Origin of the sequence: Streptococcus sp. HMSC068F04, from assembly GCF_001837455.1 — a bacterium.
Lineage (GTDB): Bacteria > Bacillota > Bacilli > Lactobacillales > Streptococcaceae > Streptococcus > Streptococcus salivarius_D.
Genome location: NZ_KV832514.1, coordinates 1 through 57,318, shown reverse-complemented (window position 1 = coordinate 57,318; position 57,318 = coordinate 1). Strand labels below are relative to the sequence as shown.

Genomic DNA, 57,318 nt, shown 5'->3' with positions numbered 1-57,318 from the left:
TCACTTTCTTCTGTTACAGTAGATTCGCTTTCCTCAACAGATTCTGTAGACAAAATCTCTTCTACTTGAGTCGCTGACTCACTGAGCTGTTCTGCTTGACTTTCACTTGTCCCTTCACTTGTTGACAAGTCTTGATTATCAAGAGCCTCAGTTTCTGAAATTTCCTGATTTGCTACAGTCTCCTGTGACTGGTTTTCCTCTTGTCCAAATAATCGATCAAATAGACCCATTTGGTTCTCCTTATTTCTCTAGAATATACTTGTGGATGGCCTCAGCCACTCCAGATTCCTCATTAGTTTTTGTCGTTACTGCCTTGGCAACAGCCTTAACCTTAGGAACAGCATTTGCCATAGCCACACCAAGACCAGCCCACTCCAACATGGTCAAGTCATTTTCCTCATCTCCCATAGCCATAACCTGACTTTTATCAAGGGCAAGATAATCAGACAAAAGTTTCAAGCCTACAGCCTTATGAACCCCTTTCGGCATGACTTCAAGGATAATTTCACGAGACTTAAAAACTTCAAAATTCTGGTATAGCTGTTTAGGTAGTTTTTGAATTTGGGCATCCAAAAATGCTTCCTCACAGACCGTAACTACCTTATTATAGACGATATTTTCAGGAATGTCATCAATACTCTCCACATCAACGAAGGTCAAGGTAGGATTAGCCTGACGATAGAGAGAATGATTGCCTTTACTTGGCACACCATAGACAATGCCATCACTGATAACATCCATAGGAAGCCCTAGAGGTTCAAAGACAGCATAAATCTGCTTTAAATCTTCTCGACTCATCTCTTTCTTTATGAGGATATCCCCATTATTACGCTGAACCAAGCCACCATTGAAGGTCACACTATAGTGCTTATCATCCAACAAGCCCAAATCTTCCAAGATATGAGTAATAGCTGGCAGAGGACGACCAGTCGTAATGACCACATGAACTCCCTTAGCTTCTGCCGCCTTCAGAGCAGCTCTATTTTCAGCTGTTACTTGCTTATCCTTAGTAAAGAGAGTTCCATCTAGGTCCAAGGCTAGTAATTTAATCTCAGACATCTGAGCCCACCAATCCTTCCATGTAGTCAAAGACTGCACCGTCTTTATGGTGACCAATCACCTCATCTGCCACTGCCTTTATCTCATCACGCGCATTTTCCGTAGCAACCGCACGCCCCGCGAAGGTCAACATCTCCATATCATTGAGATTATCACCAAAGGCTACAACATCTGAAGCCTGGCGCCCCAACTCTTGGCAAAGATGGTAGAGACCAAAGCCCTTGTCCACACCTTTTAGGATGATATCCATAGAATCAAAGCCAGTTGTCACAGCTGTCATATCCTCAAAAATCGTGTTGAGGTAGTCACCACGTTCCATGATGGTATCTCCTTGGAACTTAGCAGTTACCTTGAAAATATCATCTGTCACCGCTTCAAGGTCCGTTGCCATAACATTTTCATAGTAACGTTCCATGGCCTTAAGATAGGCTGGATCTGCATCGTTTGGTGCATAGGCACCTCGACGTCCCGACAAAAGAATTCCCTCACAAGTTGGCAAAGCTAGGGTTGTATCTGCAATTTCCAAATAATCCTTAGGGTCTAGCTTGGACTCAAACAAGACTTCACCCTTGTACTGAACCAAGGCCCCATTTTCCGCAATAATCGCAATGCGGTCCACAAACCCATCAAAAAGCTCTTCCAAAGCCAAGAGGGCTCGGCCAGAAGCTACGGTAAAAACGTAATCTTTAGCTTCACAAGCATCCAAAAGGTTATCCAAACGTGCTTTGTCATAGGCACCAAGATGGTCTAGAAAGGTACCATCCATATCTGTTGCTAAAATTTTCAAAATAATCTCCCTTCAGGTCGAATATACTTGCCCCTATTGTACCAAAAATAGGAATATAAGTTTGGGAAAAGCCAAAGAAATTAGAGAAAATATGGCATTTTACTTGCAAATTCAGTGTTTTAGTTGTATCATTACGGTAGTACAAAAATAATCCTATTATACTTTTAGAAAGGAGTCTCTTATGGCTTGGACATTTGATGAAAAATCGCCAATCTATCTCCAAATCGCCTATCGCGTCAAACTGAAGATAGCTTCCAAGGAATTGAGTATGGGACAACAACTCCTACCTGTAAGGGAATTTGCTCAGGAAGCCGGGGTTAATCCCAACACCGTACAAAGAGCCTTCCAAGAACTTGAAAAAGAGGGGCTGGTCTATTCTGCCCGTACCTCTGGTCGCTTTGTTACTGAAGATGAAAAACTTATTGATCAAAAACGACATGAGATTGCCCAAAGTCTCATGAAAAACTTTGTCACTGAGATGGCAGCCATTGGTTTTAGCTCACCTGAAATCAAAGCCATCATTACTGACTACATCGAACAAACAGGAAAGGACTTATAGACCGATGACTGATATTGTAACTCTAACAAATCTCACCAAGACCTATAATGGTATTCCAGCCCTTAGAGATGTAACCATGTCCATCCCGTCTGGTAAAATCATTGGTCTCTTAGGACCAAACGGTAGTGGTAAAACAACTCTCATCAAGATTTTGAATGGCCTCCTTCAACCAACTTCTGGTTTAGTAACTATTAATGGATTTCAGCCATCACCTATCACCAAAGCTCAAGTGGCTTATTTGCCTGACACAACTTATTTAGATGAAAGTAAGACTATCCAATACTACTTGGACTTCTTCCAAGATTTCTATGCTGACTTCCGCTATCCTCTTGCCTTACAACTCTTGCAAGATTTAAAGCTCCAGCCTGATTTGCGCCTTAAAGACCTTTCAAAAGGTAACAAAGAAAAAGTTCAGTTGATTTTGGTTATGAGTCGTGAAGCTAAACTCTATCTCCTCGATGAACCTATCGGTGGGGTCGATCCCGCGTCACGTGACTACATCCTTAAAACCATCATCAACCAATACTCTGAAGATGCTTCTGTTATCATTTCAACCCATTTGATTGCAGACATTGAATCCGTTCTAGATGAAGTTGTCTTCTTAAAGTACGGTCAGATTGAACTTCAGGGTGATGCTGATAATATCCGTCAAGCCCATGGCAAATCTATCGACAAACTCTTTAGAGAGATGTTCCACAACTAGGAGGTATGAGCATGTTTTGGAAATTAGTTAAGTATGAATTACAATCGGTCCACAAGTGGTATCTTGGCATCTATGGTATTGCTATCCTACTCTCTATCCCCTTGGGCTTAATGCTTCAAAAAATAATTTTTGCCTTTGAACACAGTCACGAAGAACCCAATCCACTCTTTATTGCTTTCTTCGCACTGATATCTTTTGCCACTATTATTGTATGGGGAGCCATTTATATAGCAACAATAGTCCTCATTGTCAGACGCTTTGCAAAAACTGTCTTTGGGAGAGAAGGTTATCTAACCAATACACTCCCAGTTTCTGCTCACCAATTAATCTTGTCGAAACTCTTGGTAGCCTTTATTTTAGATATCATTTCATCACTCGTTATACTCCTTTCGATTGGAATTATAGCTGCTTTCTGCCTTGATATGAAAGATATCCTCCTAGCTACCAGCTACTTTGGCCAGATCCTAAAAGAGATAGGCGCTTTCTACCTCTTCATCCCTTCTACAATCTTGTCAATGATTGCTGGTATCCTTTTCTATTACCTCTGTATTAGTATCGGAAACCTCTTCAATACTAACAAAGTTCTTATGGGGTTTGTCGCCTTTTTCGCCATTCAGGCTATCCTATTCTTTATTGGTTTCTTCTTTGGACTCGGTACAGCCTTGACTGGAGATGCAACATATACTGCAATTAATAACTCGTCATATATCATTAGTCTAGTTCAGTCTCTCATTCTCATCGCAGCAAGTTACTTTGGTACCTACTATATCATGACCAAACGCTTAAATTTAGACTAAAGAAAAACCGTGTTCCTTGTGGAACACGGTTTTTTGCATTGAAAAGACTTATTTACTTTGTTCTTTACGATAAGTCTCGATCTCGGCCTTGTTACCCCAAACGAAGTGTCCTGGACGTACTTCAACCATTTCTGGTTTATCAACAGAATAGTCGTGTTGGTTTGGATCATAAACCTTCAAGACTTTCTTACGTTCCAAGATCGGATCTGGAATAGGAACAGCAGACAAGAGTGACTTGGTGTAAGGGTGGATAGGATTGTTGTAGAGTTCTTCTGTCTCAGCAACTTCCACGATTGTCCCCTTGTAAATAACAGCGATACGGTCAGAAATGAAACGGACCACTGACAAGTCGTGAGCGATAAAGAGGTAGGTCAATCCCAACTCTTTTTGGAATTTCTTAAGCAAGTTCAAAACTTGGGCACGAACTGACACGTCAAGGGCTGAGATTGGTTCGTCAGCGATGACCAAGTCAGGTTGCATAACCAAGGAACGCGCAATTCCAATACGTTGACGTTGTCCCCCAGAAAATTCGTGAGGGTAACGTGTCAAGTGCTCCTCAAGAAGTCCCACTTCTTTGATGATTTCCTTGATTTTGGCTTTACGATCTTCCTCATCCTTATAGAGATGGAAGTTATACAAGCCCTCAGACAAGATATAATCAACTGTTGCACGTTCATTCAAACTAGCCGCAGGGTCTTGGAAAATCATCTGAATACGACGGATAAGGTCGTTTTTCTCAGAGTGAGATAAGTGTCCATTGATTTTCTTACCGTCAAAAATAATCTCACCATTACTTGTATCATTTAGACCAATAATGGCACGCCCGATAGTGGTTTTACCACTACCAGACTCACCAACGAGGGAAAAGGTTTCACCCTTGTTGATGAAAAAATTAGCATTGTGGACAGCAACGAATTTCTTGCTTCCTTCACCGAAGGAAATCTCCACATCTTTTACTTCAACTAACTTCTCAGGCATTGCCTTCCTCCTCATCTCCTAAATGTGCAAATCCCATATTAGTACGGATTTTTTCATGTAGATTTTGGATAACCTCAGGTTTTTCAACTTTTGGTGCATCCTCATGTAAGAGCCAGGTCTTAGCCCAGTGAGTATCTGAAACTTGGAATTGTGGTGCTTTTTCCTCGAAGTCAATTTGCATGGCATAGTCTGAACGCAAGGCAAAGGCATCTCCAACAACTGGTGTATAAAGTGATGGTGGTGTCCCTGGAATAGAGAAAAGCTCACCCTTATCGTCAGCCAACTGTGGCAAGCTTGAAAGCAAGCTCCAAGTGTATGGGTGACAAGGCTCATAGAAAATTTCCTCAACCGTTGCGTACTCGATGATTTCACCAGCATACATAACAGCAACCTTGTCAGCGATACTTGCTACCACACCAAGGTCATGGGTAATGAAAATCACTGAGAAACCATACTCCTCTTTGAGTGATTTCAAAAGGTCAATGATTTGAGCTTGAATGGTCACATCAAGGGCAGTTGTTGGCTCGTCACAGATAAGGACATCAGGACGACAAGCCAAGGCAATGGCAATAACGATACGTTGACGCATCCCACCAGAGTATTGGAAAGGATATTCGTTGAAACGTTTTTCAGCATCAGGAATACCAACCTTATCCATGTAATCAATGGCCATTTTTTTAGCTTCTTTGGCTGATTTTCCTTGGTGTTTGACAATAACTTCAACAATTTGGCTACCGATAGTCTTAATTGGGTCAAGACTGGTCATCGGATCTTGGAAGATAGTCGCAATCTTAGCTCCACGAATAGGTGCCCAATCTTGGTGACTCTTAAGTTTGGTCAAATCTTGGCCACGATAATCAATAGAACCACTAGCTACACGACCATTTTCTTCAAGCATCCCTGTGAAAGTCTTAGTCAATACTGATTTACCTGAACCAGACTCACCAACCAAGGCTAAAACTTCACCTTCAACCAAATCAAGGGAAACTCCTCGAATGGCTGTCAAAACACGGTCACGAACGTCAAATTCCACGACGATATCGCGAGCCGATAATATTACATTTTTATTTTCTGTCATATTGGACTCCTATCTATGCGTACGTGGGTCGCTGGCATCCGCCAAGTTTTGACCGACAATAAAGAGAGCAAGGGAAACGAGAATCAAGGTAGTCAATGGAATCCAGAAGAGATAAGCATTGACTGTAACGTTCTGTGCATAGTCTGAAATCAAACGACCAAGACTAGGCGTCGTAACGGGAAGCCCCAAACCAAAGTATGAAAGGAAGGCTTCGTAAGAGATAAATCCTGGCAAGAGTTGACTAGCCATAGTTACGATAACTGACACAAGTTGCGGCATGATGTTTTTAACCACAATCTTAGCAGTTGGCGTTCCCAGTGTACGAGAAGCCAAGTTGTACTCCAAATCACGGTAACGCATGATTTGAATACGAATGGTATAGGCAATACCAATCCAACCTGTGACAGTCATGGCAAAGATCATATTCCAGAAACCAGCACCCAATGAGTAAGTCAAGACGATAACTACAAGGAGGGCAGGAATATTTGAGATGATGTTGTAGATTTCCATCATAATCATATCGAAGGTCTTAGAAATCCCCCAAACAGCACCTACAAGCAAACCAATGACAACGTTAAGGAAGGTAGCGATAACAGCAATAAGGATAGAATTACGAGCTCCAAACCAAACACTATCAAAGAGGGACTTACCATTACTGTCAGTACCGAACCAGTATTGAGCATTTGGATGTACATAACGCAAACTGAAATCATTTACTTTTGAGACATCATTGAAGTCAAATTTAGAGAACATTGGATAGATAAAACTCATCAAAACGATGGCAATCAAGATCCCCAACATTACTACTGTTGATTTCTTTTTAAAGAATTGACGCATCACTGATTTCCAGTAAGAATAAGCTGGTGCATCAATTGTTTCAGAGGCAAAATCATCGCGCTTTACAAATTGGAACTTACTTTTATCAATTGAAGCCATTATTTACCTCCTTTAGATGTCAATTTGATACGTGGGTCAATTATAGTCATAAGGATATCACCCACAAGCAATGAGAAGATGGTGAGGGCTGTGAAAATAAATACAAGACCCACAACCATAGCGTTATTTGAAGCACGAACAGAGTCAATCAACATTTTACCCATACCAGGGAAGGCGAAGATTGTTTCTGTCAAAGTTGCCCCTGTGATAACACTAACGATAGATGCTGGGATTCCTGAAACCAAGGAAACCATAGCATTTTTGAAAATGTGTTTATTCGAAATTTCTTGTTCTGACAACCCTTTGGCACGTGCAAAACGAACGAAGTCTTGTGATTGCAAGTCAATCATGTAACGACGAATCCAAATAGCAAGACCTGGTGTTGACAAGAGACCGAGAATAACAGATGGCAAGACGTATGAACGCCAGTCACCTGCACCCAAGATAGGGAAGGAATCTGGAAGACCAATCTCAGAACCAATCAAACGGATGATATAAACCAAGGCGATGGTTGGTAGTGAAAGCAAGAAAGTCAAGACACCAGTTGACACACTATCAAAGAGTGTGTTTTTAAAGCGTGCCATGTATGATCCCAATGGAATTGCCAAGGCATAAGACAAGACCAAACCAATCAAACCTGCAATGGCAGAACTTGTCACCATTGATGGGTATTGGTAGCGACTCTTGGTAGCTGTGTATGGGTCATTTCCATAGTAAGAACGGTCTCTAGCATCAGCCTGACTTGGTGATTTATAAGTACGAGAGTAGATATCTACTGAAGATATCTTCTTACCAGTAGGGAAGTTGACCTCAGAGCTTTGTGTTTGACCTTGGCCTTGTGTAATAACATCAAGAACACCTTGCTCAGCATAAGTTGGGTAAGAGGTACCAAGGTTCATCTTCACAAAGTTTTGGTGAACAAATGGGAACTGACCGTTAAAGTAAAGCAAATATTTATGCTTAGTTCCTGAACCGACAACTGACCAACCGATAGCTGGATCATTTTCAATACGGATGTAACGCTTCAAGTTTGGATTTGTTTTATCTTTAACCCATCCAGTATTGTCAAATTCAAAGAGGTGCGTATAGAAGCCAAACACACGTTCAAGTACTGGCACATCACGTGTCGCATAGAATTGTTTACTTTGCTTGAACTGATGCAAACGCCAGCCACGTCCTAAACTATCCACATATTTTTGGTAGATAGCTTTATTTTCTTTTGTTGGCTTAGTGGTTACTGACTTATCAAGGGAGCTAGCTTTCTCCTGCAACTCCTTGGTGTCATAGTAATCAATGTAACCCATACGTTCATAGATTGTATTTTCATAGTTAGCCTTAGAATCAGCTGTCTTAGCAATCTTGTTGTAGTTTGGGTCCTGTCTGAAAATCAAACGCCTCGGCACCATGGTATAGATAATCGTGTAGGTCAAGGCCGTCACGACAAATATTGACAATAGAGAACGGAGGGTTCTCAATAAAATGTATTTTTTCATGTCTCTTCCTTTAATTCCAAAAGAACTTTCCCAATCTAATGAGAAAGTTCCATCGTCCTTTTATTTAACGTGTTTCTCAAGGTCTTTTTGAGCTTTTTCGTTGGACTTAGACTTTTCTTTAAGCCAGCTTTCACGGGCTTTATCATAGTTTTTCTTAGTGACAACATCTTTTTGAGGCTCAAGGTACTTGAAGTATCTGTCAGAACCCTTAGGTCCTACTTGAGAGTAAGCACCTGAGAATGGTGTCAAACGAGCTACCATTGGAGCAGCCCCCTTGTTAACCATAAGTGGCATGAAGAGTGAGCTATCTTCCAACCAAGCTTGTGCCTCTGCATAACGTTCATAACGTACGTTGAGATCGCTTGTTTCTTTAGCTGCATTATCAACCAAAGCATCAAAGTCTTTAAGACCTACTTGAGCTGCTGCTGCATTGTTAGGATCGTCGAATCCCATGTAAGTTTTTGTGTTCTCACTAGCTGTTGTCTTGAAGATATCAAGGAATGTTGATGGGTCTTCGTAGTCAGGCGCCCAAGCAACTGAAATATTGATATCCCAGTCTTCTGCTGCTGCGTTAGCTGCATACAAAGTACTGTTAAGAAGATCATCTTGAGACATTTGATGAACGTCTACAACCACATTTTCTTTACCGAGTGTCTTTTCAACAGATTGTTTCAAAGATTGTGCACGTGCTACAGTTGGTTTTGCAGCTTGGTCAACAGGAAGGTCCAAGTGAATTGGGAATTGAACACCTTGTGCTTGGAGAGCTTCCTTAGCTTTATTAAATTCAGTCTTAGCCTTATCAGCGTTGAAAAGACCATCTTGACTGTCTTTAAGGTTAACACCTGACCACTCGTCACCATATGAAGGCATCTTTTCAGTTACCAAATCACCGAATGACTTGTCACCAGCATAAACAAAATCAGGTTTCACAAGAAGGTTACGAACAGCAAGTGCTGCACCTTTTTCACCATTAAGTTGTGCTGAATAAGCTGTACGGTCAATAGCAAAGTTAACTGATTGACGGAAGTCCTTGTTAAGAAGAGCTTTCTTAGTTGAATCTTTTTCAGCATCAGTCTTCTTAGATGTATGGTTGTAAGACTGACGGTCAATATTAACACCAACCCCACCAATATCTGCAGATGGTTGTGTATAGAAGATATTATCTTTATATTGTTTTTCTACTGAATTAAAGTTTGAGCTTGTTGGATATAGACGTGCTTGACTATAAGCGCCATCAGTGAAATTACGAACAAGCGATTCTTGGTCTGATGCATCATAGAAAGAAAGTTTAATGCCATCGAAGTGGACATTTTTCTTATCCCAATAGTTTTCATTTTTAGCCAACTCAATAGATGATTTAGCTGTCAATGACTTAAGGATGTATGGACCATTATAAAGGATAGATGATGGATCTGTTGATTTACCAAAGCTATCCCCTTTTGACTTAAGGAACTCTTCATTTACAGGCCAGAAGAGAGAATAAGTCATCTTAGAATTCCAGTAAGGTTCTGGTTGTTTAAGCGTGTACTGAAGAGTGTAATCATCAAGTGCTTTAACGCCAACTTTAGAGAAGTCTTTATCAGTACCATTGAAATAATCAGCAAGACCTACTACAGAATCTTTTGCCAAGTAAATTGACTCTGTCTTTTTATCAGCAGCATGCTTAAGACCTGTTACGAAGTCTTTAGCTGTTACTTCTGCATACTCTTCACCGTCTGAAGTATACCATTTAACTCCTTTACGAAGTTTGTAAGTATAAGTCAAACCATCAGCTGAAACAGTCCAGTCCTTGGCAATAGAAGGTACCAAGTTACCATATTTATCGTTTTCCAAAAGGCCATCGACACCATTTGTCACAGCGTCAGTCGTTGAACCTTTATTGGAAATAAGGTAATCCAATGTTTCAGGATCAGCAGTATAAATATAGTTATAAGTATTGCTTGAAGTGTTTGATTTTGATGAACAAGCCACTAAAACCCCAACACTTAGGAGGGAAACACCCGCAAGGGCCAACCATTTACTTTTTTTCATAAGCATTCTCCAAAAAATCTTTTTTATATGCCTACATTATACCATAAAAAATAAGATGAGTGCAATTTTCAGAATATTTTGTCTTATACTGACTTTCTCACATTTACAAACCAAGAAAACACTAGAGTTAAGCCCTTTTTGGACAAAAGAAAAAGGCAAACTGCCTTTTCCTCAAGAATATTATTTAACGTGTTTCTCAAGATCTTTTTGAGTTTTTTCGTTAGATGCTTTCTTTTCTTTAAGCCATTTTTCACGACTTTGTTCATATTCTTTCTTAGTAACTACTTTTTCTTGTGGTTTCACATATTTGAAGTAGTCTGATGAGTTCTTATCACCCACTTGCATGCTAGCACCCGTAAATGGTGTCAAACGTGAGATAACTGGTGCTGCACCGTTACCAACAGTCAATGGAATGACAAGAGAGCTATCTTCCAACCAAGCTTGGGCTTGAGCATAACGGTCGTAACGAGCGTTGAGGTCTGTTGTTTCTGAAGCTGCTGAATCAAGCAAGGCGTCATAATCTTTAAGACCTACTTGAGCTGCGGCAGCATTGTTTGGATCATCATACCCCATGAAAGTCTTGGTATTTTCACTTGAAGTTGTCTTAAAGATATCAAGGTAAGTTGATGGGTCTTGATAGTCTGGACCCCAAATGACACCGTTTGAAATATCCCAGTCTTCTGCCGCTGCATTAGCCGCGTTAAGGGTTGCATTTTGTATGTCATCAGATGATAATTGGTTAACATCGATAACCACATTATCGCTACCCAATGATTGCTCAATGGTTTGTTTCAAAGATTGGGCCTGAGCAACATTGATTTTAGAACTTTGGTCAACAGGAAGGTCCAAGTGAATTGGGAATTGAACACCATCTGCTTGGAGAGTTTCCTTAGCTTTGGCAAACTCAGTCTTAGCTTTTTCAGCATTGTAGAGGCCATCTTGACCATCAGTAAAGTTTACACCTGACCATTCATCACCATAAGAGGACATTTTCTCTGTTACAAGATCTCCAAAGGTCTTATCACCTGCACTGACAAAATCAGAAGGAACAAAGAGGTTACGTAGAGCTAGAGCTGCACCATCTTTACCATTCATTTGTGATTGATAAGCCGTACGATCAATTGCGAAGTTGATTGATTGACGGAAGTCTTTGTTTAGAAGAGCCTTCTTAGTTGATGTCTTTTCAGCATCCGTCTTCTTGGCTGAGAATTTATAGCTTTGGCGGTCAATATTCACACCAATAGCCGATGTAGATGCACCTGGTGCTGTGTAATAAATATTATCTTTATAGTTTTTCTCAACTGAAGCATAGTTAGAACTCGTTGGGTAGACACGAGCCAAACTATAGGCACCATCCGTGAAACCACGTTCTAGAGCCTCTTGATCCGAACCGTCATAATATGACAATTTGATGGCATCAAAGTGTACATTCTTCTTGTCCCAATAATTTTCATTCTTAGTCAACTCAATAGATGATTTAGCTGTCAAAGATTTAAGAAGGAAAGGACCGTTATAAAGGATAGAGGTTGGGTCTGTTGACTTACCAAAATCTTTTCCTTTATTCTTAAGAAAGTCTTCGTTAACCGGGAAGAGCAAACCATAGGTTGTCTTAGAATTCCAGTATGGTTCTGGTTTTTTAAGGGTATATTGCAATGTGTGATCGTCGATTGCTTTGACACCTACATTTGAGAAATCTTTATTGGCACCAGAGAGGTAGTCAGACAAGCCTGCAATAGAATCTTGTACCAAATAGAGGGCTCCAGCTTTGGAATCAGCCGCATGCTTAAGACCAGTCACAAAGTCCTTAGCAGTCACATCAGCATACTCTTCACCATCTGAAGTGTACCATTTAACACCCTTACGGATTTTATAGGTATAGGTAAGACCATCTTGAGAAACTGACCAATCTTCAGCTACAGAAGGAACAAGGTTCCCATATTTATCAGCTTCCATAAGACCATCTACACCATTAGTTACAGCAGTCTTAGTAGGTCCAGTATTTGACGTGATATAGTCTAAAGTTTCAGGATCTGAGTTATAAATATAACCATAAGTCGTTCCACTAGTACTTGACTTAGAAGAACAAGCCGCTAAGGCACCTACACTGAGGAGTGCCACACCCGCAAGGGCTAACCATTTGCTTTTTTTCATAAGATTTCTCCAAAAAATAAAATTTTACTCTTTCATTATAGCATAAATAATCAAGAAAAACAGTCGTTGTCAGACAATTTGCACAAGTATTTTACATGATAAAACACGATAAACTCAACAACCCCTTGTATTTCCTAGATTTCTAGCCACTTCAATCAATTTATTTTTAATCACTCGTCATGCATAAAACAAAAAGGTCTAACACCTTGGTTAAACCTCTGTTTTTAAGTAAAAATTAGCCATTAAGAGCTTGAGCAGCTGTGATAATCGCCAAATTGTAAATATCTTCAGCACTAGCCCCACGTGAAAGGTCGTTAACAGGTTTATTAAGACCTTGCAAGATTGGACCGATAGCTTCGAACATTCCCAAACGTTGGGCAATCTTATATCCAATGTTACCTGCTTGCAAACCTGGGAAGACAAAGACATTAGCATGTCCTGCTACGTTACTATCTGGAGCCTTAATCGCTGCTGTTGCTGGAACAAAGGCTGCATCAAACTGCAACTCCCCATCAATAGCCAAATCAGGACGCATTTCTTTAGCAATATTTGTTGCCTCTACTACCCTGTCAACTTTTGGCGATTTAGCAGAAGCTTTTGTTGAGAAGCTAAGCATGGCCACTTTAGGATCAATACCAAAAACTTTAGCTGTTTCAGCAGTATTAATTGCAATTTCTGCCAATTCTTGAGAATTTGGCTCAATATTAATCGCACAATCAGCAAACACCAAACGATGATCGGTATTTTCACGGTTCATAAGGAAAACACCTGATGTACGTGAAATGCCTGGTTTTGTTTTGATAATTTGAAGGGCAGGACGTACCGTATCCGCTGTTGAGTGAATGGCACCTGAAACCATTCCATCAGCAAGACCGAGTTTAACTAACATAACACCGAAATAGTTCACATCACGAAGCAATTTCTCTGCATCTTCGACTGTTGCTTTTCCTTTACGGATTTCAAGAAATTTTTCCTTCATTTCCTCAAAACCTTCATAGGTTTCAGGATTAATAATCGTATAGTTAAAGTCTGCAAAACCAAGATCGCTCAAGATTTTGTGAACCTCAGCTGGGTCTCCCAAAATAATAGGATCCACCAATCCTTCAAATTTCAAACGGGCAGCAGCACGAACCACACGGTCGTCGTTACCCTCAGGGAAGACAATCTTAACACCTTTCCCTGCAATACGTTCACGAAGTTCACCAAATAGACTACGCATAAATAATCCTCAATCAATCTTTTTTAGTTTGTAAGTTCATGATAACGGTTTCAAAATCATCTGTCAAGGAAGACGCATGGACCATCTCTTTTTTGGTGAACGGATCGATAAAGGCAAGACGATGACAATGCAAGGCTTGGCGCTTAATACCATAATCTAGAGAACCACCATAAAGGTCGTCTCCCAAAAGAGGCAAACCTAGGTGGGCAAAGTGCACACGAATCTGGTGCGTACGTCCGGTATGAAGATTGATATCAACCAACTTCACTCGACCATAATCAGCTACCAAGCGATAGCTTGTATGGGCATATTTCCCTGATTTATGAACCCGGCGTGTAATAATGGAATCCACATCACGCGCAATCGGTGCAATGATCTCTCCCTGCTCCTCAAGTTTGGTATCACCTTCAACCAAGGCATAGTAATGTTTCTTAATAGACTTCTGCTGCAACTGCTTATCCATACGCGCGTGGGCATAACCATGCTTAGCAAACAGCATGAGACCAGACGTGTCCTTATCCAGACGTGTTACAATATGCACACGCTGGTTAGGATAATTGTTGCTAACGAAGTGATGCTTGACGAAATTAGCCATAGTATTGTCATGGTTAACACTTGGAATACTGGCATAGCCATAAGGTTTATTAATCACCAAGAAGTTATCATCCTCATAGACAATATCCAAGTCAAAAGGAATAGGCTTCAAGGTCTCGTGCGGTGCCTCATCAGGGATTTCAATGGCAACCACATCTCCTTCATGGACAGGATAAGTCGCAAACTGCTCCTCGCCATTGACCCAAATATGCCCACCCTCAAACTTAATCTTGGCCAGTAGCCCTTTAGAAATATCATGTTCCTTCAAAAAGGTCTTGACCCGACAAGAACGCCCTACTGTAAACTCATATCTCATTCTTCCATGTCTCCGATAAAGGAATCACGTACCCGTTCCCAGAAACTGGTATGACTGGCACTAGCCACAAAGGAAATCTTACGTTGGTCAATTGAGAATTCTACCTTTTTCACATTACGGTTGGTATAGGTTTTATTATCAACGGATAGAGTGTAGCTTCCCATTCGGGTAGGATAAACCGTAATCTTCTCATGCTTGGGCACAATAAGGGGACTTCCTAAGGTACGGTACACACGATTATTTAGACTGGCAATCTCAGTCAGTTGCAAAGCTTCAATGGTAGGATGAAGGACCGCACCACCCAAAGATTTATTGTAGGCCGTTGATCCTGTAGGCGTTGACACCGACAGCCCGTCACCACGGAAGCTCTCAAACAAGACATCATTAAGGCAAACATCTGCTGCCATGGTTTTCTCATTACGCTTGATGGCTGCTTCATTGAGGGCAATCGACGTAAAAGAACGCCCGTCAGCCAGGGTCAATTTGACATTCAAAAGAGGGTAAGAAATCTTAGCACCACTGTCTTTTCGAAGCGTCTCGATTAATTGATCCACTTCACTGTCCAAATAATCCGTATAAAAGCCTAAGTGACCTGTGTGAATCCCTACAAAACGCACACGAGCAAGCTCTTTTTCATACATATGAAAGGCCGATAGCAACATGCCATCACCACCAATTGAGATGACCACATCTGGATTTTTCTTGGTCAAATAAAAATCAGGATCATCTCGAAAGGCATTAAAAAGTTTTGAGGCCACACGCCTACTTTGGGGTTTACCATTGGCAATAATAGCTACCTTCATCTCATCCGAAGAGGTCTTCATCTGTGTCATCACTATTTCCTACACTATCCTTCAAAGTTCTGTTAATTGGATCAAAGAGCAACTGGGCATCTCTAATATCATCACGTATCTTACGCATTTCTTCATCAAGTTCATAAGCCATACGAGCCGTAGTTTCCAAACGAAGTTTAATCTCCTCTGGAAAGTTCCCCTGATACTTGTAATTAAGGGAATGTTCAATGGTGGCCCAAAAGTTCATGGCTAGAGTCCTAATCTGAATCTCCGCAAGAATCTCCTTACGACCATCAATGGTATCAACAGGATAAGAGACGATAACATGATAAGAGCGATAACCCGAATGTTTACGGTTTCTGATGTAGTCACGCTCTGAAACAATGGTCATATCACTACGATGACGTAGCAAAGCTAAAACCTCATCCACATCATCGACAAATTGGACCATGACTCGGAGACCAGCTATATCCTGCATATCTTGAGCCAAATTTTCAACCGAAAGGCCACGAAGGGCGATTTTCTCCTCAATGGAAGCCACTGACTTCACACGTCCCGTCACAAATTCAATAGGCGAGTGACGATTTTGCTTACGAAATTGTTTACGAATGCCTCGGAGCTTGATTTTGAGCTCACCTACGGCCTGAATATAGGGGTCTAAAAATTGTTCCCAATCCATGGTCAAGATAGGACTCCTCCTTGTCAAAAGCTTTAGTTTTTTATAAAATAAATACAATCTGTTATATTATACCACATTTGAAAGCACAAGGGAGGACACACATGAACCATTTAGAGATAGAGTACAAGACTCTACTCACCAAAGACGAGTACAATCGTTTAGCGATGCTTTTCTCCCATGTGACACCTGTTACGCAAACCAACTACTACATTGACACTCCTCAGAGTGACATGAGAAATAAAAAACTCTCCTTGCGTATCAGGACGCTTCCCACTCATGGTGAGCTGACCTTGAAGATCCCTGAAAAAGTCGGAAACATGGAGTACAACGTTACCATGGATTGTTCGGATGCTAAGGCTTTGACTAAGTCGTTGGACTTTCCTGATTGTCAGATCAAATCCATTCTTCTGGAACGTGGGGTTAAACTTGAGGACCTAACCATCCTCGGGCATTTGACCACTACCCGTCGCGAGTATCAGACCAACATCGGCCTCATGGCCCTCGATGTCAATGTCTATGCCGATAAGAAAGACTACGAGCTTGAACTAGAAGTTTCGGATGCCGAGAAAGGTAAAGACGACTTTGATGCCTTCCTTAAAGAAAATAATATTGACTTTAAGTATGCCAAGAGTAAGGTTGCACGCTTTGTAGCTACCCTCAAACGAGACAAAGACTAAAAGTTAGACAAGGAGTTGGCTCCTTGTCTTTTTATGTTTAAACACATGCAGCGTTAAATACCACAAGCATTTAGAACTCCAGAGGGGAATAGATTTCTCTAAAAACGCATACAAAAGAATTTTATCTAACAAAGGTTCGGTATTTTTCACTAATATCATACTTTGATGGCTGAAATTTCTGCTTCTTTTTGCTAAAATAGAACTATCTGTAGTTTTATTACAATAGCCCTAACTGGGCTTAGCATCTTATTTTTTTAAAGGAGTCACCATCGTCATGGTACATCAAAAAGCAAACCCACAATTGAAATTGTTCTCGCTCAGCTCAAACCCAGAAATTGCTAAAAAAATTGCTGAGGCTACTGGATTGCCACTTGGTAAAGTATCTTCACGTCAATTTTCTGACGGTGAAATCATGATCAACATTGAAGAGTCTGTTCGTGGGGACGATATTTATATCATCCAATCTACAAGCAACCCTGTTAACGACCACCTTTGGGAATTGCTCATCATGATTGATGCCTGCAAACGTGCCAGTGCTAACTCTGTCAACGTGGTTATGCCTTACTTTGGTTATGCACGTCAAGACCGTATCGCTGCTTCACGTGAACCAATCACTGCTAAATTGATTGCCAATATGCTGGTTAAAGCTGGTGTCAATCGTGTCTTGACACTTGACCTTCACGCTGTCCAAGTTCAAGGTTTCTTCGATATCCCAGTAGATAACCTCTTCACAATGCCATTGTTTGCTGAATACTACAACGAAAAAGGATTCACAGGAAGTGATGTTGTCGTTGTTAGCCCTAAAAACTCAGGTGTTAAACGTGCTCGTAGCTTGGCGGAATACCTTGATGCTCCAATCGCTATCATTGACTACGCTCAAGATGATTCAGAACGCGAAGAAGGCTACATCATCGGTGAGGTTGAAGGAAAAACAGCAATTTTGGTTGATGATATCCTTAATACTGGTAAAACATTTGCTGAAGCAGCTAAAATCCTTGAACGTAGTGGCGTTAAAGACATCTATGCAGTTGCTAGTCACGGTCTCTTTGCAGGAGGTGCTGCCGAAGTCCTCAACGCTGCTCCAATCAAAGAAATCTTGGTAACAGATTCAGTTGCGACTAAAGAAAAAGTGCCTACAAACGTTAAATACATTTCAGCAAGTGAGCTAATCGCTAACGCTACTACTCGTATCTTCGAACGTCAACCACTTAGTCCACTCTTTGCATATACAGCACACGAGGACTAAGCTATGGTTTATTTGGACAATGCAGCAACAACTCCTTTAAATACTGCTGCTATTTCAGCTATGACACATGTCATGACTGAAACCTTTGGAAATCCATCCAGCCTCCATGCTTATGGTCGTCAAGCTTCCAAGGAACTTCGTGAAGCCCGTGAAGAAATGGCCAAACAATTTGAAGTCCCTACTCGTAAGCTCATTTTCACTTCTGGGGGGACCGAAGGAAACAATACAGCTATCAAAGGTTACGCCCTAGCCAATCAAGCTAAAGGTAAGCACCTGATTACAACTGCTATTGAACACCACTCTGTCCTTCACACCATGGCCTACTTGGAAGAGCGTTTTGGTTTTGAAGTAACCTATATTCAACCAGAAAATCAAGTCATTACTGCCCAACAAATCGCTGATGCCTTACGTGACGATACTATTCTAGTTTCTGTTATGTATGCCAATAATGAGACCGGCCAATTGCTTCCTATCAAGGAACTTGGTGACTTGCTTGCCAATCACCAAGCTGCCTTCCACGTTGATGCCGTGCAGGTAGCAGGAAAACTTCCTATTCACCCAGAGCAACTTGGAGCTGATTTTCTCTCTATTAGTGCCCATAAATTCCACGGACCTAAAGGTGTCGGCTTGCTCTATCATAACGATTTGCATTTTGACAACCTACTCCATGGTGGAGAGCAAGAGGAAAAACGTCGTGCCAGTACTGAAAATCTGGTCGGTATTGCAGGTATGACCGCTGCTTATAAGAATGCTAGCGAGAATTACCAAGCCAATTACCAGCATATTGAAAAGATTCGTCAGGCCTTTCTAGATACCCTTACCGTTCCTTATGAAATTAATGGTGGAGGATCTAGTCTACCTCACGTCATCAACATCAGTTTTCCTGGTAAGGAAAATGGCCCTCTCTTAACCTTGTTAGACCTAGCTGGCTTTGCCGTCTCAACGGGTTCTGCTTGTACTGCTGGAACTGTTGACCCTAGCCACGTCATCCAGGCCCTCTATGGCAAGGATTCTGACAAACTAAAAACAGCTATCCGCATTAGTTTATCAGAGGAAAATACTGCTGAAGAACTCCAAGCCCTAGCAGAAAAACTTAATCAAATCATAGGAGACCAACATGGCATTTGAAAAAAGCATTCATTTGACTGACTGTAAATACCGTTACACCATCAGTCCTAATGTCAAAAAATTCACCCTACGTGATACGACTTTTGTGCAAAATAAAATTGGAAACTACGAGTTGCACCGCCTTCTCGAAAAAGTGCCTAACTCAGGCGAAGGTTTCCCACTTAAAATCACTATTAACAAAGACTTGACTGGTTTCAAATTGTCAATTACAGATAAATCTGGTCTTCGTAACGTTAATATCTTTAAAAATGAAGATCATCACATCTTGCAAGAGAAATTCTATTTCTTGATGCAGAGTTTGGTTGACCGTAACGTTTTCGAACAAGAAGAAGTCTAAATTTTTTCTTACTACATAGAAATAGCCTATCCTTGTGATAGGTTTTTTATATCGCCTCATCTATACTATTTTGTTGCAATCTTCACAAACTTTTCTTAAAATATAAGAGAATCATACTAATTGAAGAAAGGAAAGCGATCAATGACATTTGAGAAAAACATCCCAAACGCCACTGCCAAACGTCTCTCTCTCTACTATCGTATTTTCAAACGATTCCATCGTGAAAATATCGATAAAGCAAGCTCTAAACAAATTGCTGAAGCGATTGGGATTGACCCTGCTACTGTTCGTCGAGACTTCTCCTACTTTGGTGAGCTAGGTCGTCGTGGCTTTGGTTATGACGTGAACAAACTAATGACATTTTTCGCTGAACTCCTTAATGACAATGCGACTACCAAGGTACTTCTCGTAGGTGTTGGGAATGTCGGGCGTGCCCTCCTCCACTACCGTTTTCAAGAGCGTAACCGCATGCAGCTGGTCATGGCTTTTGATACAGACGATAACGAACTGGTTGGAACTCAAACTGAGGACAATATTCCTATCTATGGGATTTCCCAAATTAAGGACAAGATTGCTCAAGAAGATATCAAAACAGCCATCCTGACAGTGCCATCAGTTAAGGCTCAGGAGGTGGCTGATCTTTTGGTTGATGCTGGAATTAAAGGCATCCTCTGCTTCTCTCCAGTCAACCTCAATCTTCCACGCCACGTGGTGGTCCAATACGTAGACCTGACTAGCGAATTACAAACCCTACTCTATTTCATGAAAGAAGAAGAAAAATCAAGGAGGAACAATGACTAAACCAATTATCGGAATCACAGCCAATGTAAGGCCTAATCCAGCCCATGAAGACATCAACTGGTCCTATGCCCCATCTGGCTTTGTAGAAGGAGTTCAAAGAGCCGGTGGCCTAGCAATCCTACTACCCGTATCCGATCCATCGGAAGCCAAGACCTATATCTCCATGATTGACAAGCTCATCCTTATCGGTGGGCAAAACGTTGACCCTAAATTCTACAACGAAAAGAACCATGCCAGTGAAGATGACTTCTTCCTCGAACGTGATATCTTTGAAATGGCACTTATCGAAGAAGCCACTAAGCAAAAGAAACCCATTTTTTCAATCTGTCGTGGAACTCAACTCATGAACGTCGCACTAGGTGGTAGTCTCCACCAAGACATCGAGAATCACTGGCAGGACAAGCCTTCTGATTACCTCTACCATGAGATGATTGTTGAAGAGGACAGTAAGTTGGCAGAAATTTACGGACGTGAAACCTCTATCAACTCCTTCCACCATCAAAGTATTAAACACTTGGCCTCTGACCTCCGTGTCATTGCGCGTGATCCTGAGGACAACACTGTCGAAGCCGTTGAGTCAAATACACCAGACCTTCGCTTCCTTGGTGTCCAGTGGCACCCAGAGCTTCTCCTAGACAAACGTGAAGAAGACCTCAAACTCTTTCAATACGTTGTTAACGAACTTTAAAAGCAACTGAGACTGCACTCAGTTGCTTTTCTCTTGTCTTTATCACATCGCCTCAATCTAAAGCTCAAAATCCTCCCTCTCCTCACGAAAAGAATAATAGGTCGATTTGCCAACAATCAGATGATCAAGCAGACAAATCCCCAAATCATCGCAAGACCGCTTAATCTTTTGCGTAAAATCAATATCATTTCGACTCGGATAGGCCTCACCCGATGGATGATTGTGAACCACAATCAGGGACGTTGCCATCAGATGACAAGCATAATGCAAAATCTCACGTGGCTCAGCAATCGAACGACGAACACCACCAATAAAGACCGTCTTCTGCTGAATAACACGATTCTGCGTATCCAAGTAGATAGCCACCAGATGCTCCTGAGGCTTGTCCCCAATATCCAACATCATACGACGGGCTACTTGCTGACTGGACATAATCTGCTCGGAACGAGCCAACTCGGCCTTCTCAATCCGCTTAGCCAACTCCACCATAGCCTTCAGCTCAATAGACTTCACACGCCCAATACCAGGAATCTTCTGAAGCTCATTCAAAGACAAACGAGACAAATCCGCCAAACTCGTCATCCCTTTCAAAATACGATTAGCCATAGATAAGACCGACTCAGACTTGGTCCCTGTCCGCAGCACTATCGCCAACAGCTCCTGGTCCGATAAAACCTCTGCTCCCTTCTGTAAGAGTCGCTCACGAGGCAAAAGCCCCGCCTCCTCAGATACAATACTATACATAAGAAAAAACCTCCTACTTACCTATTCGTAAGTGGGAGGGGGAAGTTAATTCAAATATTCAAAGATTCTATTATTATCATTATCCTGATAAATCTCTGTAAATGACGAACCAAATTCTTTATTTAAGTCTCTAGTTGTCAAAATATATTTTACATTTAAGTCTTTTAACTCATTTATATTTAAGTTAATATTTACATTATCGGGAACTGGTGTAGTCATAGATGTGTTCTCGTTCGTTAATGAATATTTTAAGTGTGCATATCTATTCCATACATCTTCATATTGATTTTGCTTATCAATTTTAGTCATAAGTTGTCTATCGGGATAAAATCTAACACCATCTATACTTTTAGCACCAAACATTTGAACAAAGTGATAGAGATTTGTAGAATCAGACATCCAAATCGCATTAGGATTTTTTCCTACAATGCTTTCAACTTCATGAGATAGTAATTTATTTTCAATAGCACCTATGCCATGTGTAACCGGATTAATAGTCAATCCACCCACAATTATAATGGCTAACATAATAGGATAGAATACTCGTTTTTTTCTATAAAGAATACAAATAAAAGCAATTAACATAATCACAATTAAAATAACAGATGTAAACCTTCCTAAATAATTCTTATAGATATCATCTGTTAGTCCTCTGTATAAGTAAAGTATCGTGACAGTGAATAAAGATGGTAAAATTTTAGTTAAATTTACTCTCTCTAATTTATCCCATATAAAGGATATAAACCATATCGAAGCAAAAACTGCAATTACTGACATCGATTGCCACGACCTCGAAAATGGTACATAGCTAAACAAAGTCAATTTAGATAGTACCGTTGGTATACCAACTATACTATAAAGCATCAGCATTAGTGAATAAACTACTAAGACAATCCCAAAGATATTTTTATTTATATCTTTCCTCTTAATAACAAAAGGCAAGATCAGAAGTATATAAAGCAAGAAATTAAATGAACTTGATAGTTCAACTTGGTTACTCACTTGAGGTGCCTTAAATGGCAGAACAATATTATATAAGAAATCACTTAAATTTTTCCAAGTATATTCCCCACCAACGGAAATTCTTTTTCCTGGGTATACTGTATGAAGAGTTGCTGATATTGCATCCCAACTTTGATAAATAGTTATTGCATCTATCATAAGCGAAACAAATAAAGTTAATGCAATAACAATCACGTCAAATAGTTTAACTTTTTTATTTCTTAATGCCTTGAAAAACTGTATTACTGTAAATAATAGAATAATATAAGCAAAGGGGACTTGGAATGCTGGATATATAATTAACGGGAACCCAATAAGAGCAACTATCAAATTTATTGCCATTAATATTTTGAACACTTTCTTTTCAGAGTTAAAATAATGATATATAGACACCATTATCAATAATGAAAAGAATACCACATCGCCAAGATGTTGCATAAACCACCATTGTACTGTTGGTGTGAAAGTTATCCAAAAACTTGATACAGCTGATAATAGCTTACGCTTAGAGGTTAAAATCATAGCAAATTCATAAGCTAATAGTAGCATTGCTATAATTTTAAAACTCCAATACCAAGATAACCCTCTAGACGCTCCTAAGAAAAGAAATCCCCAGTTAAATGGTTTCCCTATCGTTGAAATGTGCCAGGATGAAACGTTATAAGCCATCATCATATTCTGACCTGAAACTTGATAGGATTGATTTGTAAAATGATTTCCTGTTTTTACCTGAGATAAGTAAAAAGGTGTTTGAACTAACCATTCATCAGATCTGATTGGTCTAGGACTACCTATAATAGTATCATCCGTACGATCTAGCGATGGAACCCATAACTTTAATTTTTGAAAACCTTGATAATCATCAACCGTCTTTGTTTCAGACTGGACACCTGAAACGGTTTCTCTAACACCAAAGTTATTCCAATTAGCAATTGAACTACCATTAAGATTTAAACTTACTGAACAAAAAAGAGCAAAGAGGGCAATTACGTAACGCCACTTAATAAAAGATATCCCAAAACTACGAACTTTTTCCATAAAATTATTTTCCATTTCTAGAGTTGATTAAAAAGAATTAACCAGTAAGAAATCGCTGGTAAAATTGCCAATAACGAAATTATAGTCAGGTACAATCCAGATGATATTTTTCGTTTAGGAATTATGCTTAATAAAATGAAGTAAATCGGGATAAAATATCGTTCTTGAACTCCATCAATGGTATGACTACCAATTTCCGAGAACTGTAAGTAAAGTATGATAAATACCGAAACAATAAAAGCAAAAGAGATTAAATATTTTGAAATCTCAAACAACTTAAAATAAATATTTCTTGGTGCTTTTAGATAGTTTTGACTATTGTATTTAGTAAATACTGATAACACCAGTGCTGTAGCACTTAAGTATGTAAACAACTTTGGAATTGCATAAACAGCTAAATCATTCGTATATCCAATGGTATATACAAAAAAATTATAGCCCAATAATGTACGAGCAAGTAAGGTTAAAAAACTTGGGATATCTGATAAGATAAAACTCAACTGCTTGAACGTATCTACATTTCTACCAAAATAGGCACCTGTATTAATGTTCTTAACAATCAATACCCACCATACAGTTACCAAAAAACTAAGACCAAAAAGAAATAATAAATAAAAATATGCCTTATGTTCAAAATTTGATCTTTTTCTCAGTAAAAATGCAAGCGGTAATAGCAAAAATAAATATAGGAATATTGGAATTTTCCCCATTGATAATAATACCGTTACAATTGAGACAGCTAGTACATCATTCAAAGTAATGTTTTTTCCTTGCTTTAAAGAATAAACCACTCTCAATATTACAGCAAAGAATAAAGCTGAGATTGCAACCATATAACCATCGGCAGAAATATTCGTCCAACTAACTATTACAGTCGGAATAGTAGAAATAAATGCTAAAGTAAACTTCCCAACTGGTGTAATTTTAATAGCTAATATAAACAAAAGAAAATAGGTTAAGAAACCAATAAGTCTCATTAACAAATATTCTGTAACAGGCTTTATTCCAATAATTTTTGACAAATAAGCTGTAAAAACATATGGTAAGTAAGAAAAAGGTGTATAGGGAACAGTATTTGTATTCACATAAAACCTTTTCTGATTAGTATAAGGAAGTGAAGAAAATTTATGATACCAATCTTTATCCGTCGCTTTATACTTAGTAGAATTACCCGATTGAACTTGCTTAGCTTTTTCTATAAATTCATATTGTGTATTTGAAATTTTTCCTCCAGCAAGTGCAGGATTTCCATCCTGTAAACTAAGTAAATTACCATTTGAAAGTTCAATACTCCTTGCGTAATGCCCCATTTCATCTAATCCCACCATAGGGCTTCTCAAAGTAATCGACACTAATCCCGTAAGTAGAGTAACCATCAGAATGATTGTGAGCACAACATTACTATAACCTTTTCTACTCAAAAAATTATCTTTTATTGTTTCCATAATAGATTTATCAGTCCTTATAAAAGTCATAGATTTTCAACTCATACTGCATTCTATTTTGTCTTACTAGTGTATCTAGAATAAAACCAGCAATAAAAGATAAAGCGGCAAGAATCATCAACCCCGTTGCTAAAATAGCTGATGGCATCTTATCAATTAATCCTGTTTTAGCAAATTCAGTTACTACAGGAATCCCTACACATAGACCTAAAATGAATAATACAAGACTAACTAAGCTAAAGAACAATAGAGGTTTATAATCTTTAAAAAGGTTAAAAATCATTTTCAAAACTTTAAAACCATCTGAAAAAGTATTCAACTTAGATTCACTACCTTCTGGTCTATCTTGATAGGTAATCGGAACCTCAACCAATTTAAAACGTTTATCTAATGAGTGAATAGAAAGCTCTGTCTCAATTTCAAATCCAGGCGAAAGAACTGGAAAGGTCTTAACAAAAAGTCGATTAAAGCCACGGTAACCAGTCATAATATCTTGATAATTACCCTTATATAATTTATTCACTAGAAGTCTGACTAAATTATTACCGAAACCATGAAAACCTCGTTTATTCTCTTCAGCATAAGTACCATTTGACAACCTATCACCAATGGTCATATCAGCCATTCCTGAACGTAACGGCTCTAAAAGTTTTTCTACCTCATCTGCAGGATAAGTATCATCAGCATCAACCATAATATAGTAATCAGCATCAATTTCACGGAACATAGATCGAACTACATTTCCCTTACCCTGTCTAGGTTCAAAACGCACAATAGCACCGGCTTCTCTTGCTAATTCATTAGTTTTATCTTTAGAGTTATTATCATAAACATAAATATCCGCATTTGGAAGTGCTTTCTGAAAATCAGCAATAACCTTTTGGATAGTCACTTCTTCATTATAAGCTGGTAAAAGCACCGCAATTTTTTCTGTCATAATTTCTCCTTCATATTGTTAGATTTAAATTTTCTCTTTATTCTTCTCAAAATATACTTCACAGCAGTTCCTGGACCTACAATAATATATTTGAGAGCACCTTTTATACCACCGATATTATCAAAATTAATATAGGTATTTGGTAAAGTATCAGGTCGGATATTTAACACAACATTATCTACAAAAGGCGTAATATAGATATCGTTTTTTGCAATCGCATAATCATAACGTCTTGCCCATGCAAGGTAAACTAGAATACGCTCAATTGAATGCAAAATGGTATGTTGTGGAATTGGTTCTGCTGGGATTTCTTCATCTTGCAAATCAAGGTCAAATAATGGTTTCAAAGCATCATACTTGAACCAAATAAATGTTCCATAACTCATGATAAAAGTATTCATCTTATCAAAGTCAATTTCTCGACCAAGATTCATACGCTCCCATAAATCATTCATTCCTTCGGCAAAACGATTCTCATTCCAAGGATCCACAATTTTAGTATAACGGAAGAAAGTTGGAATATCAGCAATTACAAGCCCTAACCTATCATCACGTTCTAGATTTGCAATAATGTTATCAGCAGGTTGAATTAACATTGAGAAAAGTTCATTTCGCCATGAATCTCCAACCCAATAAGGGTATTCTGGTGATTTTTTCGTATGGAAATGTCCAATATAATCATAAGCAGAAAGTTCATCTTTCAACTTAAGCATTGGAATAACATCACGTCCACGATTCCCAGTAATAAAGATTCGAGCTACTTTTCCATTCTTATCAAGGATAGACTGGATCTCTTCCTTCTTCTCTTCTGAATCCGTTGTTAAGAAGAGGTCATAAGTAAAGTGAAAATTCTCAAATTGCTTCAAAAAGTCTTCGAGTAAGTCGATATAGTAGGCGTGAAGATGTACAGCAATTTTTTTAGTGTCTGAATATGTCTGTGAGCTTTCCTCAATGACTTTGCGATCAAGTAAATAAGGCGGAGTCGGTAAACTCATATCCGACATGTGTGACAAAATGAATTCTACCGGATAGTCCGTTCTATTCTCAATTTCCTTAAGCAAATAAGGTGCAAGGTGCTGGGTTAAATCAAATGTCTTAACCTTAATAAATGGAACCCCTGCATCAAGCAAAACATGAGGATAATGAATTGTAAAATTACTATGGAAAAACTTATCATTTAGTGGAATCGTATTAAGAATCGATTCATACTTAAATCCAGCATCCATAAACTTATTGGTATAAAGAGTTTCATAATTATCGATTACCTTTTGAACATCTTCGAAACTCTCAACTGATTTCCAGAACTTTTGGAAAACACTAGATTCAACTAAACGTTTTTTAAATGAAATAAAGTAAGATTGCAAATGTTCATGAATATAAATATCACCAGCCTTGATTCCTTGATGATTAGTCATACCCCAAAAATCTACATTTGGATTTGATTCATATTTATCATAGATTGGTGCCATATCCCATAGCGGACCAAAACAGGTATCATTCATAACAGTGACAGAATCATACTGTTTCAAGTTATCAAATCCAACAAATTCCATACCATCATGCCAAGCAGCAAAATCGTAGCCTTTATTCTCACGTTGGATAAAATCATCAATCAAGTGTTTATCACGAAGCTTTTGTACTTCACTTTCACTAAGACGACTATTTGAAATAAAAATCAATTTATCAAACAATGGTCTCATATGTTCAAGCTGATAAAATACATGTCGACTAATATGATCATATTTATTGAAATGAACATAAAGCAATAGACGTTTCATTTACTTCTCCTAAAGAAATTAATAATTTTAGTTGGTATTGTCCATCTTCTCGAAGTAACAACACTGTTATATTGGATTTGTAAGTCATCATATAAACTCTGTATACGATTCAACTCACTTTGAAAATCTTGATTTTCTTTCTTCAAGACTTCAATATACTCATTTTGGTCATGAGAAATTCGTGACACCTGATTCAGTCTTAAATCTAAATCTTCTATCTGACGGTCTTTTTTAAAAACTAAGATATCCAAATCACGATCCTTAACAAGAGCCAAGTGTGAAATTCTTTGAATATCCTGATCTGGATACTTGTTGAGATATTTAATTTGAGAATCTAAGATACCTGTGAACCGCCTTTCGGCAGTCTCCAATGTCATAGGTTTTGAATCAGATCCTAAATTCATACGATATACAGTAGTGGAATCACTCAAAAAAGAAATTTTAGTGCGTTTGAATAATTCAAGTTGTAACTCAAATGTATCATCTGTGGCAGTATCACTAATTTGAGCAGATACATCTTGCATAAGAGCGGTATCAACCAACCAGGTTGAAGCCATTGTCATTCCTTTCATGACAAGCATCTCTTCGTAAGAATCAATCAAAGGAAGTGCCTTATTAGCAAAGGCATCTTTTTGGAAAATATTTCCGTCTAGATCTACCATGTCAAATTCGGTATTTGACCATAGTGAATCTGTTGAAGCATCTAGCAAATCAACCTGCTTTTGAAGTTTTAATGGGTCCGTCCAAAAATCATCACTATCACATCTCGCGATGTATTGGCCCTTAGCTTCTTGGCAAACTTTTTTCCAAGTTCTAGCAATGCCAAGATTCACTTCATTACGAAAAGTTCTAACTTTTTCAGGAAACTTATTTTGATACTCTTGAATAATCTCATACGAATGATCTGTTGAAGCATCATCAATGATAATAATCTCGAAATCAAAATTTGTTTTCTGATTGAGAAAGCTATCCATAGCTTCTCGTACCCAATCCCCCTTATTATAATTGGTACAAATAATCGATACTTTCATTCAAACTTCCCTTTTTTCTCTTAAGAAAAACTCCACTTCCCATTTCTTTGAATAATACCAGTTGCAGAATCTTTAGCTGACTCATCATCATCATCAATATCATTCCTATTTAGAACAATAACTGGAATCTCATCAGCCGGAAGAAAGGCTAGAACTTGGTTATTCGCATCCCTTACAGTAATTTCGAGTTTTAACTTAATATCGTTTAGCCCTGCTAGTGAACACTGATAGTTTACTTTAACATCACCCTTGCCACTTGTTAAATTGTCCATCGTATTATCATTATAAATCCAAATATTACGATCAATATCTGTAAATGAGATAGCAATATAAGTAGGCACATCTTCTAGCAGAGTATACGTCAAATCAAATGAAATTGGTTCATTTGGTGTCGCTCTCTTAGAAGACAATAGTGATAACTTCAGATTTTCCACAAGCGAACCACTTCTTTCAATTCCAGATTGTTCTGAAGTGATTACTTGTTCTGTATTGTCAAAACTATATTGATTGGCAACGTCTCTAGGTTCGCCTTTGGCTTTAATGTACCCATCCTCAATCAAAATAGCCTTGTTACAGTACTTCTTAACAGCCCCCATATCATGGGTTACAAGAATTGTTGTTTTCCCTGATTTCTTACGTTCCATAAAGTAGTCATTACACTTACGTTGGAAGGCTTCATCACCTACTGCAAGAACCTCGTCAAGAATAAGAACATCACCCTGTGCCTTGATAGCCACAGAGAAAGCCAAACGGACCTGCATACCAGACGAGTAGTTCTTGAGTTTTTGGTTCATAAAATCTTCAAGCTCTGCGAACTCAACAATCTCATCATACATGGCATCAACTTCTGCCGTCGTAAAGCCAAGCATGGCTCCGTTCATATAAACATTCTCACGTCCAGTTAATTCAGGGTTGAAACCGACACCAAGTTCAATAAATGAAACCATTTTGCCATTTACGGTAACCGTCCCTTGTTCAGGAACATAAATTTGAGAAATAATCTTCAATAATGTTGATTTCCCTGAACCATTTCGTCCCACGATTCCGAAGAAATCACCTTCCTCAACTTCGAAGTCAATGTCTTTCAGGACATGTTGTTCTTTATAGCCTTTGATCCCTTTAAATCTATTTACTAAGGCAGTTCTAAGACTTTGAGTAGACTCAACCGGTAATTTGAAAAACTTACTTACATGGTCCACTTTAACTGCAATTTTCTTTTCTGTCATTAGAGAATCTCCGCAAATTTTTTAGCTTGATGATGGAAAATGTAGTAACCAATAGCAAAGATAACAAGTGGTAGGAAATACGGAATGATAGCAATAGCCTTATGACCAATTAAATCCCAACCACGTAAGCTACCTGAGAAGACAATAAAATGTCGCAAGTCCTGAATAATTTGTGCTAAAGGATTCAACATCATCAGTTTTGCAATCTTAACTTGTCCACGTTGTAAAATAAATGTCAACGAATAGATAATAGGTGTCGCATACATACCAGCTTGCATAACTACTTCCCAAATCGGACCAATATCACGGTACTTAACAAAGAGCGTTGCTAAGACAAAGGCAATACCAGCTGAAAAAAGAAAGAGTTCAGCAAACAATGGAATAACTGTCAACCATCCTAATGAGAAATTAACACCATTTACCAAGGCAAAAACAAAGACAACAAGAAGGTTAATCACATAGTTAATTGAAGCTCCAACAACTGATGAAATAACAATAATTTCTTTTGAAAAATTCAATTTTCGTAACAAGTCACCCCTTGATACAATTGACATCATCCCCATACTCGTCGCTTCTGAAAAGAAACTCCATGTAACCATACCGATTAAGAGGCCAATGGCGTAATGCGGTGTTCCGTCATCAAAACGTAAGAAGCGAACAAATACCAAGTACATAATTGTAAAGAGCATAAGTGGTTTCAAAATAGACCACAAATGACCGATTAAACTACCTTGGTAGCGCAATTTAAAATCGGTTTTAACCATTTCTCGTAACAAAATACGATTTTTCTGACTAAAAAAGTCTAACATCTTTTTCTCCTCTATATGCAAACTTTGTAAGAATCAATGTCGTAAACACAGTTGTGTGAAATGCTCTATTTTTTCGATAACCGTATTTTCGTATACGTGCTAAACGTTCTCTAAATGGAGCATCCATAATTGTTACAAAGTTTTCAATGATTTCCTTATTCTGTGAACTTAACGGGAGTTCCAGCAAATTTCTAGCCTGGTCTTGGCTAGCTTTGATAAGACTCCAATATTTGGCAAAAAGGATATGGGGTCTAACCCAATTTTTCATCCGCTTTCGCAAAGTTCGAGCTCCAAGGACATTACTGCTATGTTGACGATAGAGCTCAGTTGGCTCATCAATATAGACTAAGTTACCAAAGGCAGAAGCTAGCAAACCTAGATACCAGTCATGCATCAGTAAGTCATGCTTTTCCTCACCAGTCCATAGTTCTGCTAAAGCATGGTTAATCATGGCAACGCCACCAGTAACTGTATTTTCAGTCAACTCTTGAATCAACTCAGTATTCGCATGGTCAGACTGAGTACGAATCATACTCTCATGGAGGACAGACAAATTTTCATCCACTACCTTTAAATCAGTGTATATGAGTAAAGGTTTATCCTGAGAATACTTTTTGGCCTCTGCCACTTGGAGTGAGATTTTTTCAGGAAGCCAAAAATCATCTTGGTCACTGAAACAGTAAAGGTCTGCCTCCCCATGCTTAAGTAGGGCATGGAAACTTTTGATCACACCAACATTCTCGATATGATTCTCATTAATAAAGTGAATACGTGGATCTCGTTTAGCCAGTTGTTTAATAAGTTCGACTGTTCCATCAGATGAACCATCGTCACGTATGAGAAGTTCCCACTCCTGATAGGTTTGCTCTTGGATACTCTTCACTTGTTCTGCTAAATACTGCTCACCATTGTAGGTTGACAGTAAGATATTTACTTTCATGATAAAAATAGCTCCTCGTACTTACCTACAATTTTTTTCCAAGTAAAGTTCTGTTTCATGTTCTCCTTAGCTAACTTACCTAGTTCAGAGTAATCTAAAACGCCATCTACTTGATCAATCAAATGCGACAGATTGCCTTCATCTTTTTTCCAATAACGAGCTGTATCTTGAGCTACTGACCGGTTAAATGAGACGCCTAATACTAAATTCAAATCAGTTTGTGCCATAGCTTCCAGTAAGCCAGGGTTGGTTCCTCCAACTTCATGACCATGAATATAAGCAAAAGCTTCTTTGCGAATATATTTTAATAGATTTTGATCATAAACTGTTCCAACAAACTTCACACGTGGATCCTTATCAAACTGTGTCTTGGAACGCAATTCCTCGAAATAAGCATTGCCCTCATGATTACAAATAATAATTAAATCACGTTTTGTTGAGGAACTCATAAACTCACGAATGGCCGTTTCATAGTTATTTTCTGGAACAAAACGACCAAGAATCAAATAATAGTTTTTCTCGTAAGTATTCCACATCTTGTAAATATCTCTAACTTTGGCATCCTGATGAGTCAGTGTTGTCAGAGATAAATCAGTTCCATAAGCAATGTAAGTTGTCTTAGACCACGGATAGGCTCCTTGAATATAGGTTTCAATTCCTGGATTATCCGAGATAACTAAGTCAGCATGTCTTGTCATTACTTTCTCAGAGTACTTTAGATAAGCTTGTACTGGCTTGGGCCACTTAGCTCGTTTCCACTCCAAGCCATCTGGATTAATGTAGAATTTACCACCAATTTTATGAATCTTAGTAGCAAAGGGAGCCACAAAAGCACCTATAGTATTTCCTAGAACATAGAAAATCGGTTCTTCTATAATTTCCTCATGTATTATCTTCAAAGCGTAATTAATAGCCATCATATCATAGGCAATAACGCGAGCCGGTCCTAATTTAGGCGCCTTAATCGTGAAACAATCTACACCTTTATATTCGAAATGCTCATATGCCTTTTTATCAGAAAGGCAGGCAACATGGTATTTAATTTGGGATGAAACTTGGTTGGAGACTAATTGATCTACAAATGTCTCAAAACCACCGTATTTTGCTGGAAGTCCACGACTTCCGATAATGAATACGTGTTGCATAAATCCCCTTTCTAACAAGTCTATAATCTAGTCAATTATACCATTTTACAAGGCTTTTGCCTAATGCAAACAGAAAAAGGGACCTCTAGAGATCCCTTCAGAATGAAGACAAACATCAAAAACGATGTTTGTCTTCATTCTGAGATGGTACGAAACCATCTTCTATATTTTAGTTCTTATTTCACTTCTTGTTTGTAGAACTCTTTCAAAGCATCTTGCCATGTTGGAATGACAAATCCTGTAGCCTTAGCCTTATCCAAACTCATTGTTGAGTTAAGTGGGCGTTTAGCTTTAGCTGGGAATTGGCTTGAATCAACAGGTTTCACTTCAACATCAGTATCTTTGAGGATTTCAACCGCAAAGTCATACCAAGTTGTATCTTCTGCTGCATCATTTGACAAGTGATAGTAACCATATTCCTTACGATTTTCAGCCAAATAAGTCATAAACTCTGCCAAAGTACGTGTCCAAGTTGGACGACCGTGTTGGTCATTAACAACTGTAAGTGTCTTGTGAGTCTTAGCAAGGTTTTGCATAGTGAAGACAAAGTTCTTACCATAGTTACCGAAGACCCATGCAGTACGGATAATATAGTAGTTTGACACATGTTTTTCGACTAACTCTTCACCCATGCGTTTTGTACGGCCATACTCTGTCTGTGGATCTGGTTTATCATCAACTTCCCACTCTTGACCGACTGGTTTTTTACCATCAAAAACGTAGTCCGTTGAAATATAAACCAATGTTGCACTATGTTTTTCAGCAGCCTTAGCAACATTTTCAGTACCTGTCACGTTGATAGCATAGTCAAGCTCTTTACCTTCATCTTCAGCAGAATCAACAGCTGTGTAAGCAGCACAGTGATAAACCAAGGTTGGTTTTACTTCTGCAAATACTTCATCTACTTTGGCAGCATCAGTGATGTCCATTTCTGCCACATCTACTGCTACATACTCTTCGTTACGTTCGTCAAGAAGATGACGAAGCTCAGTTCCGAGTTGGCCATTTGCACCTGTTACTAGAATCATATTTTTCTCCTTGTAATTTTCATTAATAGCACTTTAATTCTAACAAAAAAAGGGTGAAATTTCACCCTTTTTCTTTAATAACATACACTGGTCGTTTCTTGGTTTCTAAAAAAATCTTGGAAATGTAGTGACCGATGATTCCAAGCGCTAAGAGCTGAATCCCCCCTATAAAGAGGATAATAGAGACAAGGCTCGCCCAACCAGCTACGCTTCCACCAATGGTCAACTTTCTGATGATGACGAAAATAATTCCAACCAAAGAAATCAAGAATGAGAAGGTCCCTGCCCATGTGGCAAGCTTCAAGGGTACTTCTGAGAAGTTGATAAAGCCATCAAGTGAGTAACTCAATAGGCTCCAGAAAGACCATGAAGTCTCTCCCGCCACACGTTCACGATTTTCATAAGAGACGTAGGCCACGTCAAAGCCGACCCAAGAAAAGAGGCCTTTTGAAAAGCGATTGACTTCCTTGAGCTCAAGAATGGCATCAACGACTTGACGAGTCATCAAGCGGAAATCACGTGCCCCATCCACCATTTCAGTATCAGAAACTTTATTAATCAACCAATAGAAGGCCTTAGCAAAGAGTGAACGAATAGGTGGCTCACCCTTACGGTCTGCACGTCTTGTCCCGACAACGTCGTAACCTTCTTGGATTTTGGCATACATCTCGATGAGCAGTTCAGGGGGATCTTGAAGATCGGCATCCATAACTGTGACGTAGTCACCTTGGGCTGCTTCAAGTCCTGCAAGTAAACCTGCTTCCTTCCCAAAATTACGAGAGAAAGAGAGATAGTGAACATTTTCAAATTGCTTTGAAACCTGTCTTAGAACTTCTAAGGTGCGATCTTTTGAACCGTCATTGACAAAGTAATAGTTGAAAGCCAACTGGTTGGCCATTTGTCGCTCAACTGCCTGACAAGCCTCTAAAAAAGGATGAATAGTCTCTTCCTCGTTATAACAAGGAACAACGATAGCCAGTGTTTTCATAAGATTTCTCCTAACGAATACCTAGGGCGATACGGGCATAACGACTCATCTTTTCAACAGTCCAAGCTGGTGTCCAGACCAACTTAACCTCAGTCTTAGTGACTTCTGGCACTTCTTTCATAGCGTCATAAATTTGGTCTGTCAAAAGATCTGCCAAGGGGCATCCCATAGTCGTCAAGGTCATATCGATTTCAGTATAACCATCTTGCTGGAAACGGATATCGTAAATGAGGCCAAGGTTGACAATATCAATCCCCAACTCTGGATCAATGACCATTTCTAAGGCTTCCAAGATACGGTCTTTGATTTTTTCAATTTCTGCTTCAGTGTATTTTACTTCAGACATAGCTTTTCCTCCAAAATCAGGGCCTAATAATCAGGCCCCTTCCATTTACTATCTTAGTCTTCAATAAAGTCTTTAAGTTGTTTACTACGGCTTGGGTGGCGCAATTTACGAAGGGCTTTAGCTTCAATCTGACGAATACGTTCACGAGTAACGTTGAAGACTTTACCAACATCTTCCAAAGTACGCATCTTCCCATCATCAAGACCGAAACGAAGACGAAGAACATTCTCTTCACGGTCTGTAAGAGTATCAAGCACTTCATCCAATTGTTCACGAAGAACCACACGAGTTGTGTAATCTACTGGATTTTCAATAACTTCATCCTCGATAAAGTCACCCAAATGGCTATCATCTTCTTCACCGATAGGTGTTTCAAGAGAAACTGGCTCTTGAGCAATCTTAAGGATTTCACGAACCTTATCTGGAGTCATATCCATACGTTCAGCGATTTGCTCAGGAGTTGGATCTTGTCCCAACTCTTGCAAGAGGTTACGTTGCTCACGTACCAATTTATTAATAGTTTCAACCATGTGAACTGGGATACGGATGGTACGTGCTTGGTCTGCGATAGCACGAGTGATTGCTTGACGGATCCACCATGTCGCATAAGTTGAGAATTTGAAACCTTTAGAGTAGTCAAATTTATCAACGGCTTTCATAAGCCCCATGTTACCTTCTTGAATCAAGTCCAAGAAATGCATACCACGTCCCACATAACGTTTAGCGATTGAGACTACCAAACGAAGGTTGGCTTCTGCCAAACGTTGTTTAGCTTCCAAGTCACCATTTTCAACAGCGATAGCCAATTCTTTTTCCTCTTCGTTACTCAAGAGAGGCACTACCCCAATCTCTTTGAGGTACATACGAACAGGGTCATTGACCTTAGCTGAGTTTGAACCAAGAAGCTCCTCGTCTGTCAATTCTTCTGGTTTTGGGGCTTCAACAACATATTTAGATGAAGGATTTCCGTCCTTATCAGTGATAGAGATACCACCGTCTGTCAAACGTTCCAAAAGGTCATCAATCCCATCAGCATCAAGAACAAATGGGATAACTAGTTTTTCTGTGACTTCATCATCAATTGCTGTACCAGCTTTTTTGTGGTTACGAATGAAATCAGCGACTTGAACGCTAAATGCTGTATTTTGTTTTTTCTTTGCCATGTGTTACTCCATATCTCGTTTTTGGGCGATGAGCATCTGCAGGGCTTCCACCGCTGCATCCACATCACCGTGGTTACTTGATTCTCTTATTTGTTTACTTTGCTTACGAAAGTCCTGTTCCCTCAAAAAATGATTTCTACGCTCTTCGATAGCCTGAACTTCTTCAAGACTAGTTTCAGGTGGTAAAATCTCCTCTAAAACCTGATAATAGGCTGTTTGCATCTCTTGAGAAAGTAGAGACAAAGCTACGGTATCAATCTGACCATCTTGTTTCAGAATATGATAAAGCTCCTCTAACTCAGGTGTTTGGAAGAAAAACTCCTCTCTCATGCGATAGTCATTCAAAATCATAGGATGATTAAGCATACGATGGAAGAGTTGATTTTCCGCCCGACGAAGACCTGTAATCTTAGGTGTAGAAGGTAGTTTGACCGTTCCTCTGAGTCCTGACGCTGAAGACTCATAAGCACTATTACTAGCAGCCGATAATTGAGCCGTCTGCTGATTCCTCATGGTCAACCGTTCGTTATTGACCGCTTGCTCGACTTGGAAAAAATCAAAGTCTGGCAAAAGGTCAGCTACCTTAGAAATGTAGGAATTTTGTGCTGTCACAGAAGGTGACTTGGCAATAATCTTAGCAATCTGCTCAACATAGGCAATCTCTGCTTGAAGATTGTCTACATTAGCGGGCTTGAGCTGTCCTATCCAAAATTCCACATCTGAAATGCGGGACTCGACCAAAAGTTTCCCCAAAGCCTCTTCGGATGTTTTCTGTAGATATTCATCAGGGTCCATATTGTCTGGAATTTTAACAATATCAACTTGAAAATCCGATAAAAGCTCAAGAGACTTGGCAATCGCATTTTGCCCAGCCTTATCACCATCATAGGTCAGAACAATTTTCTTGGTGAGTTTACGCAGACGATTGACATGTTCAGGAGTCAACGCCGTCCCCATAGAAGCCACAGCATTAACATGCCCAGCCCTATAAGCGGCAATGACATCCATGAATCCCTCCATCAGATAGACCTCATGGGTCTTCTGAATCACCGGCTTAGCCTGATCGAGGTGGTAGAGTTCGTAAGACTTATTGAAAATGCGGGTAGCCCTCGTATTTTTGTACTTGGCTTGTCCTTTTTCAATATCGTCCTTGGTCCAAACACGTCCTGAAAAACCGATAGTCTTTCCAAACTCATTCTTAAGCGGAAACATGATTCGATTTTTAAAAGTATCGAAAAGACGATTACTTTCAGAAAGATTAAAAAGACCTGATTCTGTCAGCACCTCTTCGTCATATTTTTTTGATACAGACTGATAGAGATAATCTGGTTCGTCAGGGGCTAGACCAATCTGGAAGGTCTTAAGTAAATCGTCAGTCATACCACGCTCATAGAGGTAGGCACGCGCTGCTTCTCCTATCTTAGTCGTCATCAGAACTGCGTGATAAAACTTAAGCGCATCCTCATGAAGATCATAGAAGGCTTGATTAGGAGAATTCTGCTGCTGAGCCTGTCTTGGTGCATCTATCGTAACTGCAATACCTAAGCGGTCTGCCAGAACCTTGACACTTTCTTGGAAAGAAATCTGACGGTATTCCTCTAAAAATTTAAAGACATCCCCAGACTTTCCACAACCAAAACAATGATAAAACTGCCTATCCTCGATAACATTAAATGAGGGGGTTTTCTCCTTATGGAAGGGGCAGAGACCGAGGTAATTTCGACCTGCGCGATTAAGACTGACAACTTCACCAATCACGTCGACGATATTGGTACTGCTCTTAATATCTTCTATTAAAGCTTTATCAATTACCATCTAACTGCCCCCTATCTTACCATAATTGCATTACTTCTAATTATAACACGATGAAAAATGAAAGTAAAATAAAATTGATTTTTCATGAGCAAATCCCTTGTCAAGAATTACAAAATTGGATAAACTATTAAAAATAAATAAAAGAAGGGAATCATTATCAAAATGATTAAAGAACTTAAAGATTTTTTATTCAGGGGGAATGTCCTTGATCTTGCTGTAGCCGTTGTTATGGGAGCTGCCTTCAACGCTATCATCACTTCACTTGTAAGTGATATTATCACTCCAGTTATCCTTAACCCAGTTGTTAAAGCTGCTAACGTTGAAAACCTCTCTAAATTGTCATGGAACGGTATCGCTTACGGTAACTTCTTGAGTGCAATTATCAACTTCATCATCGTTGGTACTACCCTCTTCTTCGTTGTTAAAGCTGCTAACCACGCTGTAGCTCTCGATAAAAAAGAAGAAGCTACTGAAGAAGCAGCAGCTCCATCACAAGAAGAATTGCTTGCTGAAATCCGCGATCTTCTTGCAAACAAATAATCTTTATTTGTTCACCTAAAAGCATATGAAACTTAAGACGCCTGAACTATCAGACGTCTTATTTTTTTATACCAAGAGACTTATTTATTCGAGGAAAAAGAAAAAACTTGAGTAATCTCAAGCTTTTTTCTGTTAATTTCATTCTTAATTAGAATTTTTTACGTTTGCGAGCTGCCTCTGATTTACGTTTACGTTTTACAGAAGGTTTTTCGTAATGTTCACGTTTACGAGCCTCTTGAAGAGTACCAGCTTTAGTCACAGAACGTTTGAAACGACGAAGAGCGTCGTCAAGTGATTCGTTTTTACGTACTACTGTTTTTGACATTGAATTCACCTCCTCAAGATAATGTAACATTTTACACGTTCTATTCAAGTATACAAGACTGATCTTTTTCTGTCAAGAAATATCTTTTAAGTTTGAGTAATTTTGATGTCAACACTATTTTCTAAGTCTTATTGGAGATTATCAGGGGCTTTACCATACAAAAAACTAGAGGAATCATCCTCTAGCTCTCTTTTATTCAACTGCTGTGTATTTAGAAGCATCCTTGATGTACTCGTCGTAAGTACCATTGTCTTTCAATTTCTTGATAACCTTGTTTACTGCTTCTTTCAATTTGTCATTACCTTTAGCCATAGCGACTGCTTTAGCATCACCATCATCAACTTTGAGGGCAACACTTGCCAAAGCCAAATCTGGATTTTGTGCCACGTAACCTTCTGCTACTGGTTTTTCAAGGTCAACAGCATCAACTTGGCCAGACTTAACTTCGTTAATAGCTTCACCCATTGCTGTAAGTGATACGACTGTTGAGTCTTTTAACTGTTTCTTAGCAAGTCCTTCTTCGATAGTACCTTTTTGAACAGCTACTTTTTTACCCTTGAAAGCATCTAGGCTTGAGTAGGTAGATTCTTGATCTTTACGAACAATGATAGCATTTTGTGTTTCGTAGTAAGGATCTGAGAAATCGAAGGTTTTCTTACGTTCATCTGTTACTGAGATACCAGAGATAGCGATATCAGCCTTACCAGCTTGAAGGCTAGAAAGGACATTGTCAAAGCTCATAGTTGTCACTTCAAGTTTAACCCCAAGTTCATCAGCGATAGCTTGTGCCAACTTGATGTCTGAACCGACAACTTGGTCTTTACCGTCGACCAAAGTTTTGAACTCAAATGGTGCATAGTCTGGACTGACAGCCACGACAAGTTTTTTATTTTCTTTAATAGATTCGTAAGCGTCTTTTTTTGACCCACATGCTACCAAGGTAACGGCAGCAAGGAGAGCCATGGCTCCAAGGAAAAGTTTTTTCATAAGAAACTCCTGTATAAATATAATTTTTGCTCGTTTATTTTACTTGAAATTAGTGGTATTGTCAACATTTATTAAGAAATTGCGACAATTTTTCTAAGCCCTTTTGAAGGACTTCCTTGTCACAGCAATAACCGATGCGAACATGGGACTCCTTGTCAAAACGGTTACCCGGAACCACAAGAACACCATAGTCCTGAAGAAGCTCTAAAGCAAAATCTTCGATAGGACGATTCACATCTAATTTGACGAAAGAGGTGGAAACACTAGCAGGTCTAATCCATGACGCCTTAGGTTCCTTGGCAATCCACGCATCCATAAGAGCTAGATTTTCCTCTACAATCTGACGATTACGTTCTAGGATGGCTTCTTTATTTTCCAAGACAAGGGTAGCCACCATATCATCAAAGACACCAGCACAAATCATCGTGTAGTCGCGGTAGTCACGCAGAATATCCGCCACCTCTGTGTTAGAAGCAACCCAACCCACACGAATACCAGGAATGGAATAGGTCTTTGACAGACTATTGACGGCAATGCCCTTTTCATACAAATCCACAATAGAAGGTGCAGGCTGGTCAAAACTGCGATAGACCTCATCTGAGAAGATATAGGCGTCTACTTCTTTAGCGATAGCCACTAGCTCCTCGAGGTAAGCAGCGTCCATAAGGGCACCGGTAGGATTGTTGGCATTGTTAATACAGATCATCTTTGTATTAGGACGAATCAGACGACGGAGTTGGTCCAAATCAGGCAACCACCCCTTGTCCTCTTCAACCGCCCAGAGATCCACATCTGCTCCTAGTGACTTAGGAATGTCATAGAGCTGCTGATAAGTTGGATACATGGAGATGACATGGTCTTCAGGCTCAATAAGAGCGTAAAGGGCTAGCATCGTCGCTCCCGTTGCCCCGTTGGTTTGGAGGATATTATCAACCGGCATGTTCTTGTATAAACTAGCCACCTGAGTTTTGAACTCTGGTGCCCCCTCAATCCAGCCGTAATCCATCTTTTTCTTTAGCAGTTGGGCAAAAAAGGCGTCCTTATCAAGGCCTGACAGGTCAAATAATTCTTCCATTGTGAGGGCCTTAATTGAAACTCCTGCGATATCATATATGGCAGATTTTTCATGGACATTAAGCCATTCTTCAACACCAAAACGTGGTAGCTTCATAGTTTCTCCTTGCTTTTCTTAAGCACTCTATACGATGTCATTTGTCTATTGAACAGACTTACCTACTTTGATAATAACCGTTTTTAGCAGAGAATTCAATAAAAAATGGGGTATTGCCCCATTTTAGATTTAAGAATTTTTGGAGACTCCCCCTAAGTGAGTAAAGCGAGGACCAAACGAGACTTTTCACTGTTGATGAAAGCACCTGAAACGAGCATGTTTCAGGTGCTCGGGAGTTTTAAATTTACTTACTTTGTTTGTAGGTTGATGCTTCTTTCAACCATTGGTCAAATTTTCCAGAGTCCTTAGTCTCTTTGATGACGGCATTGATTTCTTTAAGCAAGTCATCTGAACCCTTACGTGTTGCGACGGCATAAGCATCTGTACCATCTGACTTGAGATTAAAGTTGGCAAGGGTTAAATCATCATTTTGAGCGATATAACCTTCTGCAATGGCCTTCTCAAGTACAACTGCTTGAAGCTGACCTGATTTAAGTTCGTTAATCATTTCACCATTTGAAGCTAGTGATACGACACTTGCCTTAGGGATTTGTTTCTTAGCAACGGTTTCTTGGACAGACCCTTTTTGCGTACCGACCGTTTGTTTAGCGAGACTATCAGTGCTTGTGTAGTCATTTACCTTGTCTTTTTTGACAATCACTACATTTTCTGACGTATAGTAGCTGTCTGAAAAATCATAAACCTTCTTACGTTCGTCTGTCACCGAAATACCAGCAATGGCGATATCAGCTTTACCACTTTGCACGTTAGCAAGAACATTATCAAAAGACATTACTGAAAATTCAACTTTTACACCGAGTTTTTCACCGATAGCTTTGGCCAACTCGATATCTGCTCCAACCAGCGTATCTTTGCCGTTAACCAACGATTTGAACTCAAAAGGCGCAAATTCAGATTCTGTTGCCACGACAATTTTCTTCTTTTCCTTAATCGTTTTGGGACTTACTCCCTGACTTCCGCTACAAGCAACTAGAAAGCAGGTAGCGACTAGAGCTGTAAGGATAAACCAAAATTTCTTCATATAATAACCCCTTATTTAGTAGAACTCTTAAGAGAGAGAGCATAGGCATCTTTAACATAGCTGTCAATCTTACCTTCTTTTTTGAGTTTAGCGATAACCTTATTAACCTTTGCTTTTAGCTTATCGCTTCCTTTAGGCATTGCGACGGCATAGGCATCTTTTGAATCTGACTTGAGCGTAATGTCTGACACAGCTAGATCACTATTTTGATCTACATAACCTTGTGCAATGGCTTTTTCAAGAACTACTCCTTCAACTTGACCAGATTTCAATTCGTTGATAGCTTCACCAGGTTGTGCCAAGGATACCACATTAGCATCTGACAAGTTGGCTTTGGCGATATTTTCTTGAATAGAACCTTTTTGAACGGCTACAGATTTTTTAGCAAAATCGCCGGTTTGTTTGTAAGTTCCTGTTGCATCTTTTTTGACAACAAGAACCGTTTCAGACTCATAGTAGGTGTCTGAGAAATCAAAGATTTTCTGACGTTCTTCAGTGGCTGAAATTCCTGAAATGGCGATGTCTGCCTTGCCAGATTGAACATTGGCTAAGACATTATCAAAAGACATTTCAGAGAATTTGACTTTTACACCAAGCTCATCTGCAATAGCCTTAGCAATTTCGACATCTGCCCCAACAATCGTATCCTTACCATTTTGGATTGTCTTGAATTCAAAAGGAGCAAAGTGAGGATTAAGAGCAACTGTCAAAGTTCCTTTATCTTGTACCTTTTCCAAAGTGTCCTTCGACGAAGAACAAGCTGCTAAAGTCGTCAAAGCAAAGATCCCTGCAAATCCTAACAAAAATTTTTTCCATGTTTTCATAATCAATCTCTTTTCTATATTTATTAACTTATGTAAGTATAATAATGTATTATTATGCATTTGTCAATGAAAAAATGAACTTTTATAGATTATAATTTTTATTTTTATTAATTTCATCATCATTACAAAATCTGAAAATCACTTATTTAAAGCTCTTTTATCTGATTTTAAAGACAAAAAAACTATTCATTCATTTGAATAAATAGTTCATATTCTTACCAAAATTCTCGGATAAAGTCATTTTCAAGACGCTCACGATAGAAAAGTTCAGAGAGTTGATCCTCTTCAAACACGCGCAAGAGGTTGAGCATGTCATAGGCCAGCTCCATCTTAGGCACATCTTCCCTGGCAACCCAACGGACTTCTCCCTCTTCTGTCGAATGAATGTCACCTTCAAAGTCTGAAGTTCTATAGAGGAAAACAAGATAACGCTCGTCATCTGTCGTGTACCAATGCTTCATACCAACCAATTTAGGATTTTTAATGGTCAATCCAGTTTCTTCCTTGACCTCACGAATAACTGACTCCACTAGCCCCTCGTGTGCTTCAATATGACCACCAGGCAAGGCAGCCCCCGACCAGGAATAACGCTTGGGATCGCGAATTTGCATGACAATATTTCCATGGTCATCTTCGATAAGACACATGTTGGTCAGAATAGTAGCTTGTGAACGTGACATAGATAGTCCTTTCTAGTAAGTAGTCAAATAATACCATGACAATCAATTATTTTGTCGTAAATAAAGATAAAGAGCAGCATAGAAAACCATAAACAATATATAACCAAACATTGGTATCCAAACAAGTTCTCTTTTTATCGTCCACATGGGCTCAAAAATAATTTGCGGATTATCTTCATTCATATCACTTATACCTACCATAGCATGCAACAGAAATACAATAAGGTTAAAATTTAAACCAATAAAAGCCGCAATTTTTCTCTGGCCCATCTTGTTAAAGTGTTAACCCAAGGCTCAGTATTTCTAATCCATACTCTTCAGTTCTAACACCATGTCACGGATTTGTGCAGCCAATTCAAAGTCAAGCAGTTCTGCTGCTTCATGCATTTGTTTTTGGAGTTTCTTGATGGCTTCTTGACGTTCTTTCTTGTTCATGGCACTGTAATCCACAGTATCCTCTGCCACTTCTGCTTCATTAGCCTTGGTAATAGAAATAAGGTCACGAATTTCTTTCTTAATCGTTTGTGGAACAATGCCATGCTCCTTATTATAGGCCATCTGGATTTCACGACGACGAGCAGTTTCATCCATGGCCTTCTGCATAGACTCTGTAATCTTATCCGCATACATGATAACGTGCCCCTCACTATTTCGGGCAGCACGTCCGATTGTTTGGATAAGTCCACGTTCATTACGAAGGAAGCCTTCCTTATCAGCATCCAAAATAGCAACCAGACTAACTTCAGGAACGTCAATCCCCTCACGGAGAAGGTTAATACCGATAAGAACATCAAAGACACCCAAACGTAAGTCACGGATAATCTCAGTACGCTCTAGAGTCTTAATGTCAGAGTGCATGTATTTGACCTTGACACCCATTTCCTTAAGATAGTCAGTCAAGTCTTCAGCCATCTTCTTAGTCAATGTTGTTACAAAGACACGCTCGCCTTTTTCAGTACGGGCATTAATTTCACCAAGGAGGTCATCCATTTGACCCATAGTTGGACGAACTTCGACTTCTGGATCAAGAAGCCCTGTCGGACGGATGATTTGCTCAACCACAGTCTCGGTCTGTTCCATCTCATAGTCGCCTGGGGTAGCAGACACATAGACAATCTGATGCACATGACTCTCGAATTCTTCACGTCGAAGTGGACGGTTATCAAGCGCCGATGGCAAACGGAAACCGTAATCAACCAACATCTTCTTACGAGCTTGGTCCCCGTTATACATTCCCTTAATCTGACCCATTGTCATGTGACTTTCATCAATCATGATGAGGAAATCTTCTGGGAAGAAATCAAGCAAGGTGAACGGTGGCTCGCCCTCTTTTCGCCCATCCATGTGTCGTGAGTAGTTTTCAACACCATTTGTGTAGCCCATCTCACGAAGCATTTCAACATCGTATTCTGTCCTTTGTCGGATACGTTGAGCCTCGATGAGCTTACCCTCAGCTTCAAATTGTTTAACTTGAGCTTCCATCTCTTCCATAATATTCTTGATGGCCTCTTCCATATGCTCTTCATTAGTCATAAAGTGAGTCGCCGGGAAAAGAACAAGGTGCTCGACTTCACCGAGATTGCGTCCTGTCAAACTCTCAATCTCACAGATGCGGTCAATCTCATCACCGAAAAATTCGACACGAAAGGCGTGCTCATCACGGCTGGCAGGAAAAATTTCGACCACATCGCCACGCACACGGAATTTCCCACGTTGGAAATCAATATCGTTTCGCTCAAACTGGATATCAACTAGGTCATTTAGCAGCTTGTCTCGAGAAATCTCTTGGCCTGGTCGAAGGCTGACTGCCGAATCAGCATATTCTTTGGGCGAACCCAAACCGTAAATACAAGAAACAGAAGCCACAACGATAACATCATTACGCTCAAGGAGGGCCGACGTTGCTGAGTGTCGTAGCTTATCAATTTCATCGTTTACAGAGCTATCTTTTTCGATATAGGTATCTGATGATGGTACATAAGCCTCTGGCTGATAGAAATCGTAGTAGGAAACGAAGTATTCCACAGCATTGTCTGGGAAAAACTCCTTGAATTCTCCGTAAAGCTGACCTGCCAAAGTTTTATTGTGGGCAATAACCAAGGTTGGTTTATTCACGCGCTGGATGACCTGACTCATGGTATAGGTCTTACCTGTCCCTGTCGCTCCCTTTAGGATTTGAGCCTTCTCCCCACCTTCGATATTATCAACCAAGGTTTCGATGGCCTGAGGTTGGTCCCCAGAAGGTTCATATTTAGAAACCAAATGAAATTGGTTGTCTTCTTTTCTATCTATCATGGTTTTTCCTTTCATTTATGTAATCATTCATCTCTTGGTCGGAGAAAAATTCTCCTTCTGCGATAGGAATGTGAATCATTCGTGTCTCAGCAACGTATTTGCGCTTTCTTCGTGTCTGATAACCGAGTTTTTTATCATATTTCAAGGCCGTTTTACTATCTTTGAAAAAAATGTATAAAACTCTATACCTCTTCCTTTCCCAAGACCTTATATTTCCGAAATCATCGATACGTTTTAGGATATAGTATATAGTTGATGAGTGCTTGGCATCATCCATTGGCGTTGACCAGTCCTTCATAACCAAGTCAATCTCAGACAGCGGAATCTCAAAGGTGACCCGTCCACATAACCTTCCATAATAAATAAAGGTATCATTGTTAATTTCCAAAATTTTTTTATGACCTTTAAGTCTCACAATACCGTCAACTAAATTAGTCAGAGCATGAAGAAATATTAGTAAAATGAAGAAGGCAACACAGTTATCTACAAAGTTCCCAAAACGATAATCATCTAAAAGAAACCAGCAGAATAGACCGGTGGAAGCGACAAGAAATATAAGTCCATAGACAATTTGGACACAAATCATACCTCGCTCAAGTCTAACTCTCATCTCTTCCCCTTTTCCAAACTTTCTTCTATTTTAACACAGAAGTAAAAAGACCGAGTCTTTGAACTCAGCCTTAAAAGTTTTCTTTTTTCAATTGTAGACGAAGGATAATAATCCCTACCAAGAGAACGAGACAGGTAACGATATTCCCTTCCAGACCAAAGGCTCCACCTGATAACCAATCAGGCACGCCTGACCTGGCCTGAAAGTGCAATAAGCTACCGCCTGCATTCTGCCCACTAACTGCCACGCCAACTATATTCCCTTGCGCAAAGTTCCAAGCACCGTGAAGGGCAGCGACACCCCAGATATTATCTGTCTTGAGCATGTAAAGAGCCAAAAGAACTCCTACTAGAACAATACTGATTAGAGACAAGGCGGTAACACCCTGGTTTCCTAGGTGTAATATTGAAAAGAAAGAACTTGAAATAGCAATTCCCCAGGAAAGGTTCAATTTATTAGTCACCGTCTGAAGTAACCATCCACGTGTCACCAGTTCCTCGGTTCCACCTTGGATAAACCAGAAAGGGATTAGGGATAGTATGTATAAGAGGGTTCTCTGAGAAAAGTCTACTTTTACAAATTCTAACCCTCCAAGTAAATAAGTCCCAAGGAAACTAACTAACAAGAGCAGGGTTCCCAATCCCCAGCCCTTAAGCAGGTTCAACCAAATATGACCCTTGAAGAATCCCAGTGTACGAATGGGACGTTTTTCAACAACTTTAACCCAGAAAAAGATAGCTAAGGCAGTAAAGGCAAAGGCTCCCAACTGAAAATACAAGGTTGAAAATATTTTATAGTAAATCGAATGTATATCCTGGAACTGAATGTTGCCATTTAATACTAAGAACGAAAGAACAATAGCCATTGGAATTCCCACAACAATCCCTGATAGAAATCCACTTATAAGGAAATAACCCAAGGCAATAAAACAGGACAGCATAATCATCAGCCAACTTGGAACTTTATCATATCGGCTAGTATATTTCTCAAGCATACGTTTCTTCATTTTTCAGCTCCTGTAACAAATCTTACATGTATTCGATTACAGTGTAACTAATTGACACAAGCTTGTCAACTTCTTCTCAGATAGCTCTCATAGCTAACGAACCTTGTTACATTTCCTAACATCAAACTTCAAGAAGTTTGATAACAAGACCTTTTTTTGATAGAATAGGAAGGTATTTTATAAAGGAGACTTTTTATAATGAAGAAAAAACTTCTGACACTCTTCTTGAGTGCCATGTCAGTTTTCTTTGTTTTCGGAGTTAAGGTATCTGCTGAAACAATTTCAGTCGTTTCAGACACAGCCTATGCCCCATTTGAATTCAAAGATTCTGATCAGACCTACAAAGGTATCGACGTTGATATCATCAACGAAGTTGCCAAACGTAAAAATTGGGATGTTAACCAAACCTTCCCTGGTTTCGATGCAGCTGTTAACGCTGTTCAATCAGGCCAAGCAGACGCCCTAATGGCCGGTACTACTGTTACCGATGCACGTAAGAAGGTCTTCACTTTCTCAGACACTTATTACGACACTTCAATTGTTATCTATACACGTAGCAGCGACAAAGTCAGCGACTACAAACAATTGAAGGGTAAAACAGTCGGTGTTAAAAACGGTACCGCTGCTCAAACTTGGCTTGATAAAAACGCTAGCAAATATGGTTTTACAGTTAAAACTTTTGACACTAGCGACTTGATGAACAATAGCTTGGATTCTGGTTCTGTTGACGCAGCTATGGACGACACACCAGTTGTTAAATACGCTATTGGTCAAGGAAAAGACTATGCTATCAACATTAAGCCTGAATCTATCGGTAGCTTCGCTTTCGCTGTTAAAAAAGGCGGAAAACACGAAAATCTTATCAAAGACTTCAACGAAGCTCTTAAGGAAATGAAGAAAGACGGCACCTACGACAAAATCATGAACAAATGGTTGGGTGACTCAGAAAAATCTTCTTCATCAAAACCTTCAGCAGATCTTAAATTGACTGGTGATGCTAATGCAAAAGCCACTCCTGCTAAGGAAACCTACACTATCTCAATGGACTCATCTTTTGCTCCATTCGAATACCAAAATGGTTCAGGTAAATATGTAGGTATCGATGTTGATATCATCAATGCTATTGCTAAAAACCAAGGCTTCAATGTCAAATTGACAAACCCTGGTTTCGATGCATCACTTAATGCTGTACAATCTAGCCAAGCTGATGCCGTATTGGCTGGTATGACCATCACTGATGCTCGTAAACAAATCTTTGACTTTTCTGATCCTTACTACACATCAAACATTCGTTTGGCTGTAGCTAAAGGAAGTAAGGTTAAATCTTACAAGGATCTTAAAGGTAAGACTGTAGGAGCTAAAAACGGTACGTCATCTTACTCATGGTTGGAAGACCACGCTGGTGAATATGGCTTTACTGTTCGTGCTTACGATGAAGCTTCTACTATGTATGACAGCTTGAACTCTGGTTCAATCGATGCTCTTATGGATGATGAAGCCGTTCTTCTATACGCTATCCAACAAGGACGTAACTTTACAACACCAATTGAAGGTATTGCTACTGGTGAAGTCGGATTTGCTGTTAAAAAAGGCACTAACCCTGAGTTGATTGAGATGTTCAACAATGGTTTGGCTGCTATCGTTAAAGATGGTACTTACGATAAGATTATCAATAAATACCTTGATAGCAACAAATCAAAAGAAGGAAGCTCAAAAAAAGCTACCGATGAAACAACCATCGTAGGCTTGATTAAAAACAACTACAAACAACTTCTCCAAGGTCTTGGAATTACCCTTGGATTGACCCTTCTTTCATTTGCTATTGCCATGATTATCGGTGTTATCTTCGGTATGATGGCAGTTGCACCAAACAAGACACTCCGCGTGATTTCTCAAGTCTTTGTTGACGTGGTTCGTGGTATCCCATTGATGATTGTTGCAGCCTTCATCTACTGGGGTATTCCTAACTTGATTGAAAATATCACTGGTCACCAATCACCAATCAATGACTTTGTGGCAGCGACAATTGCCCTCTCACTTAACGGTGGTGCTTACATTGCCGAAATTGTACGTGGTGGTATCGAAGCTGTTCCTATTGGTCAGATGGAAGCCAGTCGAAGCTTGGGTGTCCCTTACAATACAACAATGCGTAAGGTTATCTTGCCACAGGCGGTTCGCTTGATGTTGCCAAACTTCATCAACCAATTTGTTATCTCATTGAAAGATACGACTATCGTATCAGCTATCGGTTTGGTTGAACTCTTCCAAACTGGTAAAATCATCATTGCTCGTAACTACCAATCATTCCGTATGTATGCAATCTTGGCCATCCTTTACTTGGTCATCATCACATGCTTGACGAAATTGGCTAAACGACTAGAAAAGAGACTTAAATAATGGCTGAATTGAAAATCGATGTGCAGGACTTGCACAAATCATACGGCGACAATGAAGTCCTTAAAGGCATTGACGCCAAATTCTACGAAGGTGACGTTGTATGTATCATCGGTCCTTCAGGTTCAGGTAAATCAACCTTCCTTCGTACGCTTAACCTACTTGAAACAGTGACATCTGGTAAAGTAGTCGTTGATGGCTATGAATTATCAGATTCTAAGACAAATCTTGACAAAGCCCGTGAAAATATCGGAATGGTCTTCCAACATTTCAACCTTTTCCCACATATGACAGTCCTTGAAAACGTGACATTTGCACCTGTTGAACTCGGACGTATGAACAAGGAAGAAGCTGATAAATTAGCTATGGATCTTCTTGATCGTGTGGGACTTGCTGACAAGGCAGATGCAATGCCAGATAGCCTATCAGGTGGACAAAAACAACGTGTGGCAATTGCCCGTGGTTTGGCAATGAATCCTGATATCATGCTCTTTGACGAACCGACTTCTGCCCTTGACCCTGAAATGGTCGGAGACGTTCTTAACGTTATGAAAGAATTGGCAGAGCAAGGTATGACCATGATTATCGTTACTCACGAAATGGGATTTGCTCGTCAAGTTGCCAACCGAGTAATCTTTACTGCGGACGGTGAGTTCCTCGAAGATGGTACTCCAGATCAAATCTTTGATAACCCACAACACCCACGTTTGAAAGAATTCTTGGACAAGGTTCTAAACGCCTAATTATCAAAACAGTTACTCTTGCTAGAGTAGCTGTTTTTGATTACCATTTTGGATAAGAAAAACAGAGCAAGTGCTAGACTTGCTCTGTTTCTTCATTTAGTTCAGGGTGTTTTGCTGCTTCTTCCCTTGCCAAGCGCTCACGCTCAAGACGGAGTTTTCGGTTAGGATTTAAGCGCGTAAAGAGTTCTTCAAGTTTCTTTGGATTCCAAACATCGGCCGCAGAAACAAAATTTCCATCTTTATCCCTGAAGGATATCGGTTTATCTCCCATTGTAAACCTCTTATTTCAATATTTTTATATTCACCAACTTCACACAGTTAGTGAGGTTGATAGGTAGTCCGCCATAGCGGCTGCCGTAGACTATCTTGTGCTTCAGCACTTAGAGAGTCTTTCAACGTCAATCAACAAACTCAAACTCGAAGTTACCGATACGAACGATGTCGCCATCCTTAGCACCACGTTCACGAAGCGCTTCATCAACTCCCATACCACGCAATTGACGTGCAAATTTCATGATAGATTCGTCACGTTCCATGTTAGTCATGACAAAGAGTTTTTCAAGTTTCTCACCAGAAAGTACCCATGAGGCATCGTCATCACGGCTAATTTCAAATGGACGTTCATCCTCGTTAAAGCCGTAGTACACTTCTTCTTGTTCCATATCGTCTTCGCTATAAAGCAAGAATTCATCAGTCTCATCAAGTAACTCTGCAGTAGCTTCCAAGAGATTTTCCAAACCTTGGTGAGCCAAACTTGAAATTGGGAAAATTTGTGGCAACTCATCAAATTCATCATAGTTAGCAGCCAATTTTTCTTTAAACTCTTTCAAGTTTTCCTCAGCCCCAGGCATGTCCATCTTATTAGCCACAATAATTTGTGGACGTTCCATCAAGCGAAGGTTGTAAGTTTCCAACTCTTTGTTAATTTGAAGATAATCCTCGTAAGGATCACGCCCTTCACTCGCTGACATATCAATCACATGAAGGATAACACGTGTACGCTCAATATGGCGAAGGAACTGTGTTCCCAAACCAACACCCTGGCTAGCCCCCTCAATCAATCCTGGAAGGTCAGCCATGGCAAAGCTCTCACCTGACTTCGTACGAACCATCCCCAAGTTAGGAACAATTGTCGTAAAGTGATAGGCACCAATCTTTGGTTTTGCTGCGGTTACCACACTGAGGATTGTTGATTTACCAACAGATGGGAAACCAACCAAACCAACATCCGCCAAAATCTTCAATTCCAATTGAAGTTCACGCTCTTCACCTGGTTCACCATTTTCAGCGATTTCAGGAGCAGGGTTACGAGGTGTCGCAAAACGGATATTTCCACGTCCACCACGTCCACCGTGAGCAATGACAAACTCTTGGCCATCCTCAACCATATCAGTAATGACCTTACCGGTCTCAGCATCACGAACTGTCGTACCAGGTGGGATGCTAACGATGAGGTCTTCAGCACCTCGTCCGTGCATTCCCTTGGTCATCCCTTTTTCGCCATTCTTAGCCTTGAATTTACGATTATAACGGAAATCCATAAGGGTACGCAAGCCTTCGTCAACCTTGAAAATGACTGAGCCACCCTTACCACCGTCACCGCCCCAAGGACCGCCATTGGGTACATATTTCTCACGACGGAAGGCAACCATCCCGTCTCCACCACGACCAGCTTTGACACTAATCTTGGCTGTATCTAAAAACATACTCATCTATATTTCTCTCTTTCTGATTTGTATGCCATGTACAAATTCAATCACAAACGAAAGAATTTCCGACATACACAAAAAAACGCTTGATAGCGTCTTAAAGGACAGCTGCGACTGCTTGGAAAATCAATGCCCCAACTGTTACTAATAGCATAATCAAAACGACCAATACTGTTAGACGTTCAAAAAATGATTTCTTACGTGGTCCGTTATCTCCAAATGCCACTTGAATTTACCTCGTTTTTTCTTCTATTATTTCACAATAATAGTAACAAAAATCTGCCTATTTCGCAACTCTTAGACTAGCTTAAGCCAAAGGAATTCCAAAAACCGTTAAAGCTTCCAACTCCTCCTCGGTCAAACGTCGCCAAGCACCGACCTCTAAATCACTGGGCAGGCTTAAAGGCCCCATACTTAGACGTTGTAACTCTGTCACTTCCTTACCACAAGCTGCCACCATACGCTTAACCTGATGAAATTTCCCTTCAGCAATGGTAATCTGAACCAGGCTAGTCCCAGTAGCCCTATCTACTGAAATAATCTCTAGTTTAGCTGGTTGGCAAGTGTGATCTTTGAGTTCAATTCCTTTTTCAAAAGCCAGAATATCCTCCTGATCCATGATTCCATCAACCTTAGCCTGATAAATCTTATCAACATGTTTCTTTGGAGACAGCATAGCGTGAGCTAAATCGCCATTATTGGTCAAAAGCAAGAGACCGTGAGTATCAATATCCAAACGTCCAACAGGAAAGACCTGCTTATGTCTGGCTGTATCATCCAGTAAATCAAGCACTGTCTTGTGACGAGCATCCTCCGTCGCTGAAATGACACCCTGAGGCTTATTTAAAAGATAGTAAACAAAGGTCTCGTGTGTTAATGCTTGACCTTGAAAAGCAATCTGGTCTTGATTCTCATCAATCTGAGTCTTAGGTGATGTCTCCACCTGACCATTTACGGTCACTTGCTTCTTTTTGAGAAAGGTCTTGACTTGACTGCGACTACCAACACCACAATCAACCAAAAACTTATCCAGACGCATCTATACTTCCTCCTTTATTGGAATCCAAACTTCCATTTCATAATCTTCAGCCTGACGATTCCCTGGTGGATAAACCTCTACAGTTGGCTGATTAATCATTTCAAAATGTTTCTTAGCATAATGAAAACTCTCCCAAACAGCTGCGGTTGCAGGCCCTCTAAGTGTAAAAACCGCATAAGTAGCTGGTGCAAGAGCAATCATTTCCATACTATCATCCTCACCAGCCAAGGCCGTTACATAAGTCTTGCGACTGCCATCATTGATCCGAATACCATAGGTAGGAACAGCCAAATCATCTTGTTCTGCCAAAAAGGGTACCCAAAGGAAGTCTGTTGGCTTACCTAGTTCCTCGCCCTCAAAAGCCATCCCTGAAAAACTCAAAAATCCCTTTTGAACAACCTTCACATCATAACGAACGGTTACTAAATCTAGCTTTTGAATCACCTTTTTCAGTTTTGTCAGTTCAACTGGAACCTCATCCGCTAGGACATAGGAAATCCTTTCTACAAATGCTTCTTTTTCAGCATTACCAGAACCTATAGGAACCAAAACCCAATCTTCTGCTGTAACACTTTGGTCTTCACAAAGGTAGGTAAAGTGCTTTCCTCCTTCGTTAAAAGACACATCAGCTAAACGAAAAAGGGGCTCAGGCAAATCGACAACCACCATCTCAAGCCCCTTTGCTTGAAACAAGAGCTCTTGATCTCTTAAACGCACTTTCATAGCCAAGCTATCACTATCAATAGAAAAGCTGTTATCCAAGTCCATTACAGACTGAAAGAAGGCCTGGTGTAACCCTGAAAAAGTCCAGACAGCATGCCAACGACACATCATCTCATAATCATCAATGGTCACAAGAAGAGAGAGCTCCTGCTGGTCTGACGCATAAGAATAGGCTTGAACGCTCAATTGGTCTGGTGTCAGGTAGTCATTAACAAAGACCGCAAAGTCATCCATGGTTTGAAAATCTGACATAAACGCTCCTTTTCTATTCCTCGACCGAGCCTGTCACATACATGGTAAATGTAGCCCTTGTAAGGATTTTCTCTTCCTGATTAGTAATGACAACTTCCACCACCTTAGTCGTCTTACCATTATGAACACACAGACCTTCAATCTTGAGTTGGTCAGACAAATGCCCTGCCTTGAGATAATTGATATTAGACTGAAGCGTCACCGCATAGTCACCTGTTGAAATGGCTACGAGCCCTGCGACCTGATCACAAAGCGTAAACAAATAGCCTCCGTGAGCATTACCAAAATAATTCAGGGACTTCTCGACTACCATAGTTGTCACGATGACATGGCCCGTTTCAAATAGTTCTTCTTGAAAATTCTCAAACACTCGGATTTCATGTAGTTTGTCTTGCATAGCAAGCCCTCCTATTGTTGCTCATTCCACAGCTAGTGAAATGACACGTCTTTATCTACTAGTATAACACGAAGTTCATAAAGGATAGTAAGCTTATTTGGCTAAGCTAATATCAACCTGAATATCTTCACGAAAGAGCTTCTTCACTCGGCAAAAATTATCCACAAAAGCCAAGAGTTCTTGCTCATTTTCCAAAATCAGATCCTCAGGTAAATGAATGGCAAGGGTGAACTGCCCTTCTTCATAGTTGGAATCAACCTGAATAGCAAGCTCCTCGATTCCCTGATACTTGGCAAAATAGCTCTGTAGACACATGGTCACACAGGAAGCCAAGGCAATATTCACCAAGCTCATCGGTGTTTCCCCATCTTCCGTATAGCCAAAAAGTTCTACAGGTGCTCCGTAACCCTCTGAAAGCGAATGGAAACGTTTGTCACCTTTAATTGTTGTTTGATACATCATGTCACCTCAATCTATTTTTTATTATTATAACAAAGAGAGGCCTAAGTACCGAGCTGAACGCTTTGAAATATCTATCAAAAGAAGAAAAAGCGTAAAGGCTTGTAGCTCTTATTTTCCAATAGATTAGCCTTGTACAACACGGATATTACCGAGGGATTACAGTTGATTAAAAATAACTGGAAGCGCTTTTAAAATTTCATTTTTTCATTTAAAATGAATTTACTAAGGAAAAAGGGAGACTATTATGAAAACATTTTCTAAATTAACTTTAGCCTCTGTCTCAGTTCTTGCCTTGTTGACCTTAGCAGCATGTGGCAACTCTAAAGACAAAACTGACTCGTCATCTTCAACAACATCATCAAGCAAGGTGACCAAAGAATCTTCTTCAACTGATTCAAGTGCTTCAGTAAAAGTCAACAAAGACGGATCAACTGAGGTCAGCGACGGAAACGGTAACTCAGCAAAAACAAACGGCAATAATACTGTCGAAGCCAACGATAGCGAAGGTAACAGCGCAACAGTTGGTCAAGACGGCTCAGTCGAAGTTAATAGCCAAGACGGTACAAATGTCAAAGTTGGATCAGACGGAACTGTCTCAATTGGTAACTAAATAAGATAAAAAAGGCTAGCTCTTCTGCTAGTCTATTTTTTAGATTTAGATTGATGTAAACGCTTCCTGAAAGTGCTATAATAGGCGTGGAAATCCAAATTCAGGAGGTGAGACAATGAAAAATAAAATCATCTTGGGATGTCTGGCTGCAGCGACTTGTGAAATTCTCTTTGGTCTCAGTTTTATCTTTACTAAATCTATTACAGCACAGGTCAGTGACCTGGCTTTAATCTCTTGGCGCTTTGTCACAGCCTTCCTTTTTATCAACCTCTATTTTCTCATCAGTCGACGTCGGATAAACATGAACGGTAGAAATCTTAAACCCCTGACACGTATTGCCATCCTCAATCCGATAATCTATTTTATCTGTGAAACCATTGGCATTCGTATGACGACGGCTTCTGAAAGTGGAGCCTTTCTTGCCTGCATCCCAGTCGTTGCCCTTATCATGTCTAGCCTTATTTTAAAAGAATGGCCCAGCCGTTGGCAGGTGGTCGGTGTCATCACAACCCTCATCGGTATCATCATAGCTGTCTTTGCTGCTGGCGGTTCTACCCACTTCTCCCTTGTGGGCTACTTGATTCTAGGTCTAGCAGTTGTCTCCTACGCCCTCTATTGCGTTGATGTCGAAAGAGCCAGTCAATTCAGTAGCCTTGAGATTACCTACTTTATGCTTGCCAGTGGTTGTCTGACATTTGGACTCTTTGCACTCAGCCAAGGCTTTCTAGCAGGTGATTTGAAAGAGCTCTTGCTTCTCCCTGTGAGCAATCCAAAATTCACTATCACTATCATTTATCAAGGCTTGGGATGCAGTGTTCTGGGCTATCTGCTTTCAAATTTTGCCATCGCAAATATCGGGGTCAACCGAACAGCATCCTTTATTGGGATTTCGACCATTATCTCAATTCTAGCTGCTGTTGTCGTCTTAGGAGAACCCTTCTCGCAGCTACAAATTTTTGCAGGCATTTTAGTCGTCCTGGGCGTCTATGTAGCCAATCATAACCACCCGTCTAACGGGTGGTT

Annotated in this window: 58 protein-coding genes (1 of these 58 only partly in view); 14 read left to right on the top strand and 44 right to left on the bottom strand. The window is 39.7% G+C overall.

Translation table 11 applies throughout. The features are described from left to right. The 3 genes in view from ftsY to HMPREF2571_RS07645 are tightly spaced (at most 10 nt apart) and all read right to left on the bottom strand, a layout consistent with a single transcriptional unit that may run on beyond the window. On the bottom strand, window positions 1-230 hold the 5' end (the start) of the coding sequence (gene ftsY / locus HMPREF2571_RS07655) for a signal recognition particle-docking protein FtsY (protein ID WP_070847617.1). It extends 1,168 nt beyond the left edge of the window; 230 of the gene's 1,398 nt are visible here — the first part of the coding sequence; its start codon is at window positions 228-230; its stop codon lies off the left edge, out of view. A 10-nt stretch (window positions 231-240) separates the two neighbouring features. After that, window positions 241-1,059 carry a Cof-type HAD-IIB family hydrolase gene (locus tag HMPREF2571_RS07650; RefSeq protein WP_013990230.1) on the bottom strand — a complete coding sequence of 273 codons (819 nt, stop codon included), beginning with the start codon at window positions 1,057-1,059 and terminating at the stop codon, window positions 241-243. Next, window positions 1,052-1,846, bottom strand: coding sequence for an HAD-IIB family hydrolase (locus HMPREF2571_RS07645; RefSeq protein ID WP_013990229.1), 795 nt, complete (start codon window positions 1,844-1,846; stop codon window positions 1,052-1,054). The genes HMPREF2571_RS07650 and HMPREF2571_RS07645 overlap by 8 nt, the downstream gene beginning before the upstream one ends. A gap of 181 nt (window positions 1,847-2,027) precedes the next feature. Between HMPREF2571_RS07645 and HMPREF2571_RS07640 the strand changes: the two genes are divergently transcribed. The 3 genes from HMPREF2571_RS07640 to HMPREF2571_RS07630 are packed head-to-tail and all read left to right on the top strand — an operon-like array spanning window position 2,028 to window position 3,905. Continuing rightward, window positions 2,028-2,405: a GntR family transcriptional regulator gene (locus HMPREF2571_RS07640; RefSeq protein WP_002884206.1), complete on the top strand. Its 378-nt coding sequence runs from the start codon at window positions 2,028-2,030 to the stop codon at window positions 2,403-2,405. Between the two features lie 4 nt (window positions 2,406-2,409). Next, window positions 2,410-3,108 carry an ABC transporter ATP-binding protein gene (locus tag HMPREF2571_RS07635; protein WP_002884466.1) on the top strand — a complete coding sequence of 233 codons (699 nt, stop codon included), beginning with the start codon at window positions 2,410-2,412 and terminating at the stop codon, window positions 3,106-3,108. An 11-nt stretch (window positions 3,109-3,119) separates the two neighbouring features. Beyond that, window positions 3,120-3,905, top strand: a complete 786-nt coding sequence (locus tag HMPREF2571_RS07630) for a hypothetical protein (RefSeq protein WP_013990228.1) — start codon at window positions 3,120-3,122, stop codon at window positions 3,903-3,905. 48 nt (window positions 3,906-3,953) lie between these two features. Here HMPREF2571_RS07630 and HMPREF2571_RS07625 read toward each other — a convergent pair whose 3' ends face one another. From HMPREF2571_RS07625 to HMPREF2571_RS07580, 10 genes are all read right to left on the bottom strand, one after another. Next, window positions 3,954-4,883 (bottom strand): ATP-binding cassette domain-containing protein, encoded by a 930-nt coding sequence (locus tag HMPREF2571_RS07625; RefSeq protein ID WP_002886847.1) that lies wholly within the window; start codon window positions 4,881-4,883, stop codon window positions 3,954-3,956. Beyond that, window positions 4,876-5,961: an ABC transporter ATP-binding protein gene (locus HMPREF2571_RS07620; protein WP_013990226.1), complete on the bottom strand. Its 1,086-nt coding sequence runs from the start codon at window positions 5,959-5,961 to the stop codon at window positions 4,876-4,878. The genes HMPREF2571_RS07625 and HMPREF2571_RS07620 overlap by 8 nt, the downstream gene beginning before the upstream one ends. Window positions 5,962-5,970: 9 nt before the next feature. Further along, window positions 5,971-6,897, bottom strand: a complete 927-nt coding sequence (gene oppC, locus HMPREF2571_RS07615) for an oligopeptide ABC transporter permease OppC (RefSeq protein WP_002886846.1) — start codon at window positions 6,895-6,897, stop codon at window positions 5,971-5,973. Beyond that, complete coding sequence (locus tag HMPREF2571_RS07610) at window positions 6,897-8,390, bottom strand: ABC transporter permease (protein WP_070847614.1); 1,494 nt, start codon at window positions 8,388-8,390, stop codon at window positions 6,897-6,899. Before HMPREF2571_RS07610 ends, oppC begins: the two co-directional genes overlap by 1 nt. Before the next feature lie 60 nt (window positions 8,391-8,450). After that, the gene (locus tag HMPREF2571_RS07605) at window positions 8,451-10,421 is read right to left on the bottom strand and encodes a peptide ABC transporter substrate-binding protein (protein WP_060971833.1); all 1,971 of its coding nucleotides are present in this window, start codon (window positions 10,419-10,421) and stop codon (window positions 8,451-8,453) included. A 180-nt stretch (window positions 10,422-10,601) separates the two neighbouring features. Beyond that, window positions 10,602-12,572, bottom strand: coding sequence for a peptide ABC transporter substrate-binding protein (locus HMPREF2571_RS07600; protein ID WP_070847611.1), 1,971 nt, complete (start codon window positions 12,570-12,572; stop codon window positions 10,602-10,604). A gap of 235 nt (window positions 12,573-12,807) precedes the next feature. After that, window positions 12,808-13,791 carry a phosphate acetyltransferase gene (gene pta, locus HMPREF2571_RS07595; protein ID WP_070847608.1) on the bottom strand — a complete coding sequence of 328 codons (984 nt, stop codon included), beginning with the start codon at window positions 13,789-13,791 and terminating at the stop codon, window positions 12,808-12,810. Window positions 13,792-13,804: 13 nt separating this feature from the next. Beyond that, on the bottom strand, window positions 13,805-14,701 hold the full coding sequence (locus HMPREF2571_RS07590) for an RluA family pseudouridine synthase (protein WP_002884380.1): 897 nt from the start codon (window positions 14,699-14,701) through the stop codon (window positions 13,805-13,807). Continuing rightward, entirely contained in the window at window positions 14,698-15,534 is an 837-nt protein-coding gene (locus tag HMPREF2571_RS07585) for an NAD kinase (RefSeq protein WP_002884507.1), read from the bottom strand. Before HMPREF2571_RS07585 ends, HMPREF2571_RS07590 begins: the two co-directional genes overlap by 4 nt. Continuing rightward, on the bottom strand, window positions 15,506-16,180 hold the full coding sequence (locus HMPREF2571_RS07580) for a GTP diphosphokinase (RefSeq protein ID WP_070847605.1): 675 nt from the start codon (window positions 16,178-16,180) through the stop codon (window positions 15,506-15,508). Before HMPREF2571_RS07580 ends, HMPREF2571_RS07585 begins: the two co-directional genes overlap by 29 nt. Window positions 16,181-16,275: 95 nt before the next feature. Here HMPREF2571_RS07580 and HMPREF2571_RS07575 point away from each other — a divergent pair, with 95 nt between their 5' ends. The 6 genes from HMPREF2571_RS07575 to HMPREF2571_RS07550 all read left to right on the top strand — a co-directional run bounded on the left by HMPREF2571_RS07575 (window position 16,276) and on the right by HMPREF2571_RS07550 (window position 21,051). Next, window positions 16,276-16,851 (top strand): CYTH domain-containing protein, encoded by a 576-nt coding sequence (locus tag HMPREF2571_RS07575; RefSeq protein ID WP_037604672.1) that lies wholly within the window; start codon window positions 16,276-16,278, stop codon window positions 16,849-16,851. Between the two features lie 274 nt (window positions 16,852-17,125). Beyond that, window positions 17,126-18,097: a ribose-phosphate diphosphokinase gene (locus HMPREF2571_RS07570; protein WP_070847602.1), complete on the top strand. Its 972-nt coding sequence runs from the start codon at window positions 17,126-17,128 to the stop codon at window positions 18,095-18,097. Between the two features lie 3 nt (window positions 18,098-18,100). Continuing rightward, window positions 18,101-19,225 (top strand): cysteine desulfurase family protein, encoded by a 1,125-nt coding sequence (locus tag HMPREF2571_RS07565; protein ID WP_070847599.1) that lies wholly within the window; start codon window positions 18,101-18,103, stop codon window positions 19,223-19,225. Beyond that, entirely contained in the window at window positions 19,215-19,562 is a 348-nt protein-coding gene (locus HMPREF2571_RS07560; protein ID WP_002884733.1) for a DUF1831 domain-containing protein, read from the top strand. Before HMPREF2571_RS07565 ends, HMPREF2571_RS07560 begins: the two co-directional genes overlap by 11 nt. 141 nt (window positions 19,563-19,703) lie before the next feature. Beyond that, on the top strand, window positions 19,704-20,363 hold the full coding sequence (locus HMPREF2571_RS07555) for a redox-sensing transcriptional repressor Rex (protein WP_013990215.1): 660 nt from the start codon (window positions 19,704-19,706) through the stop codon (window positions 20,361-20,363). After that, complete coding sequence (locus HMPREF2571_RS07550; protein ID WP_013990214.1) at window positions 20,356-21,051, top strand: gamma-glutamyl-gamma-aminobutyrate hydrolase family protein; 696 nt, start codon at window positions 20,356-20,358, stop codon at window positions 21,049-21,051. Before HMPREF2571_RS07555 ends, HMPREF2571_RS07550 begins: the two co-directional genes overlap by 8 nt. Window positions 21,052-21,108: 57 nt before the next feature. Here HMPREF2571_RS07550 and radC read toward each other — a convergent pair whose 3' ends face one another. From radC to dnaG, 15 genes are all read right to left on the bottom strand, one after another. Beyond that, window positions 21,109-21,795, bottom strand: a complete 687-nt coding sequence (gene radC, locus HMPREF2571_RS07545; protein WP_045768510.1) for a RadC family protein — start codon at window positions 21,793-21,795, stop codon at window positions 21,109-21,111. A 45-nt stretch (window positions 21,796-21,840) separates the two neighbouring features. Further along, window positions 21,841-23,835 carry a DUF7657 domain-containing protein gene (locus tag HMPREF2571_RS07540; RefSeq protein ID WP_045772222.1) on the bottom strand — a complete coding sequence of 665 codons (1,995 nt, stop codon included), beginning with the start codon at window positions 23,833-23,835 and terminating at the stop codon, window positions 21,841-21,843. A gap of 17 nt (window positions 23,836-23,852) precedes the next feature. Beyond that, window positions 23,853-25,280 (bottom strand): DUF2142 domain-containing protein, encoded by a 1,428-nt coding sequence (locus HMPREF2571_RS07535; RefSeq protein WP_225901268.1) that lies wholly within the window; start codon window positions 25,278-25,280, stop codon window positions 23,853-23,855. 10 nt (window positions 25,281-25,290) lie between these two features. Continuing rightward, the gene (locus tag HMPREF2571_RS07530; protein ID WP_045768507.1) at window positions 25,291-26,217 is read right to left on the bottom strand and encodes a glycosyltransferase; all 927 of its coding nucleotides are present in this window, start codon (window positions 26,215-26,217) and stop codon (window positions 25,291-25,293) included. Then, window positions 26,214-27,995, bottom strand: coding sequence for a rhamnan synthesis F family protein (locus tag HMPREF2571_RS07525; RefSeq protein ID WP_070847596.1), 1,782 nt, complete (start codon window positions 27,993-27,995; stop codon window positions 26,214-26,216). Before HMPREF2571_RS07525 ends, HMPREF2571_RS07530 begins: the two co-directional genes overlap by 4 nt. Next, entirely contained in the window at window positions 27,992-29,026 is a 1,035-nt protein-coding gene (locus tag HMPREF2571_RS07520; protein WP_045768505.1) for a glycosyltransferase family 2 protein, read from the bottom strand. The genes HMPREF2571_RS07525 and HMPREF2571_RS07520 overlap by 4 nt, the downstream gene beginning before the upstream one ends. A gap of 20 nt (window positions 29,027-29,046) precedes the next feature. After that, the gene (locus HMPREF2571_RS07515) at window positions 29,047-30,252 is read right to left on the bottom strand and encodes an ABC transporter ATP-binding protein (protein WP_070847594.1); all 1,206 of its coding nucleotides are present in this window, start codon (window positions 30,250-30,252) and stop codon (window positions 29,047-29,049) included. Beyond that, window positions 30,252-31,061, bottom strand: coding sequence for an ABC transporter permease (locus HMPREF2571_RS07510; RefSeq protein WP_014634840.1), 810 nt, complete (start codon window positions 31,059-31,061; stop codon window positions 30,252-30,254). Before HMPREF2571_RS07510 ends, HMPREF2571_RS07515 begins: the two co-directional genes overlap by 1 nt. Next, entirely contained in the window at window positions 31,045-32,001 is a 957-nt protein-coding gene (locus HMPREF2571_RS07505) for a glycosyltransferase family 2 protein (RefSeq protein ID WP_045772218.1), read from the bottom strand. The genes HMPREF2571_RS07510 and HMPREF2571_RS07505 overlap by 17 nt, the downstream gene beginning before the upstream one ends. After that, a complete protein-coding gene (gene cps2T / locus HMPREF2571_RS07500) occupies window positions 31,998-33,146 on the bottom strand; it encodes a beta 1-4 rhamnosyltransferase Cps2T (protein ID WP_045772217.1) in 1,149 nt (382 codons plus the stop codon). Before cps2T ends, HMPREF2571_RS07505 begins: the two co-directional genes overlap by 4 nt. Window positions 33,147-33,322: 176 nt before the next feature. Next, on the bottom strand, window positions 33,323-34,174 hold the full coding sequence (rfbD, locus tag HMPREF2571_RS07495; RefSeq protein ID WP_070847591.1) for a dTDP-4-dehydrorhamnose reductase: 852 nt from the start codon (window positions 34,172-34,174) through the stop codon (window positions 33,323-33,325). A gap of 61 nt (window positions 34,175-34,235) precedes the next feature. Beyond that, window positions 34,236-35,162 carry a glycosyltransferase family 2 protein gene (locus HMPREF2571_RS07490; RefSeq protein ID WP_070847588.1) on the bottom strand — a complete coding sequence of 309 codons (927 nt, stop codon included), beginning with the start codon at window positions 35,160-35,162 and terminating at the stop codon, window positions 34,236-34,238. Between the two features lie 10 nt (window positions 35,163-35,172). Then, on the bottom strand, window positions 35,173-35,508 hold the full coding sequence (locus tag HMPREF2571_RS07485; RefSeq protein ID WP_002886809.1) for a metal-sulfur cluster assembly factor: 336 nt from the start codon (window positions 35,506-35,508) through the stop codon (window positions 35,173-35,175). Window positions 35,509-35,561: 53 nt separating this feature from the next. Continuing rightward, complete coding sequence (gene rpoD, locus HMPREF2571_RS07480) at window positions 35,562-36,671, bottom strand: RNA polymerase sigma factor RpoD (protein WP_070847586.1); 1,110 nt, start codon at window positions 36,669-36,671, stop codon at window positions 35,562-35,564. A gap of 3 nt (window positions 36,672-36,674) precedes the next feature. After that, window positions 36,675-38,486 (bottom strand): DNA primase, encoded by a 1,812-nt coding sequence (dnaG, locus tag HMPREF2571_RS07475; protein WP_070847583.1) that lies wholly within the window; start codon window positions 38,484-38,486, stop codon window positions 36,675-36,677. Window positions 38,487-38,648: 162 nt separating this feature from the next. On the opposite strand from dnaG, the gene mscL reads away from it, so the two are divergent. After that, entirely contained in the window at window positions 38,649-39,026 is a 378-nt protein-coding gene (gene mscL, locus HMPREF2571_RS07470) for a large conductance mechanosensitive channel protein MscL (RefSeq protein WP_045768500.1), read from the top strand. A gap of 148 nt (window positions 39,027-39,174) precedes the next feature. Here the strand turns inward: mscL and rpsU are convergent, their stop codons facing one another. The 9 genes from rpsU to HMPREF2571_RS07420 form a co-directional block, all read right to left on the bottom strand. Further along, on the bottom strand, window positions 39,175-39,351 hold the full coding sequence (rpsU, locus tag HMPREF2571_RS07465) for a 30S ribosomal protein S21 (protein ID WP_002884573.1): 177 nt from the start codon (window positions 39,349-39,351) through the stop codon (window positions 39,175-39,177). A gap of 192 nt (window positions 39,352-39,543) precedes the next feature. Next, window positions 39,544-40,338 (bottom strand): ABC transporter substrate-binding protein, encoded by a 795-nt coding sequence (locus HMPREF2571_RS07460; RefSeq protein ID WP_002886806.1) that lies wholly within the window; start codon window positions 40,336-40,338, stop codon window positions 39,544-39,546. Window positions 40,339-40,399: 61 nt separating this feature from the next. Continuing rightward, window positions 40,400-41,509 carry an aminotransferase gene (locus HMPREF2571_RS07455; RefSeq protein ID WP_049554122.1) on the bottom strand — a complete coding sequence of 370 codons (1,110 nt, stop codon included), beginning with the start codon at window positions 41,507-41,509 and terminating at the stop codon, window positions 40,400-40,402. A 244-nt stretch (window positions 41,510-41,753) separates the two neighbouring features. After that, window positions 41,754-42,551, bottom strand: a complete 798-nt coding sequence (locus tag HMPREF2571_RS07450) for a transporter substrate-binding domain-containing protein (protein ID WP_002884336.1) — start codon at window positions 42,549-42,551, stop codon at window positions 41,754-41,756. Between the two features lie 11 nt (window positions 42,552-42,562). Beyond that, on the bottom strand, window positions 42,563-43,375 hold the full coding sequence (locus HMPREF2571_RS07445) for a transporter substrate-binding domain-containing protein (protein ID WP_070847580.1): 813 nt from the start codon (window positions 43,373-43,375) through the stop codon (window positions 42,563-42,565). Window positions 43,376-43,590: 215 nt separating this feature from the next. Continuing rightward, complete coding sequence (locus HMPREF2571_RS07440) at window positions 43,591-44,055, bottom strand: 8-oxo-dGTP diphosphatase (protein ID WP_002886803.1); 465 nt, start codon at window positions 44,053-44,055, stop codon at window positions 43,591-43,593. 303 nt (window positions 44,056-44,358) lie between these two features. After that, window positions 44,359-46,350, bottom strand: coding sequence for an excinuclease ABC subunit UvrB (gene uvrB, locus HMPREF2571_RS07430; protein ID WP_037598320.1), 1,992 nt, complete (start codon window positions 46,348-46,350; stop codon window positions 44,359-44,361). Further along, complete coding sequence (locus tag HMPREF2571_RS07425) at window positions 46,340-46,960, bottom strand: hypothetical protein (protein ID WP_070847577.1); 621 nt, start codon at window positions 46,958-46,960, stop codon at window positions 46,340-46,342. The genes uvrB and HMPREF2571_RS07425 overlap by 11 nt, the downstream gene beginning before the upstream one ends. A 70-nt stretch (window positions 46,961-47,030) precedes the next feature. Next, window positions 47,031-47,966 carry a CPBP family intramembrane glutamic endopeptidase gene (locus HMPREF2571_RS07420; protein ID WP_070847575.1) on the bottom strand — a complete coding sequence of 312 codons (936 nt, stop codon included), beginning with the start codon at window positions 47,964-47,966 and terminating at the stop codon, window positions 47,031-47,033. A gap of 198 nt (window positions 47,967-48,164) precedes the next feature. On the opposite strand from HMPREF2571_RS07420, the gene HMPREF2571_RS07415 reads away from it, so the two are divergent. Then, window positions 48,165-50,363 (top strand): ABC transporter substrate-binding protein/permease, encoded by a 2,199-nt coding sequence (locus tag HMPREF2571_RS07415; protein WP_002886798.1) that lies wholly within the window; start codon window positions 48,165-48,167, stop codon window positions 50,361-50,363. After that, complete coding sequence (locus HMPREF2571_RS07410) at window positions 50,363-51,103, top strand: amino acid ABC transporter ATP-binding protein (RefSeq protein ID WP_002886797.1); 741 nt, start codon at window positions 50,363-50,365, stop codon at window positions 51,101-51,103. Before HMPREF2571_RS07415 ends, HMPREF2571_RS07410 begins: the two co-directional genes overlap by 1 nt. Window positions 51,104-51,176: 73 nt before the next feature. On the opposite strand, the gene HMPREF2571_RS07405 is transcribed toward HMPREF2571_RS07410, so the two are convergent. The 7 genes from HMPREF2571_RS07405 to HMPREF2571_RS07375 all read right to left on the bottom strand — a co-directional run bounded on the left by HMPREF2571_RS07405 (window position 51,177) and on the right by HMPREF2571_RS07375 (window position 55,682). After that, window positions 51,177-51,374 carry a hypothetical protein gene (locus tag HMPREF2571_RS07405; protein WP_002884415.1) on the bottom strand — a complete coding sequence of 66 codons (198 nt, stop codon included), beginning with the start codon at window positions 51,372-51,374 and terminating at the stop codon, window positions 51,177-51,179. Window positions 51,375-51,501: 127 nt separating this feature from the next. Then, on the bottom strand, window positions 51,502-52,815 hold the full coding sequence (obgE, locus tag HMPREF2571_RS07400; protein WP_002884694.1) for a GTPase ObgE: 1,314 nt from the start codon (window positions 52,813-52,815) through the stop codon (window positions 51,502-51,504). 94 nt (window positions 52,816-52,909) lie between these two features. Beyond that, on the bottom strand, window positions 52,910-53,038 hold the full coding sequence (locus HMPREF2571_RS07395) for a DUF4044 domain-containing protein (RefSeq protein ID WP_002884629.1): 129 nt from the start codon (window positions 53,036-53,038) through the stop codon (window positions 52,910-52,912). Window positions 53,039-53,119: 81 nt separating this feature from the next. Then, window positions 53,120-53,851 carry a pseudouridine synthase gene (locus HMPREF2571_RS07390; protein WP_070847573.1) on the bottom strand — a complete coding sequence of 244 codons (732 nt, stop codon included), beginning with the start codon at window positions 53,849-53,851 and terminating at the stop codon, window positions 53,120-53,122. Next, window positions 53,852-54,826, bottom strand: coding sequence for a GyrI-like domain-containing protein (locus HMPREF2571_RS07385; RefSeq protein WP_070847571.1), 975 nt, complete (start codon window positions 54,824-54,826; stop codon window positions 53,852-53,854). Between the two features lie 13 nt (window positions 54,827-54,839). Next, window positions 54,840-55,223 (bottom strand): PaaI family thioesterase, encoded by a 384-nt coding sequence (locus tag HMPREF2571_RS07380; RefSeq protein ID WP_002886793.1) that lies wholly within the window; start codon window positions 55,221-55,223, stop codon window positions 54,840-54,842. 93 nt (window positions 55,224-55,316) lie between these two features. After that, complete coding sequence (locus tag HMPREF2571_RS07375; protein WP_002886792.1) at window positions 55,317-55,682, bottom strand: OsmC family protein; 366 nt, start codon at window positions 55,680-55,682, stop codon at window positions 55,317-55,319. A 247-nt stretch (window positions 55,683-55,929) separates the two neighbouring features. Here HMPREF2571_RS07375 and HMPREF2571_RS07370 point away from each other — a divergent pair, with 247 nt between their 5' ends. Next, the gene (locus tag HMPREF2571_RS07370) at window positions 55,930-56,295 is read left to right on the top strand and encodes a hypothetical protein (protein WP_013990188.1); all 366 of its coding nucleotides are present in this window, start codon (window positions 55,930-55,932) and stop codon (window positions 56,293-56,295) included. A gap of 115 nt (window positions 56,296-56,410) precedes the next feature. Then, window positions 56,411-57,318: DMT family transporter (locus tag HMPREF2571_RS07365; RefSeq protein ID WP_070847569.1), on the top strand; the 908-nt coding region annotated here is incomplete at its 3' end.

What these genes read in the sequence shown, in the direction of transcription:
- HMPREF2571_RS07515 (WP_070847594.1), bottom strand. Translation starts at nt 30,252, where the DNA reads ATGACAGAAAAGAAAATTGCAGTTAAAGTGGACCATGTAAGTAAGTTT.
- HMPREF2571_RS07415 (WP_002886798.1), top strand. Translation starts at nt 48,165, where the DNA reads ATGAAGAAAAAACTTCTGACACTCTTCTTGAGTGCCATGTCAGTTTTC.
- oppC (WP_002886846.1), bottom strand. Translation starts at nt 6,897, where the DNA reads ATGGCTTCAATTGATAAAAGTAAGTTCCAATTTGTAAAGCGCGATGAT.
- uvrB (WP_037598320.1), bottom strand. Translation starts at nt 46,350, where the DNA reads ATGATAGATAGAAAAGAAGACAACCAATTTCATTTGGTTTCTAAATAT.
- HMPREF2571_RS07385 (WP_070847571.1), bottom strand. Translation starts at nt 54,826, where the DNA reads ATGTCAGATTTTCAAACCATGGATGACTTTGCGGTCTTTGTTAATGAC.
- HMPREF2571_RS07405 (WP_002884415.1), bottom strand. Translation starts at nt 51,374, where the DNA reads ATGGGAGATAAACCGATATCCTTCAGGGATAAAGATGGAAATTTTGTT.
- HMPREF2571_RS07375 (WP_002886792.1), bottom strand. Translation starts at nt 55,682, where the DNA reads ATGTATCAAACAACAATTAAAGGTGACAAACGTTTCCATTCGCTTTCA.
- HMPREF2571_RS07460 (WP_002886806.1), bottom strand. Translation starts at nt 40,338, where the DNA reads ATGAAAAAACTTTTCCTTGGAGCCATGGCTCTCCTTGCTGCCGTTACC.
- HMPREF2571_RS07650 (WP_013990230.1), bottom strand. Translation starts at nt 1,059, where the DNA reads ATGTCTGAGATTAAATTACTAGCCTTGGACCTAGATGGAACTCTCTTT.
- HMPREF2571_RS07450 (WP_002884336.1), bottom strand. Translation starts at nt 42,551, where the DNA reads ATGAAGAAATTTTGGTTTATCCTTACAGCTCTAGTCGCTACCTGCTTT.
- HMPREF2571_RS07630 (WP_013990228.1), top strand. Translation starts at nt 3,120, where the DNA reads ATGTTTTGGAAATTAGTTAAGTATGAATTACAATCGGTCCACAAGTGG.
- HMPREF2571_RS07380 (WP_002886793.1), bottom strand. Translation starts at nt 55,223, where the DNA reads ATGCAAGACAAACTACATGAAATCCGAGTGTTTGAGAATTTTCAAGAA.
- radC (WP_045768510.1), bottom strand. Translation starts at nt 21,795, where the DNA reads ATGTATAGTATTGTATCTGAGGAGGCGGGGCTTTTGCCTCGTGAGCGA.
- cps2T (WP_045772217.1), bottom strand. Translation starts at nt 33,146, where the DNA reads ATGCAACACGTATTCATTATCGGAAGTCGTGGACTTCCAGCAAAATAC.
- pta (WP_070847608.1), bottom strand. Translation starts at nt 13,791, where the DNA reads ATGCGTAGTCTATTTGGTGAACTTCGTGAACGTATTGCAGGGAAAGGT.
- HMPREF2571_RS07505 (WP_045772218.1), bottom strand. Translation starts at nt 32,001, where the DNA reads ATGAAAGTAAATATCTTACTGTCAACCTACAATGGTGAGCAGTATTTA.
- HMPREF2571_RS07640 (WP_002884206.1), top strand. Translation starts at nt 2,028, where the DNA reads ATGGCTTGGACATTTGATGAAAAATCGCCAATCTATCTCCAAATCGCC.
- HMPREF2571_RS07445 (WP_070847580.1), bottom strand. Translation starts at nt 43,375, where the DNA reads ATGAAAACATGGAAAAAATTTTTGTTAGGATTTGCAGGGATCTTTGCT.
- HMPREF2571_RS07610 (WP_070847614.1), bottom strand. Translation starts at nt 8,390, where the DNA reads ATGAAAAAATACATTTTATTGAGAACCCTCCGTTCTCTATTGTCAATA.
- HMPREF2571_RS07585 (WP_002884507.1), bottom strand. Translation starts at nt 15,534, where the DNA reads ATGACACAGATGAAGACCTCTTCGGATGAGATGAAGGTAGCTATTATT.
- HMPREF2571_RS07620 (WP_013990226.1), bottom strand. Translation starts at nt 5,961, where the DNA reads ATGACAGAAAATAAAAATGTAATATTATCGGCTCGCGATATCGTCGTG.
- HMPREF2571_RS07625 (WP_002886847.1), bottom strand. Translation starts at nt 4,883, where the DNA reads ATGCCTGAGAAGTTAGTTGAAGTAAAAGATGTGGAGATTTCCTTCGGT.
- HMPREF2571_RS07390 (WP_070847573.1), bottom strand. Translation starts at nt 53,851, where the DNA reads ATGCGTCTGGATAAGTTTTTGGTTGATTGTGGTGTTGGTAGTCGCAGT.
- HMPREF2571_RS07600 (WP_070847611.1), bottom strand. Translation starts at nt 12,572, where the DNA reads ATGAAAAAAAGCAAATGGTTAGCCCTTGCGGGTGTGGCACTCCTCAGT.
- HMPREF2571_RS07410 (WP_002886797.1), top strand. Translation starts at nt 50,363, where the DNA reads ATGGCTGAATTGAAAATCGATGTGCAGGACTTGCACAAATCATACGGC.
- HMPREF2571_RS07570 (WP_070847602.1), top strand. Translation starts at nt 17,126, where the DNA reads ATGGTACATCAAAAAGCAAACCCACAATTGAAATTGTTCTCGCTCAGC.
- HMPREF2571_RS07635 (WP_002884466.1), top strand. Translation starts at nt 2,410, where the DNA reads ATGACTGATATTGTAACTCTAACAAATCTCACCAAGACCTATAATGGT.
- mscL (WP_045768500.1), top strand. Translation starts at nt 38,649, where the DNA reads ATGATTAAAGAACTTAAAGATTTTTTATTCAGGGGGAATGTCCTTGAT.
- HMPREF2571_RS07520 (WP_045768505.1), bottom strand. Translation starts at nt 29,026, where the DNA reads ATGAAAGTATCGATTATTTGTACCAATTATAATAAGGGGGATTGGGTA.
- HMPREF2571_RS07370 (WP_013990188.1), top strand. Translation starts at nt 55,930, where the DNA reads ATGAAAACATTTTCTAAATTAACTTTAGCCTCTGTCTCAGTTCTTGCC.
- HMPREF2571_RS07425 (WP_070847577.1), bottom strand. Translation starts at nt 46,960, where the DNA reads ATGAGAGTTAGACTTGAGCGAGGTATGATTTGTGTCCAAATTGTCTAT.
- HMPREF2571_RS07490 (WP_070847588.1), bottom strand. Translation starts at nt 35,162, where the DNA reads ATGAAAACACTGGCTATCGTTGTTCCTTGTTATAACGAGGAAGAGACT.
- HMPREF2571_RS07420 (WP_070847575.1), bottom strand. Translation starts at nt 47,966, where the DNA reads ATGAAGAAACGTATGCTTGAGAAATATACTAGCCGATATGATAAAGTT.
- HMPREF2571_RS07575 (WP_037604672.1), top strand. Translation starts at nt 16,276, where the DNA reads ATGAACCATTTAGAGATAGAGTACAAGACTCTACTCACCAAAGACGAG.
- HMPREF2571_RS07440 (WP_002886803.1), bottom strand. Translation starts at nt 44,055, where the DNA reads ATGTCACGTTCACAAGCTACTATTCTGACCAACATGTGTCTTATCGAA.
- HMPREF2571_RS07605 (WP_060971833.1), bottom strand. Translation starts at nt 10,421, where the DNA reads ATGAAAAAAAGTAAATGGTTGGCCCTTGCGGGTGTTTCCCTCCTAAGT.
- HMPREF2571_RS07530 (WP_045768507.1), bottom strand. Translation starts at nt 26,217, where the DNA reads ATGACAGAAAAAATTGCGGTGCTTTTACCAGCTTATAATGAAGAAGTG.
- obgE (WP_002884694.1), bottom strand. Translation starts at nt 52,815, where the DNA reads ATGAGTATGTTTTTAGATACAGCCAAGATTAGTGTCAAAGCTGGTCGT.
- HMPREF2571_RS07535 (WP_225901268.1), bottom strand. Translation starts at nt 25,280, where the DNA reads ATGGAAACAATAAAAGATAATTTTTTGAGTAGAAAAGGTTATAGTAAT.
- HMPREF2571_RS07560 (WP_002884733.1), top strand. Translation starts at nt 19,215, where the DNA reads ATGGCATTTGAAAAAAGCATTCATTTGACTGACTGTAAATACCGTTAC.
- dnaG (WP_070847583.1), bottom strand. Translation starts at nt 38,486, where the DNA reads ATGGTAATTGATAAAGCTTTAATAGAAGATATTAAGAGCAGTACCAAT.
- HMPREF2571_RS07485 (WP_002886809.1), bottom strand. Translation starts at nt 35,508, where the DNA reads ATGTCTGAAGTAAAATACACTGAAGCAGAAATTGAAAAAATCAAAGAC.
- HMPREF2571_RS07550 (WP_013990214.1), top strand. Translation starts at nt 20,356, where the DNA reads ATGACTAAACCAATTATCGGAATCACAGCCAATGTAAGGCCTAATCCA.
- HMPREF2571_RS07565 (WP_070847599.1), top strand. Translation starts at nt 18,101, where the DNA reads ATGGTTTATTTGGACAATGCAGCAACAACTCCTTTAAATACTGCTGCT.
- rpoD (WP_070847586.1), bottom strand. Translation starts at nt 36,671, where the DNA reads ATGGCAAAGAAAAAACAAAATACAGCATTTAGCGTTCAAGTCGCTGAT.
- rfbD (WP_070847591.1), bottom strand. Translation starts at nt 34,174, where the DNA reads ATGATTCTAGTAACAGGTGCAAATGGCCAACTCGGAACTGAGCTTCGT.
- HMPREF2571_RS07455 (WP_049554122.1), bottom strand. Translation starts at nt 41,509, where the DNA reads ATGAAGCTACCACGTTTTGGTGTTGAAGAATGGCTTAATGTCCATGAA.
- rpsU (WP_002884573.1), bottom strand. Translation starts at nt 39,351, where the DNA reads ATGTCAAAAACAGTAGTACGTAAAAACGAATCACTTGACGACGCTCTT.
- HMPREF2571_RS07590 (WP_002884380.1), bottom strand. Translation starts at nt 14,701, where the DNA reads ATGAGATATGAGTTTACAGTAGGGCGTTCTTGTCGGGTCAAGACCTTT.
- HMPREF2571_RS07525 (WP_070847596.1), bottom strand. Translation starts at nt 27,995, where the DNA reads ATGAAACGTCTATTGCTTTATGTTCATTTCAATAAATATGATCATATT.
- HMPREF2571_RS07540 (WP_045772222.1), bottom strand. Translation starts at nt 23,835, where the DNA reads ATGGAAAAAGTTCGTAGTTTTGGGATATCTTTTATTAAGTGGCGTTAC.
- HMPREF2571_RS07510 (WP_014634840.1), bottom strand. Translation starts at nt 31,061, where the DNA reads ATGTTAGACTTTTTTAGTCAGAAAAATCGTATTTTGTTACGAGAAATG.
- HMPREF2571_RS07555 (WP_013990215.1), top strand. Translation starts at nt 19,704, where the DNA reads ATGACATTTGAGAAAAACATCCCAAACGCCACTGCCAAACGTCTCTCT.